The organism is Chitinophaga arvensicola, assembly GCF_900110835.1.
Lineage (GTDB): Bacteria > Bacteroidota > Bacteroidia > Chitinophagales > Chitinophagaceae > Chitinophaga > Chitinophaga arvensicola.
This window is the reverse complement of the sequence record NZ_FOJG01000002.1, coordinates 3,582,396-3,640,066: the sequence shown is the minus strand read 5'-3', so window position 1 is coordinate 3,640,066 and position 57,671 is coordinate 3,582,396. Positions and strand designations below refer to the sequence as shown.

Below are 57,671 nucleotides of genomic sequence, written 5' to 3'. Positions count from 1 at the left end.
GTTTACAGAAACGTTTAAGCTGGTATAACGGTAACGGATATACTATTTTGAAAAGGCCTCCTGAGAAGGAGGCCTTTTTTATTTTATCAATGTTTATATTTTATGTTGATCGTATCTGCATGGATATGCAGGAAGCCTGTTGAAAATTTGAAGGAAGCGGTAATGCGTGTGGGCAACCCGTAGGCATTGTAATTATCAGCCACAAAGGGGTTATTACAGCTGTAATCCAGGTCCATCAACTGCCACACTGGATGCAGGTTATGCGGATTCACCTTATTGTCGTACACAGGAAAATCATCAAACGGACTATCCTCCCCGGAATAGGAGGAAATTTTATACGCATTGCCGGCGGCATTGTAATAGTAAAGGGTGGTGTACAGTGGCGAATAGAAGTCATTCCTGACCGTTTTGGTGACCCTGCTCCTGGCATCAAAAGTATAAGCAGTGGTGCGAATAATATGCAGTGGGCGGTTCACGATGGGGAGTGGGCCATTGTCGCCGATCAGCCCAAAATCATATACACTGTCGGTGCGGAGTACATGATACTGATCGTAGACAAAGTGTTGCCACGTTTCAAAGTAACCGTTCTGGTAAGCACCGATGATATCGGTTATCTGGCCTAGCTTATTATACCGGAACAAAAAGTTTGGAAAACCCGTTCTGGCATTCGGATAAAGGATACTTACCGGATCGCCCTTTTTGTTGTAGGTCACTTTACCGGTGTCAAAATTGAAATAGGACCTTGAAATCAGTTGTTCTATCTGGTAGTATTTCGGATCAGGGATGATCACATGGCCGGCGGGTGTGAGGCAGCCGGTAAAGCTGCTGACAGCAATGATCAGGGATGCGCATAGTAATGCAACAGTGTTTTTTTTCATGGGGGAAGTGTTAAGAAGCCTGGGGCTTTGGGGTTTATAAATAAAAGTACCGGGAGGAGGTGGATATCGGTATCAGGTAGATTGAAATTACGAAGAATAAGTATAACGGGCAAAACAAAGCCCCGGATGAAAATCCGGGGCTAATCATACACCAAAACAATCTTACGGTTTTATCGCAAGAAAAGCAGCTCTCTGTACTTAGGCAGTGCCCATTTCTTGTCGTCCACCAGGAACTCCAGTTTATCGGAGTGGTAGCGGATAACATCGAAGTAAGGCTTGATCTTTTCACAGTAGTCAATCGCTTTCTGACGGCTGTCGGTCAGCTTGTTAGCTACCTTACGCGCCTCGATCATTGCCTGTACATTTTCACTAATTACATTAATATGTTCAGCAATTTTGCCAGCAATCTGTTTTTGAGCTTTAACGGATTCGTCGCCCAGACCGATTCCTTTCAGGCCGTTGATATTGGTTACCAGGTCGTTCAGGTAACTGATAGCAGACGGGAGGATGGTGTTGGTAGCGAGGTCGCCGATAACGCGGGCTTCGATCTGCACTTTCTTCACATAATCTTCCAGCAGTATTTCGTGGCGTGCGTGCAGTTCTTTTTCGTTGTAAACGCCGGTGTCAGCATAGAGTTTGGTTGCTTTTGGAGTAACCATGGCATCCAGTGCTTTCGGAGTGGTTTTAACGTTTGCTAAACCTCTCTTTTCAGCTTCTTTCTCCCATTCGTCGCTATATCCGTCGCCTTCGAAAAGTATTTTTTCCGAATCTACAATATATTTCCGAAGAGTTTGCATAATGGCAATCTCTTTTTTCTCGCCTTTTTCGATCAGGCCATCTACTTCAACCTTAAAGTCAGCCAGTGTTTTAGCAACAATGGTGTTCAGAACGGTCATTGCAGAAGCACAGTTGGCAGAGGAACCTACCGCGCGGAATTCAAACTTGTTGCCGGTGAAAGCAAAAGGAGAAGTACGGTTACGGTCGGTGTTATCCAGCATCAGTTCAGGAATGTGACGGTGCAGATCCAGTTTCAGGATAGCTTCGTCCTGTTCGTCGAACTTGTTGTTTACACGGTTTTTAACTTCCTGCAGTACATCGAACAGGTATTTACCTGAGAATACGGAGATAATAGCAGGAGGTGCTTCGTTAGCGCCCAGACGGAAGTCGTTGCTTGGGGAAGCAATAGCAGCTCTCATCAGGTCAGCGTAGTCATGTACCGCTTTGATTGTGTTCACGAAGAAGGTGAGGAACATCAGGTTGGTCTTCGGTGTTTTACCGGGAGCCAGCAGGTTCACACCAGTATCGGTGGACATGCTCCAGTTGTTATGTTTACCGGAACCGTTGATGCCTGCAAAAGGTTTCTCGTGCAGTAACACTTTCAGTTTGTGACGTTTAGCCACTTTATTCATCACATCCATCAGCAGGGAGTTGTGGTCTACTGCGATGTTCACTTCTTCAAAGATAGGAGCGCACTCGAACTGGGAAGGAGCTACTTCATTGTGACGGGTTCTTAAAGGAATACCCAGTTTATAGGATTCCACTTCGAAATCACGCATGTAAGCGTAAGCACGCTCAGGGATAGCACCGAAGTAGTGATCTTCAAGCTGCTGACCTTTGGAAGGAGCGTGACCTACAACGGTACGACCGGTCATGATCAGATCTGGACGGGCATTCGCCATAGTTTCATCTACCAGGAAGTATTCCTGTTCCCAACCCAGGGTACCGGTTACTTTGGTAACATTTTTATCGAAGTAGTTACATACGTCTACTGCAGCTTTGTCCATAGCAGCCAGTGCTTTCAGCAAAGGAGCTTTGTAATCCAGGGATTCGCCGGTGTAGGCAACAAAGATAGTAGGGATGCAGAGTGTTTTACCATAACCCTGTTCGAGGATGAAAGCAGGAGAGGAAGGATCCCAGGCAGTGTAGCCACGGGCTTCGAAAGTAGCTCTCAAACCACCGTTAGGGAAGCTGGAAGCATCTGGTTCCTGTTGTACCAGTGCATCACCATCAAAGGTTTCCAGTGCAGTACCATCACTTTTCAAAGTGAAAAATGAATCATGTTTTTCAGCGGTAGTGCCGGTTAATGGCTGAAACCAGTGTGTATAGTGAGTCACACCTTTTTTCATAGCCCATGCCTTCATACCTGAAGCAATCTGCTCGGACATCTTACGTTCCAGCTTGGTGCCATTTTTAACAGAGTTCATCAGGCTCTTATAAGCCTCATCGCTCAGATATTCCCGAACAACTTTACCAGTGAAAACATTGCTGCCAAAAACATCGGTAATTTTACCGTCATGTTCGGCGAGAGTGGAGTCTACGCCAGCTAATCCTTCCAGCGCTTTGAAACGTAACGATTGCATGCTGTAAATTATTTTACACAAAAGAACGCATCCGTGGCTATAAATGCAAATAAATTGTTCATTTTAATTGAAAAATTACATTTAGGTCTTTAAAAGGGGGCTTTTTTTATCATTTGGTTAAATATTTAGAGTCGATAGACGGGAAATCTGATGAATTTAAAAATAAATAATATGTTTTCCGGCGGCATAAAAACTGCAGTATCGCCAGTGGGGGATGCTCTTGGCATTTGCAGGAAAAACATGTACTTTTGCGACTTCTTTTAAATTACTCGTTTTTTATACTTAAATACATGCAAACCACCGTAGAAATTGCTGAACAGCTAGGACTTACCGCTGACGAGTTTGAACGAATTAAATCTATTTTAGGCCGTACCCCCAATTTTACAGAGTTAAGTATGTACTCTGTAATGTGGAGTGAGCACTGCTCTTACAAAAATTCAATCGTTTGGCTGAAATCCCTGCCCCGCGAAGGTGACAGACTCCTGGTTAAAGCAGGAGAAGAAAATGCCGGTCTGGTAGATATTGGTGATGGCTACGCGGTGGTATTTAAAATTGAATCGCATAATCACCCTTCCGCTATCGAACCCTTCCAGGGCGCCGCTACCGGTGTTGGTGGTATTCACCGCGATATCTTTACAATGGGAGCCCGTCCCATTGCTGCATTGAACTCCCTGCGCTTCGGTAATATTAATGATGCAAAAACGCAACACCTGGTAAAAGGTATTGTACATGGTATAGGTCACTACGGTAACTGCTTCGGCGTTCCTACCGTTGGTGGTGAAGTTTATTTCGAAGATTGCTATGGTACCAACCCGCTCGTAAATGCGTTCAGCGCAGGTATCGTTAAAGTCGGTCAAACCGTTTCCGCTACCTCCTATGGTGAAGGTAACCCCGTTTTCATCGTGGGTTCCGCTACCGGTAAAGACGGTATCGGTGGCGCTTCCTTTGCTTCCGCCAATATTACGGAAGACAGCGTGGAAGATTTACCAGCCGTTCAGGTAGGTGATCCTTTCCAGGAAAAGAAACTGCTGGAAGCCTGCCTGGAAATCATCAAAACCAATGCTATCATTGGTATGCAGGATATGGGCGCTGCCGGTATCACCTGCTCCACTGCAGAAATGAGCGCCAAAGGCGAACATGGTATGAACATCTGGTTAGATAAAGTGCCTACCCGCCAGAAAGATATGAAAGCATGGGAAATGCTGCTGAGCGAAAGCCAGGAGCGCATGCTGATAGTAGTGAAGAAAGGAGAAGAAAAACCAGTACTGGATATCTTCGAAAAATGGGACCTGCACTGCGTACAGATCGGTGAAGTAACCAAAGATAAAAACCTCAAGTTCTATATGAACGGCGAACTGGAAGCAGATGTTCCTGCTGAAAGTATGGTACTGGGCGGCGGCGCTCCCCAATATCACCGCGCTTATACCGAACCTGCTTACTTCGCTAAAGTAAAAGCATTCGATATTCAGAATATCCCTGATACAGAACATCCGCGTTTTGTAGCAGAAAGAATGGTAGCATTACCTAACATCGCTTCCAAACGCTGGATCTACAACCAGTACGACAGCATGGTAGGTACCGCCAATGCCAGCACCAACGCTCCAAGCGATGCTGCGATTGTACTGGTAAAACCAACAAAGAAAGCGCTGGCCATGACTACCGACTGTAACGGCCGTTACGTATTTGCTGATCCTCATAAAGGCGGACAGATCGCAGTAGCAGAAGCTGCACGTAACATCGTTTGCTCCGGTGGTGAACCAGTAGCGATCACCAACTGCCTGAACTTCGGTAACCCTTACGATCCGGAAGTGTACTACCAGTTTGTACACGCTGTTCAAGGTATGGGTGAAGCCTGCCGCAAATTCAACACACCTGTTACCGGTGGTAACGTTAGCTTCTATAACCAGTCTCCGGATGGCGCCGTATATCCAACACCAACCATCGGTATGGTGGGTATCCTGGATACACTCGATCAGCGTATCACCCTCAACTTCAAAGAAGAAGGTGACCTGGTATATATGTTAGGACGTAACCGCAACGATATCAACAGCTCTGAATACCTGCACAAGATCATCGGTATAGAATTCAGCCCTGCACCGCATTTCAACCTCGACGAAGAACTGCACCTGCAACAGGCCATCACTAAACTGAATAAAGCTAAACTGATTCAGTCTGCACACGATGTAAGCGACGGCGGTTTGTTTGTAACCCTGCTCGAAAGCGCTATGCCATCCGGCCTGGGCTTCGAACTGACAACAAACAATAAATTCCGTAAAGATGCTTTCTTCTTTGGTGAAAGCCAGAGCCGCGTAGTGGTAACCGTTAAGCCGGCAGATAAAGAGAAGTTCGAAGCGCTGTTACACACACTGGTAGATGCTTCTGATGTTTCTGTACGTCATGAGAAACTTGGTGTAGTTTCCGGCGACAGCATTAAGGTTAATGGTGAAGACTGGGGCAATATCAGCACCTGGAAAAAATCATACGATACCGCTATTGAAGAGCACCTGAAGAAATAGTCTTCGCTTTTCAGCTACATAAAAAAGGGTTCGCATCGTAGAGATGCGAACCCTTTTTAGTTATCCGGAGATATCAGAAACTATATTTGAATCCAAGGTTAAATCTCGCACCGCTTCCTTTGATATAGGAATCTGTACGCACCCTGCCTTGAGAAGTCACCGGGTAGTAATCTGCATTCAGCAGGTTATCCACACCCAGGCGGATAGAAGCAGACTGATTGAAACGATAACCGGTATATAAATTCACCAGGTAAAAATCTCCCACGGGGCCGTTACCCAGATCATACTGTTTGGTAGTGGGGTTTACATCAAAGCGTTTGCGCACTCCTGAATAGATGTAGTACACACCGAGATCCCACTGTTTCAGTGGAGAGTAATTCACATTCACCGTCATTTTATCGGGGGAAATACGAGTAGTAGGTAAATAGGTTTTAGTACCATCCACATCTTTCTTTCCTTCTACATGAGAATAAGAGGCGCTGGCAGAAAGGTTCCGCAGGAACTGGTAGCCGGCAGTAAACTCAAAGCCCTGTACACGTTCAGGTGCACGTTCCGGCACCGCTACGCCGTTTACATCTTTCAAGCTGGTGCCCAGGTTGGAAGTGCTGATAAAGTAAGCGCCGGAAGCATTGAACTTACCGATGTTACTGTTAAAACCTGCTTCGTAGTTATTGGTGATGATGGCTTCTGTTTCGATCGTGTTGATGCTGGTAGCGCCGTCGCTCACTGCTTTTGCCAGGCGCAGCGTGCGGCCCAGGTCATACAGGGAGAAGCTCTGTGAATAACTTATAAAAGGATTGAATACCGGGAACTTTGTATAGCGTAAACCTGTATTGAATACCAATGCTTCATAAGGCAGGTTGCCGCCTTTTACAAATACGCCGCCGGCATAGTTACCAAATTTGATGGTCGTATAATCGGGGATATTCAGGGAGATATTTTCATACCGCACACCGGCTTTCACCAGGAAGTCTTTGAACAACACGGTTTTTAACTGTGCATAGGGTGCATAGTTTTTCATGTTCATCTCCGGAACAAACGGACGGCCATCGGTCAATGGCTGCGAGGTTTTATCATTCAGGATGTCTACTCCCCAGGTTACATCGCCAAACAGGTTAGGATGGAAGTTGAACACGGTATTGAAATTCAGCCGGGCGCCCATTTTCTTTGACACAATCGCCGAGTTACCGGGAGGCGCGTAGAAATCGGACCATTCAAATACGGTATAGAAGTCCTGGTAGTAAAGGTTTACATTCAGGGAGGTGTTTTTGAAAATGTTTTTATTGGTATAATTCACATAGGCGTTATGGTTATACGGCGTACCCTGTTTGTCGCCGGGACTGGTACCCACCACACCGATGATAGGGCTTTTGCCGAATTCACCGCCCTGGTTGATATAGGTGGCGTTCTGCATGGTGCGATAGTAGTTGTACATTACTTCTATGCGGTTGTTGCTATTGATATCATAGCCAAGTTTTGCAAAGAGGTTTACGTTTTCGTTCTGGCTGAGCGACTGGAAAGGAGCGATCACTTCACCTTTGGCGTCTCTGTTAACGCCGGTTTGTTCGTAGGTACCGCTTACCACGTAGTCGAATTTATTAAACTTACCGCTGAAGTTCTGGGAAATGCGTCCGCCGAGACCGTTGGCGCCATTGGTAAGGGAGCCTGCGGTGCTGATATCGGTGCTTCCGCTGAAATGCTTGTCGGAATTGGCTTTGATGGTGATGAAGTTAATGATACCACCGTCGGCGCCATTACCGTAAATAGCTGTAGAACCTTTGATTACTTCCACTCTTTCGATAACGGAAATGTCTATACTACGCATGTCTTTATCGCCATTGCGCAGGGGAGTGGATTGGGGAATACCATCGATCATGATGAGCATACCGCGTCCGCGCAGGGTCTGTCCTTTATTGGTAGAACTGTTGGTACCAAGCGTGAGCCCGGGTACATTCATGCTCAGCAACTGGTTGATATCGGTGGTGATGGCACTTTGTTCCCTTAACTGTTTTCCGGAGATGATGGTAATGGAAGATGGAACAGTGCCAAGTGTTTCCTTATTACGGCTTGCTGTCACTACTACTTCACTCAGGCCAACATCTGAAGGCTGGATGGTGAGATCGGCGTTGGTGGTGCCTGTTGTTACAGTGACGGTTTGTTCCAGTGTTTTATAGCCCATGCCTGCCGCCAGTAAGGTGTAGGTGCCGGGTTTTACATCTTTGAGTAAAAAGCTGCCATTAGCGCTGCTAACGGTATGTTTCTGGGTGCCGGCCAGGTAGATGCGCATCAGCGGAATAGCTGTTTGCGTTGTATCTTTTACAGTACCCTGAATCTGCTGTGCTGCTACCTGCAGGGTGGCCATGATAGCGATCAATCCCACTACTAAAATCTTCTTCATTTTCTTTTTCCGTGTGTTTTAATAATAAATTTTCTGCGATACCAGATCAGAAATCCTGATACAGATAACACGCCGGGGGGTAAGGCAAGGAGTGAATAAATGATTTTCAGGAGGATACCACCATAGTTGCCGAAGTGAAGGGGGGAGATGCTAGCATTAAAGCGGTCGCCGATGGAGGCATTGCTGAAATCCACTGCTTTTTTGATATTCCCGTTTTCATGAATGAATACGTAGGAGGAATAGTCTCCGAAGAAGGAGGACTCACGGGCGTGTCCGAGGATACGGATAGGATCGCCTGCTTTCCGGGGCGGGCGCAGTCCTACGGGTTTGAAATCCGGGATGGCCTGGATGGCTTTGGCCAGCAGCGGTTCGTAAGTGCCGGAGAACGGTACGGCAGTAGCTACTGCGGTGGGATTTTTACGGGCGTCCAGCACTTTTTTTTCCATGAAAAAGCCAGTGAAGGAAATGAGCAGGTTAAATAACAGTGCCCATACACCTAAAATCCGGTGGAGATTGCGCCAGCGGCGGGTGCGGTTCCCCCATTCCAGCGGCTGACGGAAGGTGAGTACTTTCCCGATGGCATGCCGGTAAATAAACAGCCCCGTGAGTGCTGATAAAAATAGCGCTATACTGGCAATTAAGATGATAATAGCCCCTGTTCTGCCACTCAGCAGGGTGAAGTGCAGGTAAAGAACATAGCCCGTAAAATGACCTGTATTGGAGTATTGCTGTAATATTTTGCCGGTATAAGGATCGAGGAAGACGTATTCTTTGTGATCTGCTTCATACTCCGCTCTCAGCACGGTACTTTCGTCCGGGGCCTGGGGAAGTCTTACTGCGATCAGGTAGGGATTGCCGGGAAGTGCCTGGTGGGCGATATCCATCAGTTCATGTAGTGGCTTAGGGGCCGCCTGTGGTGTTACATGGTAGGCATGGGCATGTGATGCATGATCAATTTCATCGCTGAATACCAGCATGCTGCCTGTGATACTGAGTATCAGCAGTAATGCGCCGGCTATAAGTCCGGTAATTCTGTGCAAGCGGAAAAATTGCTTGCTCCATTGAATCTTCAAAGCCTGTTCTCTTATCAGTTGACTAAAAAATACCCGGCACCGGGTTAACGAAAGTGCTATAGACCCCGTTTTATGCCTTGCCTGATCACCGCCATATGGTTAAAAGGCTGAGTATGTATTGCTTCCGGCGCAAAGTTATCATCGTTTCGGGTGGGGGCATTTACGCAAAAGGGAAAATTATTGATCCGATTGGGAAAAAATGAGGCTTTTTACATTCCGGTGAGTTATTATCGCAGTAGAGATCGTTAACAAGCTATTAACAAAATACCACGTATGTGTTATTTAAAATGCTGAAAACTGACCTATTTTTGAAAAGCATCAATGAATGAAATAATCGAATTGAAATAAAAGATATTTTATAAATTATTTGGAATCACTTGGTTATTCCAATTTCTATGAAAACCATTTGTTCTCTACCATGTCCTGATGAAATCTAATGAAAAATTACACCTAGTGAAAGAACGATTTGTTGTAAAGGGCTGATGTAAAAATCAGCCCTTTTTGTTTTTACCCGTTTAATTGCCATACCTTTCTTTGCTATAACCCCTCTGGCCTTTTCCCGTTTTAAATAGAAAAGCCTTCCTGGAAAGCAGGAAGGCTTTTAATATATTAGTACGTTCTTGTTATACCATTGGAATTTCAGCCACCTGGTAAACTTTCTCGTCCAGTTTTGCTTTGGTTTCGCTGAATGCCTTCAGGGTGAGTTCAATATCCTCATCGCTGTGTGCCGCAGTCGGAATCAGGCGGTAAATAATCTGTCCTTTAGGAATAACCGGGTATACCACGATAGAGCAGAAAATATTGTAGTTCTCGCGCAGATCCAGGCACATGGCAGTTGCTTCCGGAATATCGCCCTGCAGGTAGATCGGGGTTACCGGAGAATTGGTTCTGCCGATATTGAATCCACGTTCTTTCAGACCGTTCTGCAGTTTATTCACATTATACCACAGCTTTTCTTTCATTTCAGGATGCTGGCGCATCAGCTGTACACGTTTCAGGTGTCCGATAACGATAGGTAAAGGAATAGATTTAGCGAAGATCTGGGAGCGCATATTGTAGCGCAGATAATTGATGATCTGTTTTTCGCCGCTGATGAAAGCACCGATAGAAGCACCGGATTTAGCGAAGGTATTGAACAGCAGGTCAATTTTGTCCTGTACGCCCTGTTCTTCACCGGTGCCTGCACCGGTTTTACCCATTGTTCCAAAGCCGTGGGCATCATCTACCAGCAGGCGGAACTCATATTTATCTTTAAAAGCAGCAATTTCTTTCAGTTTACCTTGGTCACCGGCCATGCCAAACACGCCTTCTGTTACCACGAGAATACCACCACCCTGGGTTTTAGCCAGTTCAGTCGCACGTTTCATCTGCTTGTCAAAATCTTCCATATCGTTATGTTTGAACACATAACGTTTGCCGGGATGCAGGCGTAAACCATCCAGGATACTGGCGTGGCATTCTGCATCGTATACAATCACATCCCTGCGGCCCACTACTGCATCAATAGCACTCATGATACCCTGGTAACCGTAGTTCAGTAAGGTAGTCGCTTCTTTACCCATGTAGTCGGAAAGTTCATTTTCCAGCTGCTCGTGGTAGTTGGTGTTACCGCTCATCATACGCGCTCCCATCGGAGAGGCCATTCCAAAGTCTGCAGCAGCTTTGGCGTCTGTAGCACGCACTTCCGGGTGGTTGGCTAATCCCAGATAGTTGTTCAGGCTCCAGACAATTTTTTCATTGCCCCGGAATTTCATGCGGGGACCTATTTCCCCTTCCAGTTTAGGAAAGGCAAAATAGCCGTGGGCTCTGTCTGAATGTTCCCCGATAGGGCCCAGATGTTTCAGCAGTTTCTCGAAAATATCCATACGATATATTATGTAATGGTTAATTCATTCCATTTAAAATGGACACAAAGGTATTAAAATATTACTTTTTGTAAACTTGGTTTACATTTGGAGCTGGCCTCCTGAAGCATTTATTTATGCGACATAACGATGTATATCGTTGTGTTACAGTGACTTTTAAATTATTACATTCTGATGAAATTTGCACATTTCCTGACCGCTGCACTCCTGTTATCTGCCGTTAACAGCAACGCGCAGAAGGCTACTTCCCCTAAACCTTTTAATCATCTGGCGCCATCCAAAAACACCAAAACAGCCGCAAGGCCCAAACTCATTGTGGGCGTGGTGGTAGACCAGATGCGCTGGGATTACCTGTACCGCTATAATAGCAGATATGGTGCCGGAGGTTTTAAGCGCCTGTTACAGGAAGGATTTTCCTGTGAAAACACCCTGATCAATTACACACCTACCATCACAGCCTGCGGACATACCTGTGTGTACACCGGCTCTGTACCCGCTATCCATGGCATTATCGGTAACACCTGGTACAGTCCTGCACTGGGCCGCACCGTATACTGCGCGGAAGATAGCACCGTTACCACTGTTGGCAGCAACTCTGCCGCCGGTAAAATGAGTCCGCGTAACATGCTGGTGACCACCATCGGCGACGAGTTGAAGTTATCCAATAATTTCCAGAGTAAAGTAATTGGTGTAGCTATCAAAGACCGTGGCGCTATTCTTCCTGCCGGCCACAGTGCCAATGCCGCTTTCTGGTACGATGGCGGCACCGGCAACTGGGTAAGCAGCACCTATTACATGCAGGAATTACCCGCATGGGCGCAGGCATTCAACCAGCAGAAATACCCGCAGCAATATCTCAGTAAGCCGTGGACCACGCTGTATCCGGTATCTACCTATACCCTCAGCACAGCAGATGAGAAACCTTATGAAGGAAAATATAAAAATGCCAGTAACAGTTCTTTCCCGCACGATTTGTCGGAATTAGCCAACACCGCTATTTCTGCTTCGCCTTTTGGAAATACCATGACGCTGGAATTTGCCAAGAAAGCGCTGGAAGCCTATGAGCTGGGAAAAGGTCCGGTAACGGATCTGCTGGCGATCAGTCTTTCCTCTCCGGATTACGTTGGACACCAGTTCGGTCCTAACTCTATTGAAGCAGAAGATACCTACCTGCGGCTGGATCAGGACCTGGCCACCCTGTTCAAATACCTGGACGCCAAAGTGGGCAAAGGACAATATCTTTTCTTTATCACAGCAGATCACGGGGTAGCACATGTACCCGGATTTATGGCTGAAAATAAACTCCCTGGCGGTACCTGGGACGACCGTGCTGCGCTGAAAACCGTGAACGAACAGGTAGCGGCTAAATTCGGTGTAAACAACGCGGTAACAGCCACTGATAACTACCAGTTCTGGCTGAACCACGCCGCCATTGAGCAGGCTGGCAAAAGCGAAGCGGATATCCGTCAGTTTATTATCCGCGAATTGCTGAAATCACCGGCTATTGCAAAGGCCTTCCCCATCGATAATCTGATGGGCACCACTTTGCCCGAGCCAATGCGTACGATGCTGTCGAATGGTTTTAATACCAAACGCAGTGGCGATATACAGGTAATATTAACCCCTGGCTATATCGATGGTGGCAATACCGGTACTACGCATGGTTTATGGTATCCTTATGATGCGCATATCCCGCTGGTGTGGATGGGCTGGGGCATTCATCCCGGGAAAACCAACCGTACCATTGGTATGACAGATATTACGCCTACACTGGCGGCTTTGCTGCACATACAAATGCCAAGCGGTAATGTAGGTCAGGTAATACAGGAGATTACCCATTAAATTTTTTTTGCTTAGATTGCCATAAACAAGGTTCTGTAATTCTTTGTTTATGGCATTTTCTTTTATACAATATTCGGTAGCGGAAAGAGTGGCTACCATAGCCCTGAACCGGCCAGAGAAGCGCAATGCGCTAAACGGACCCATGGTTGCGGAACTCAGGCAGGCTTTCCGTCAGGCGGCAGCAGATGAAGCCGTGAAAGTGGTGGTACTCAAAGGCAATGGAGAAGCGTTTTGTGCGGGCGCTGACCTGGAGTATCTGCAGCAACTGCAGCAAAATACCTATACCGAGAATCTCACTGATTCCCAGGAACTGATGCAGTTATTCCGGGAGATTTACGACCTTGATAAGATAGTAATCGGCCAGATAGAAGGCCATGCAGTGGCCGGTGGCTGCGGATTGGTCACACTATGCGACCTCAGTTATGTAGTACCGGAAGCTATGCTTGGCTATTCAGAAGTGAAAATCGGCTTTATCCCCGCGCTGGTGGCAGTTTTCCTGGTCCGGAAAATAGGAGAGGGACGCTCCCGGGAATTATTACTGACCGGGAAACTGGTAACTGCCGAAAAAGCAGCTGCCGACGGATTAATTACCGCTGTTGTGCCTGCGGCAGAAATTGCTTCAAAGGTGGCCAAAGTGGCTGTCAGTCTGTGTAACGAGGCGTCTGCGAACTCGCTGAAAGTCACGAAAAAATTGATTGGCACAGTGTTGGACCTATCGCTGACAGAAGGGTTGACGCACGCAGCCGTGCTGAATGCCGAAACCCGTGGCCATGATGACTGTAAACGCGGCATTGCTGCCTTTTTAAACAAAGAAAAGCTTAACTGGTAATGGACTACTGATTGCCACTACATTTAATACACCACACTATGTCAAATCGGTTGTTTTTAACTTTTACCTTCCTGTGTTGTACCGGCTCTTTGCTGGCGCAGCGGATCGTTTCCGATGCCAAGATTGTTTACAAAATGGAATTACCGCCTGAGCAGCTCCAGATGGACGCTATGCTGGAAGGCAGCACTTTTACCCAATATATGCGGGGACCGTTGAGCAGGATTGATATGAATTTTAATATTGTTCACTACACTTACCTGATCAACAGTAAAACGGAATCTATGACCACGCTGATAGATCAGCATGGCAACAAATACCTGATCCGGGCGGGGAAGGACCAATACAATAAAGACCTGAAGCAATACGAGAGCATCCAGTTCCAGGATCAGACAGAAACCAAACAGGTAGCGGGTTATGAATGCAGGAAGGCCATTGGTACTATGCCGGATGGAAAAACCTTTGATGTGTATTACGCGATTGACCTGGTCCCTGAAAATAAACAATATAACCGTCGTTTTGTGAATCTGAAAGGTATTCCACTGGAGTTTGAAATACTGACAAAGACAGGAGCTAAAACGAAGGTGGTAGCGGTGAAGGTGGAGTTGTATCCTATTCCTGCTTCTTATTTCGATGTACCAAAAACAGGTTATAAGGAAGTAAGCCAGAAAGAGATCCAGAATATGCAATAAAGAAAAGAGCCGGTTAAAAAGCTGTTGAACTTTTTAACCGGCCCATATTGTAATTGAAGAAACGTTAAGTTTATTATCCTTTCTTAAGCGGCAGAATAATCTGCAGTTTCTGGAAGTTCATGTTTCCAGGAGGCTGTGACTGCACCTGCACATTTACGTTGGATGGTACTACATAAGTAACATTACCTTTCGTATAGGTCATTACTGCTTTCAGGTTAATGACGTTATTGTAGTTATTTGTAGTAGTAAACTTAAAATCTGAGTTGAAGGTACCGGCAAAGCGGTAGCCTGCGTCAAGGCTCAGGTTGGTTTTGGGCATAGTCGTATTCAGCACATAATGTGGGCTGTCGGCTGCCTTTTTCACTTTGTCTTTGTTATTATCGGTAGGCAAAAAGCTATTATTCGCCAGCGCATTGAGAGCAAAAAACGCCAAAGCGCCCGCTAACAAGCAAGACAATGAAAATTTGCGTGATATGTTTGTTGTCGCTTTCATTGTAACACAAATGTACAAACTTTTTGATATATTCTATAACATATTCTTAACGCAAGATACGATTAAATCACAAAGAATTGTTAAAAATATTTTAAAAGGTTGTTTTTCATCCATATTTGGTCATAGATAAAAGTACTATATTTACAGTAATGAGTAAAGACTTTTCATTTTTAAACGAGGATTTTGATGATCTGAGAGACTTGTTGCAGCAGTTTGAAAATCTCAGGGCTGGTAAGTCTCATTCTTTTTTGGACGAAGATTCATTTGAGCAGATCATAGACTATTATGACGAGCATGACGAAATGCCGATCGCATTGCAGGCCGCAGAAATAGCCATCGAACAATTCCCCTATTCCTCCACACTACTCCTCAAGAAGGCCAACTTACTGATAGAAACCAAGAAATACAAGGAAGCATTGGATTTGCTGGAGAAAGCAGAAGTACTGGACCGCACTGATATCAATTTATATATTTTACAGACAGATGTTTACCTGGCGCTGAACCAGCACCAGAAAGCCGCTGCCGTACTGGAAGAACAGATTGAACAGTTTTCGGGAGAAGACAGGACGGAATTATTGCTGGAACTGGCAGACGTATATGATGACTGGGAGGAATTTGAAAAAGTGTTCGACTGCCTGAAAATGGCCCTGGAATATGATCCTACCAGCGAGGAAGCATTGCATAAGATCTGTTTCTGGACAGAATTTACCGGCCGTAACGAAGAAAGCATCCGTTTACATAGTGCTATCATCGACGAGCATCCTTACAACCAGCTGGCCTGGTTTAACCTGGGTACGGCTTTCCAGGGACTTAAACTATACGAAAAGGCGATAGACGCTTATCAGTACGCCGTAGCCATAGACGAGAAATTCGATTATGCCTACCGGAATATGGGCGATGCCTACATCCGCCTGCGTAAGTATGCCGAAGCCATAGAAGTGCTCCAGAAACACCTGGAAATAGCCAAGCCGGAGGATGTAATCTATGAAGCCATCGGTCATTGCTATGAAAGGCAGCGTAAGTTTACACAGGCCCGTTATTACTATCGCAAAGCTTCGCATCTGAGCCCCAGCGACGACAAGCTGTATTATAAGATTGCCGTGGCGTACATGATGGAGGCGAACTGGGAAAACGCCGCCAAATCCTTGCTGAACGCGCTTAAAATAAACAAAACCAACGCAGAATACAATATGAGCCTGGGTGAATGCTACCTGGAGCTCGGAAAGAATAAAGACGCACTGGTTCATTTTATGAACGCGGTGCGCACCCGGCCCAAGAGCGCTGTTACCTGGCAGGAACTCCTGAAAGGGCTGTATGTATCCGGTTTCCTTGATGAAGCCCTGGTACAACTGGCCATAGCAGAGGAAAAGGCAGGCCGCAAGCCCATATTTATCTATTACCGGGCCGCCATCCTGATTGCCATGGGTAAAACCAAGGAAGGGTTGCTCCACCTGGAAACCGCCCTGCAGCAGGCGCCAAAGATTGTTAAAAAGCTGGTAGAACTTGACCCTGCTGTGTTACAGCATGTGAGTGTGGTAGATCTGATTGCCCAATACCGCCGTAAACGTTAACCAATGTTATTTACTTTAATAAAATAAAGTATACTTCTTATTTTTGCGCCGGCTTTTAATTGTCATGGACAAAAGTCAACAGTATTTCCGGTTACTAAAATTGCATCTACGCTATCCCGAAGTGCCTGGCGAAAATTAGTATGTGTTTTACTGACCAATAAGAAGATAAAAATATTTCAAATGAATTTTAATCTGACACAAATCCCGGAAAGGACAAAGAAGCCCCGCACACATGGATTGACCATGGTAATGGATAAGGGGCTGAGTTTGGAAGAAGCACGAAATTTTTTATCCGCAGCAGGTCCTCACATCGACATCCTGAAACTGGGTTTTGGCACTGCATTCGTAACGCCCAACCTGCGCGCAAAAATTGAACTTTACCAGTCGGCAAACATCCCCGTATACTTTGGCGGAACCCTGTTCGAAGCCTTCGTTATCCGCAACCAGTTTGAAGAGTACATCAACGTGGTAAAAGATTACGGCATCAGCTACATGGAGGTTTCCGACGGCTCTATCACTATCCCGCACGCAGAAAAATGCGGTTATATTGAGAAACTGGCCAAGATCGGGCTGGTATTGAGTGAAGTAGGCTCCAAAGATGCGGAACACATTATTCCTCCCTATAAGTGGATTGAACTGATGAGCGCTGAACTCTCCGCAGGCGCCACCTATGTGATCGCAGAAGCACGCGAAAGCGGTAACGTAGGCATTTACCGCGGTAGTGGTGAAGTACGCGAAGGCCTGGTACAGGAAATCCTGACCCAGATCCCTGCCGAAAAAATTATCTGGGAAGCCCCTCAGAAAGCCCAACAGCTCTACTTCCTGGAACTGGTAGGCTGTAATGCTAACCTGGGTAACCTGGCTCCCAATGAGGTTATTTCCCTGGAAGCCATGCGTATCGGCTTAAGAGGAGATACTTTTAACCTGTTCCTCGACAGAGAATAAACACCTTGATTCATATGATTTTTTTGATTTTCCTGATGAGCAAAGACGATCTTTCTTCATCAGGAAAATCATAGGAATCAGCCGGAACACGGTTAAATTTTTGCTTCATGAAGATCTACGGACTTATTGGCTACCCGCTCAGCCACTCTTTTTCAAAAGGATTTTTTAAAGAGAAATTTGAAAAAGAACATATAGAAGGGTGTCTCTACGATAACTTTCCGATTCCAGGCATTTCCGAATTCCCCTCCCTGCTGGAACAACACCCGCAATTACATGGCCTGAACGTCACTATTCCCTATAAAGAAGCAGTGATCCCTTACCTGGATGACCTCAGTAAAGCCGCCGCACAGATCGGTGCTGTAAACTGTATTCATTTCCGTAATGGGAAAAAGACAGGCTATAATACAGATGTGATCGGATTTGCCAAATCATTGCAACCATTACTGCAAGCCCATCATCAGCATGCGCTGGTACTGGGCACTGGTGGCGCCGCCAAAGCAATTATGTATGCGCTGGAACAGCTGGGTATTACCTATACCGTAGTGAGCCGCCAGCCGGTGAATGGTGCGGTATCTTACGAATCACTTGATCAGCAGACGATGGAAGCTCACACTGTGATTGTGAATACCACGCCGCTGGGTATGTATCCGAAAACGGAGACTTTTCCGGAAATCCCTTACCAGTACCTGACTTCCAGGCACCTGTTGTACGACCTGGTGTATAATCCGGCGGAAACAACTTTCCTGCAAAAGGGCGCTGCACAGGGAGCGACTATCAAGAACGGGCATGAAATGCTGATCCTCCAGGCGGAAGCGTCCTGGGAGATCTGGAATAAGTAATTTTTTCTGCGCCTGTCCTGTGGCAGGAGGCGGAGCATTGACCAGGATATATTCTTTTAGTACCAAAAAATATTTCGGGGAGATGAAAGCGGATTTATTCGCTTTCATCTCCCCGAATCTTTTTAAAAATCCCCTGAAATCAAACTGGGATCATCAACAAAATCAGTTTAATCTTAAAGCGCCGAATGCGCTTCCCCGCTGCATCACATCGGCTTGATCATATAGTACACGCAGGTAGTCACGAAGTTCCTGAAGAAAGGAATTGCTGCAATAGGCTTCCATTGCACCCTGGCGCTTACGCCGAATTTATATTTATAGATAGGATTGATCAGGTAAAACCTGCGCTGCGTAATCTTATACTGCTGGCGCTTTACAATACGCTCAAAACGTTCAATGGAAATGCCTGTGGATTTTACATCCATGAGGTCTACCACCACATCGTCTCCTTCTCCAAACATACGCAACACGCCTTTATACAGCGGTTTTGGGAGTAAGTGGATGTAAGGAACCATGCTGAGGAACTTATTGGCGCAGATCTGCTGGTGGCCGCCGTGAGGCATATACCAGGGAGGGAATCCGAAATATACCTGTCCACGGGGAGTGAGCAGTTGTTTCAGATGACCAATGATTTTTTCCTGGTCAGGAATGTGTTCAATGGCATCTTTCAAAATAATGACATCAAAAGAATTCCGGAATTCCCCGAGAAAATCAACATCATAGATATTTTTGGCAATCAGTTTTAATTGTCCGTTGTCAAGGTATTGCTGCAGGAAAGTTTTGGCCAGTTCTATACGGTCAGGTGCAAGATCTACGCCTACGCAATTACACCCTTTCTCCAGCAATGGGGTGAGTACACCGCCTTCTCCACATCCTACCTCCATTACACGCAGGCCTTCCAGTTGCGGAAATTCCTGTTGAATGAATGGCAGTACATAGTCACGCGAATTGTCCACCTGTTGCTGGTGCCGTAGTGTTGCGTTTAAATGATGTTCTAATGCCATGTATTTTAAAATTGCGTGAATTTAGTAAAAAGCAGTTAGCTTTTAGCTTTTAGTGGTCTTAAATAAATCCTATAATTCCCTCCCGGATTGTGACAACAAGCCCCTAATGCCTATCTTTGCGGCATGCAAACGAACGAAAAGACTAACTACCAGGAAGGAGCCGTGATATTGATCAATAAGCCTTTAACGTGGACTTCCTTTGATGTAGTACGTAAGATAAGAAACATCACCAAAGCCAAAATTGGTCACGCCGGCACGCTGGATCCACTGGCCACCGGGTTGCTCATTTGCTGCACCGGTAAAATGACCAAGAAAATCAATGAATACCAGGCACAGGAGAAAGAATATACCGGTACTTTTACTTTAGGCGCTACCACACCTACTTTCGATAAAGAATCTGAACCTGAAAACTTTAAAGATACCAGTCACCTTGATGAAACTGCTATACTGGCTGCCACAGCGCCTTTTATCGGTGAAATCATGCAACTGCCCCCCATACACTCCGCTATCAAACAAAATGGAAAACCTATCTACCTGCTGGCCAGGAAAGGGGTTGATGTAAAAGTGGAACCTCGTAAACTTACCATTTCGGAGTTTGAGATCACTAAAATAGAAATGCCGGTGGTGCACTTCCGGGTAGTATGCAGCACGGGTACGTATATACGTTCTTTAGCCAATGACTATGGCGCACAACTGGGTTGTGGCGCTTACCTGAGCAGTCTGTGCAGAACCCGCATCGGCGCTTTCAGTTTGTCGGATGCTACTGATATGGAAGATTTTATTGCTGCCAATTCGGTTCCTAAAACGGATAACCAATAGCAATATTCCAGATGATGTTTTCGCGGCGCCAGCGGGCATCTTTCAGATCCCATTCCCCTACATACCAGCCATTCTTATTGCCCGTGAAGTAAGGTACTTTCAGCGGAATACCCCAGTCCAGGCGGATGAGGAAGAAGGAGAAATCCAGTCGCAGGCCCGCACCGGTACCCATGGCCAGATCGTGATACAACTGGTTGAAGCGGAATTCGGAGCCGGGCCTGGAGGAATCCTTGCGGATCATCCAGATATTACCCATATCCAGGAAGGTGGCGCCTTTCAGGTTTACACTACCTCCAAACATTCTTAACAGATCGAAACGGTATTCCACATTGCCTTCCAGCTTCATATCGCCGGTTTGATCGGGGAACGCCTGTGCGGTAGCAGAGGAATCCTTGAACGAACCAGGGCCCAGTGTACGTAAGCGCCATGCGCGGATACTGTTGGGGCCTCCGGAAGTAAACTGCCGGATATAAGGCAATACCTGTGAATAACTATAAGGAATACCCACCCCGGCATAGGCCCTGGCGGCTACCCCGCTGTGCAGTCCCAGTTTCCAGTAGTGGCGGTAATCGGCTTCTATCTTTACAAAATTCGAGATATTCACATTGGTCAGCGTTTCCAGGTTGGTTTTATGACCGCTGATGCTGTTCATCAGGCTGTTGATACCGCTCAGCCATAATCCTGATTCTTCCACATTGATGCGCAGGTAGCTGTAGTGGCGCTGATGCAGGGCATCCTGGTTACTGAAAATAAAGGATACATTTTCTCCCCCTATCAATGCCGGCTCAAAGCTGCGTTTCAGATAAGGGTTGGTATTCACCACGCTGTCGCGGAACGTGGGATCCAGGTTTACACCTACATAGTTCAGCGTAAAGGGCCGCACAATCCAACGTTTGTAAGCAGATTCATTCCAGTCGTAGCCATAGGATAAGTTAATGCTGTTCACATCAAACTTCTCTACGCGCGACAGGTAATTGGCGCCCAGGATCAATCTTGTTTTTACATTGGACCGGCTGCTCTGCTTGATATTGAAGGGCAGTGCAAAGCGGGGCCAGGTAAGACTTACCTCTCCGCCAAACTGTTTGGACTGTAGTTCCCATCCGGATTCCTGCCGTACCAGCTCAATACCGGTATTCAGGCTCATACCCAGCTGGGTGGCTGTTTTATTCAGGTTAATGTGCCGGTAGTTCAGGGTAATGCCCGATCCCAGCGTATAGTCGGAACTGTTACTCACCTCAAAACTCAGTCCCAGCTCCTGTTTGCGGCGGGGAGTAAGGAAGAGGTAAGCATCGAGGGTATTGACAGAGTCTTTTGGCTCTTTATACTGCAGGGTAACGAATTGCCATATCCCAATATCGTACAGTTTATTGATCGCATTATTATAATGCTGCATGGAGTAGGTTTCTCCGGGCCTTAGCAGGATGGACCTGGAAAGGATTTTGGGCTTCAGCATTTCCTGGTGCGAACGGATGGTAATGAATTTCCGCACATCCTGTGTGAGGGTGGTATCATTCGGATTGCCGTTCAGGGAAAAATCAGGGTAGGCGTAGATCTTGCCGATATGGTACTGTTGCCAGCTGGAAAGACTGTCTTCCGGATTTTTGATGTGGATGAGTACATCCATGGTCAGTTTATCCCGTCCTTTATTCTCATTAAAGATATTTACAAATCCTTCAAAAGGGTTGAGGGTATTGCGGAAGAGTGCTTTGTTAAGTGTATCTACGGTGAATTCGATAGCGTCGCGGTTAAACTTGTAATAGCCGGCGTCTTTGATGACGCGGGTGAGCCTTTCCCTTTCACTGCCCAGCGTGGCGGATTTAAAGGTAATGCCTTTCTTGATGTAGGAAAGGTTTTCGTTGGCGGTTACAATCTTCAGGATCGCGGAATCCGGTACATCGTAGGCAATTTTATCGATCACAAAATTGCGGCCGGTATTCACCTGGTAGGTAACGCTGGTTTTCCGGCGTTTGGTATTGGACTCATAGCTCACCGTGGCGTAGAAAAAGCCTTGGTTATGAAGATAGCTGGACATGCGTTCTACAGATTCCTTTGATTTGGTGGAATCGTAAACGACGGGTTCTTCCAGGTTTCTTTTGGAGAGCACCAGGTTCCAGAACCAGTTGGATTTTTTCTCGTTATACTTCTGATTATAGAGCCATACCTTGATACGGCTGTTGAGCAGTTTTTTATTGGGCTGCTGTGTCATCAGCGATTTGGAAGAAAGGGAACTGCGAAGGTCCTGTTTTTCGGAATTGAGTATTTCGCCCTGTACTTCTACTTTACTGCTGGTGTAGAGTGTCTGATCTTTCTGAAGATATTTGGTATTGGAGCAGGCGGCCAACGTGAATACCACAGCCAGTAGCAGCAATTGTTTCAGTAGTAAAATGTTCGACTTGGGCAGCTGCTGCATCACGGGTGAAAACGTTAATAAAAATTTTAAAAGCCAATGATGACGAAATGGGATACCATGCCTCTTCTTGGCTGATTAAAAGAAATCTTGTAGGTTTGGCCCCATGTTGTCAAAGGCGCAAATTAAATATATTCAATCATTACAGCACAAAAAAAACAGGCAAAAATCCAGCCAGTATGTGGCCGAGGGTGATAAGATAGTGCAGGAGCTGCTACAGGCGGGCATGCCCGTGAAAGGAGTATTTGCAACAGCCGAATGGCTGGAACAACATACCCATCTGTTGGGCCGTATGCCGGCAGGTACTGTAACAGAAGTGGATGCTGCTGTGCTGAAACAACTCTCCTCACTGACTACGCCCAACAGGGCGATGGCCTTGCTGGATATGCCTGCCTCGGCCGATCCGCTGCCTGCCGCAGGTACCGTAACCCTGGCGCTGGAAGCCATCCAGGACCCCGGCAATATGGGTACGCTTATTCGTATAGCCGACTGGTTTGGTATCCCGCAGATCATCTGCTCACCGGATTGCGTGGACGTATATAATCCGAAAACCATACAAGCCACTATGGGCAGTATGATACGGGTTCGTATAGCCGAGTACGATATCCGGGAGTTATTACAGCAAACTACACTGCCTTCCTATGCCGCCACGCTGCATGGAAAGAATATTGCAGCATATCCTGCTATTAAAGAAGGAATTATATTGATAGGTAATGAAGGAAGGGGATTAACGGAAGAAGTGACCGCCCTGGCTACCCACCGCATCACCATTCCCCGGATCGGAGGTGCCGAATCTTTAAATGCCGCTGTAGCAGCAGGTATTATCTGCGGCCGCCTGCTAATTTAACACACATTATGATCCCCCGGATATTACTGGCCATATTGTTTTGTACCCTCCTTTCCTGTCGCGACGGGATACCAAGGGTAGTGCGGCCCGCCTTTTATTACTGGAAACAAACCTGGACCGGCAATGCCACCGAACGGAAATATGTAGAAGAATTGCCGGCAAGGCGACTTTACATAAAACTGTTTGATGTGGATGTGGATGAAGTCACCAAAGCACCAGTGCCGGTGGCCATGTTCAAACAACAGGCGCCTTTACCCACTGGTGTGGAAATAGTGCCGGTGGTATTTCTCATGAACGAGGTATGGGCTAAACCAGATCCTAAGCTGGCAGAAAATGTGGCCAGGCTGATGGAGCAGCTGTGCGACTCTTTCCCCGCAGGCAGCATTCATGAAATTCAACTGGATTGCGACTGGACACAAACTTCCCGGGCCGCCTATTTCGCTTTTATAGAACAGATAAAGAAAACAAGCTTCTTTCAACACCGCCGGGTATCTGCTACCATCCGGCTGTACCAGGTAAAGTATGCCGTTCGTACGGGTGTACCGCCGGTAGACAGGGGCTTGCTGATGTGCTATAATATGGGCGATCTGCGTAAGCCCGGACCGCATAATTCCATCCTGGATTTATCTACTATGGAGTCCTACCTTGGTGAAAACCGGGTAAAGGATTATCCTTTACCTTTGGATGTGGCATTTCCCTTGTTCAGCTGGAGTGTTTTGTTCCGGAATGGCACGGAATATACCGGTATTTTAAGAAATGTAGGATCGGCTGAATTGCAGGATACCACTACCTTTGCGCGGGGTGCAGCTTCTTTGTATACCGTACGGAAGGATACCCTGATAAAGGGATATGCTTTAACAAAAGGAAGTGTGATCCGGAGGGAAACAACAGACCTGGAAACATTAGCGGCATCGGCAGCGATGGTGGCAAAACAATTGCAAACACGGGAGCCGGTTATTATATTTTATCATCTTGATTCTACAACCCTGGAAAAATATCCATTGGATGAACTACAGAAAATTTATCGTCTTTTCAATTAGCTTTTGTCTGGTTTTCCTGGGCAATGTAATTTATACTTTGTCCTGTGGCCCGATACCAGACCCCTACGATTATTACATTTCCTTTTTTGGCCCGCATACCAAAGGCGCAGGATATGAGCCGTTTTACTATACTGCGCTGAGCCAGTTTTACGGAGATCCCACCCCTTCAGAAGAAACTGCGAATGTGGCCGACTGGCAAAACTATACCGGTAAGAAGGTAACGGAAAAGGATATACGTGAATATATTTACACCTATCCGAAAGAACTGTTTTCGTCTATAGCATCGGGAAGCGCGTCTTTACCGGACAGTGTAAAGAAGAATACTTTTGCCCAGTTCATGGGAAAAGAAAAGAACCGGGAGGCCGCACGTTATCTGTTGTTTGCAAAGTCGTGCGAACCTGCGGTAATCAATGCCGATCCATGGTCTGTGCCTGAAAGGAACAATGCGTTGTTATCCGCATTGTATACAGAAGGAAAAGAACTGTATGATAAAACATCAGATAAAGATATCCGTTCCCGTTATGCTTTTCAATTGATCCGACTGGAACATTACCAGAAAGATTACCATGATGCAGTCACCTCTTTTGATCAGCTGTTTGGTACAAAGGAAAATTCCTCTTTGGTGTACTACAAGGCTTTGGCGTTGAAAGCGGGCGCCTTGCTGCGTTTGAAGGATTCTGTGCAGAGTGCTTACTTGTTTTCGCGGGTGTTTGAAAACGCCCCTTCTCTGCGTACTTCCTGTTTTACCAGTTTGCTGTGGACCAACACCACCGGTAAGCAGGTGTATCCATTGTGTAAGAATGACCATGAAAAAGCAATGGTGGCGGCGATCTTCGGATTTACCAACTCTACACAGGATGTTACTGCTTTGCGGCAGGTATATGCTTTTGATCCTGCTTCTCCGGCACTGAATATATTACTGGCAAGGGAAATTAATAAGCTGGAGGATAATTACTTCAATACCCGCTTTACGAATGAAATGACGTACGGTTCTTTGGGTATTCATGACTACAATGCTACTGATCAGGCGGGGTTGGTAACCGGGCTGAATTCACTGCAAACCCTGGTGGATAGCCTGGTTCAACTGGGTAAATTAAAAGATATGGACCTGTGGCGGGTGTCATCTGCCTACCTTTCCTATATCCGGAAAGATTACCCGAAGGCTGCACAGCGACTGGCGGAAGTGAAAACAAAAGATCCTGATGTAAAAGACCAGTGGGAAATTGTGAACCTCCTGGTGAATATTAACCAGCAACAGAAAATCGACAGTGCTTTTGAATCCCGTCTGCTGGCTTCTTTCAAGTGGCTGGATGCGAAAACCAAAGATGCGGGAAAGAGTTGGTATCCGGGATATGAATCCAACAAAAGTTATTTCTTTGGTAAAACATACCGCAACCTGTTATTTGCTATCCTGGCTCCCCGTTATCACCAGCAGGGAGAAGCATGGAAGGAGGCGCTGATCAGGGGCCGCTGCGATTCCCTGCAGATGAATGACTATTTTATTTCCGGTATTTCGGCGGTAGAGCAGATAACAGATGATATGAAATCGCAGGAACTGATCCGTTTAAAAGAGTTTCTGCAACAGCCCGTGAAAACACCGTATGAATCTTACCTGGCGGGCTTCTTCCCGAAGGGTGTAAATATGGACCATACAATTGGGGTGAGCTATATGCGGGTGCATGATTTCAACAGCGCACGCACCTGGTTTAAAAAAGCGGGGCCTGGTGCCCTGGATGTTTCTTACCAGGTGTTCCGGGATCAGTTACAGGATTTCGGGGAAGATACTGCGGTAGCAGGCTACAACAAAGAGATCAACCAGTTACAGTTTTGCGAACGTATGGTACAATTGCAGGAGAAAATGAAGATAGCGCCGGTACCTCCAAAAGTGTATTACGATTATGCGTCTGCGTTATTTAGTATCTCTTACTATGGTCGTACCTGGTATTTTGTAAAGGGCAACCGGCCGTCTACAGATTGGTACACCGCTTCCTGCGATAAAGATGCATTTGAAAAGCAGTATTTCGGTTGTTATGCAGCAGAAAGCTATTATGGCAAAGCGGCACAGGCCAGTACAGACAAGGAGTTCAGGGCCCGCTGTGCTTTTATGGCAGCCCGTTGTTCACAGAAACATACTGCCAATACTGACGATGATAACAAGTATATCACCGCGTTGGTGCACAACCGCTATTTCCCGATGCTGGCCAATAACTTTGCACAAACAAAGTTCTACGCGCAGGCATATGAACAGTGCAGTTATCTGCGTGACTATGTGAAAAGTACCCGGAAAAAATAACTATTTAAACTGGATGGCCTTTACAGGTGTGATCCGCCGGATGATCCTGGCAGGGATCAGCAGTATGGAGGTACAGATCAGGAAGGTGCCTATGTTGATCAGTACAATGTCCATCCAGTGGAGCGATACGGCAGCCACTGACATGTAATAGGATTCTTCCGGAAGCTTGAAGATGCCGGTGGCTTGCTGGAAGAAAGCAATGCCCAGTCCGAATACGTCGCCGATCAGGATGCCCAGTATGATAATATAAGCCGCCTGGTAAACGAATATTTTCTGGATATCCCAGTTACGCATACCAAGTGCTTTGGCGATACCGATCATATTGGTACGTTCCAGAATCAGGATGAGGATCGCCGTAATCATGTTGATAATGGCTACGATGGTCATGATGATGATGATGATCAGTTCGTTCTGGTTCTGCAGTTGCAGCCAGTCGAAGATATTCGGATAAATATCCCGGATGGTACGGGTGAAGAGCTGATCGGGGAGGAGGTTGTAATCGATATACCTCGCAGTGGAGTCCATATTCCGGTAGTTGTACAGCGAAATTTCATACCCGCCCACCTGCGTAGGGTCCCAGTCGTTCAGTTTGCGGATGAGGTTCAGATCACCGATCACATAGGTTTTATCGTATTCCTCAATCCCTGTTTTAAATATGCCCGTCACCGTTAGCTTGCGCGCCCGGGGCGGTAAGCCTCCGCCCTGGATAAAATAGATAATCACTTTATCGTTCACTTTCAGCTGAAGCTCACCGGCCATGTACTGGGAAATCATAATTTCCGGCGCGTAGGCGCTATCATTGTATTGCAGGAGCTGGCCGGATTGCAGGAAGCGCTTTAGCTGTGGCCAGTCGTATCCTTTGTCGATGCCTTTGAAGATGATCCCGTCTATTTCCTTTTCAGACTTGATGATGGCTGATTTGGTAGCGTAGTTGCTGATCGTTTTGATGCCGGGTGTCAGTTTGATGCTGTCTATCAGGCTTTGACGGCTGTAAAAGGGGATTTCTTCGGTGAGCGGACCGGCATTGGGCTGGTACTGATTAATATGGATATGTCCCCAGAAACTGAAGATTTTCTCCTGTATGACCTGTTGAAAACCGTTTACCAGTGCTGTTGCCAGGATCATTACCGCTACGCTCACCGCAGTGGCGGCTATTGCTATATTGATAATGAATTTTGAAAAAGAAGATCCCTTATTGAAAGCAATCCGTCTGGCAATAAAAAATGATAAACGCATGGAACAAATATAGGGAAAAGCTGAAAGTGCAAAGCATAATGCAAAAAGGGGGAAGGGGTGATTGGAGCGGATAAATATTCTATCTTCGCCGGAATCGAGCTACCAGGCATTTGGCTTTCCGCTTTTAATCGTAACTTGAATACACTCAATTACCTCGTATGCGTACAGCAGCATTATTTTTTACAATAGCCCTTGTTTCCTGTTTTTTCAGCAATAGCATCTCTGCCCAATTGAATGCTATTACTCCGGACCATGTGTATTATAACAACATCAAATCGGTGAAGTTTAACCAGGCGGGCGATCCCCTGAGTTTACCGATGTATACCATTGGTACTACTGAGAAGCTGGAATTGTCTTTCGATGACATGGACAACGATGTAAAGAACTACTACTATTCTTTTGTGCTTTGCAACGCCGACTGGACACCCGCCCAGGTGAATCAGTTTGACTATATGCGTGGTTTCTCTGAAACAAGGATCCTCAATTACAAGTTATCCAGTGTATCGCTGGCGCGCTATACCCATTACAGTATCCAGTTGCCGGGCACTAACAGTTACCCGGTGAAATCCGGGAATTACCTGCTGAAAGTATACCTGGATAGTGATACATCTCAACTGGCCTTTACCCGCAGGATGTTTGTGGTAGAAAACAAGGCAGGCATAGCCGGCTTTATCCAGCAGCCTATTGCACCGAAGTTGTTTAAAACGCATCAGAAGATCAATTTTGAGATAAATACCGGTTCCCTGAATATCCAGAATCCGTTTGATCAGATCAAGGTAGTGGTATTACAGAATTATCGCTGGGATAATGCCTTAACAGGTTTGAAACCACAATTTATCAATGGCAATATCTTAAAATACAATGCCGAACAGGACTGTATTATGCCTGCGGGTAAGGAATACCGCTGGATTGATCTGCGAAGCTTCCGGTTGCAAACGGAGCGGGTGCAGCGTTCGGAATATCACAGTAAAAGTACCGATGTATTTGCCGTTCCGGACCTGGAAAGGGCAGATAAGCTATACCAGTTTATTAAAGATATTAACGGGAAATATTACCTGGCTACCCTCGATGATTATGATCCTAATTTCGAAGGTGATTATGCTTCCGTACATTTTTCTTTTGTAGCGCCGGAGCCTTATGCGGGATATGATATGTATATCTTTGGGGAGTTTACCAATTATGAGTGCAACAACATGAACAAGTTATCTTATAATGGCGCCAGCCGTGCTTATGAAGGCACCTTGTTCCTGAAGCAGGGATACTACAATTATATCTACGGATTGGTGGATAAAACCACGCCTAGTGCAAAGTTCAGTACAGATATGACGGAAGGGGATTACTGGGAAACGGAAAATAATTATACGATCCTGTTGTATTACCGGGCATTAGGGGGAAGATCGGATGAACTGGTATCTTCGATTACATTGAATTCGATTTTGAATAGGAAGTAACTTTGTTAAATGATAAAAAAAAGGAGGTGTCTTATAAAGACACCTCCTTTTTTTATGCCCCTATACTTTGTCTTAATTTTACAATATTTGCGGCACCTCTTTTTATAATAATCCGGGTACCTCTTTCGTACGTAAAGTACCGGTAAAACCAATTGATAAATACCACCAGTTTGTTCCTGAATCCCAGCAGGCTCATAAGGTGTACCACCATCCAGGCTACCCAGGCGAGGTAACCGCTCATGCGTATACCGGCAAATTCTGCTACTGCCCTGTTGCGACCAATGGTGGCCATGCTGCCGAGGTCTTTGTAATTAAAACCTTTCATGGGTTTATTCTCCATAGAAAGTTTCAGGTTATGTGCTACATTTTTCCCCTGCTGAATCGCTACCTGTGCCACCATGGGGTAGCCTTTAGGGAAGCGTGGATCGTTGGTCATCTGTGCGATGTCGCCGATGGCGTATACGTTCGTGAATCCCTGTATCTGGTTCAGTTCATTAACGATGATGCGGCCATTGGGCAGGATAATGTCGGCAGGAATACCTTTTACGGGGATACCTTTTACACCGGCAGACCAGAGTAGTGACTGGGTTTGAATCAGTTCGCCGGTGCTGAGTGTAACGGTTTTGCCATCGTATTCTTTTACGCCGGTGCTGGTGAGTACGCGAACGCCTATATCCTGGAGGGCCTGTAATGTTTTCCGGGAGGTTTCTTCACTGAAGGAGGCCAGTAGTTTGGGGCCTGCTTCAATAAGGTATACATTCATCAATGATTGTGGCAGGGTGGGATAATCTTTCGGCATGATGTATTTGCGCAGTTCTGCGAAGGCGCCGGCAAGTTCTACGCCGGTAGGTCCACCGCCTACCATAACGAAGTTGAGTTTGGATTTTATTTCTTCCTGGTCCTGCAGCAGCAGGCTTTCTTCAAACTGTTTTACCACATAGTTCCTGATCTGTACGGCTTCTATGAGGGATTTCATTCCAATGGCATTTTCTTCGATATTCTTATTGCCGAAGAAGTTGGTATTACTGCCGGTGGCGAAAATGAGGTAATCGTAGCGTATTTCGCCGATACCTGTTTCCAGTATATTATCTGCATTCCTTATGCCGGTTACTTCCGCCATACGGAATACGAGGTTATGTTGTTTTCTGAAGATGCCGCGTAACGGGAAGGCAATGCTGTCTGGTTCCAGTCCGGCAGTTGATACCTGGTAAAGCAGCGGCTGGAACAGGTGATAGTTGTTCCTGTCCAGTAACACTACCTGAACGGGTGCATGCTTAAGTTGTTTGGCCAGATTTACGCCGCCGAATCCACCACCTACTATTACTACGCGTGGTTGTTTTGTTTCCGGAATGTTGGGCTGAATCATAATTCGTCATTTTAGAAATTGTGATATGGTACCTCTATCAGTTAACTACTACCCTGCTAAATTGTTGGCAAACGGTATACCATCGTTAATGATTCTCAAAGTTACAAAACTTTCAGAAAAAAATGAAAGTAATGAAGAAGAAGTGGGAGAATTGATTTTAGATTTTCCGGAGAGTAGGGGCAAGCATCGACGATGATGTTCAATTTTGGGTGTTTTTTGGAAGATTTGCACTTTTTACCCAGTTGGTGTTGGAGGAAGTGCAGGCACTGTGCATGGGAGAGGTAACCGTATATGTAGGGAGGAAAGTACGATACAAAGACGACAGCCAGGTATGGGAACGGTATAAAGGAGGACGCCCGAATTGTTCGTATTTTCCGTAAAATAAGTAAAAGCTGATACGGAGGAGGTGATCAGCTCCGTATCAGTTTATGTTGTTAACTCAGGAAATACTGATAGAGAAATGCCCCTGCTGCAGCTCCGGCGAGTGGTCCGAAAACAGGTACCCAGGCATAAGCCCAGTCGCTGTCTCTTTTACCGGAAATGGGGAGCAGGAAGTGCATGAGTCGCGGTCCCAGATCCCTGGCAGGGTTGATCGCGTAACCGGTGGGGCCGCCGAGGGAGAGGCCAATGGCCAATACCACGAATGCTACAGGCAGGGCATCCAGCGAGCCTATGCCGGCGGTGGGGCCGGTGATATAGGAGATGGCCAGGATGAATACCATGGTGGCGATGAATTCCGTGAGGAAGTTGTATTTGAGATCCCGGATAGCCGGAATAGTACAGAATACGCCTAGTTTGGTGTCTGCATCGGTAGTTGCATCGAAATGTTTTTTATAGCAAAGCCATACCAGCAGTGCGCCGAGCATAGCGCCGCCTACCTGTGCCGCCATATAGGCGGGCACCTGTTCCCAGGGAAATTTGCCTTGCAGGGCCTGGGCAAAGGTAACGGCAGGATTGAGATGGGCGCCGCTGTATTTCGCGGTGGCATACACACCGATAAATACGGCCATGCCCCATCCAAGGGTGATCACGATCCATCCGCCCTGGTTGCCTTTGGATTTGGCGAGGATAACGCTGGCTACCACACCATCACCCAATACAATAAGGAACGCGGTTCCAATGATTTCGGCTAAATAAGGAGACATAAGTTGTAAGGAATATAAATGAACGTGGATAAATTTATTCTTCTGTCCATGCCTGGGCTGCTTTGATGGCGCGTTTCCATTCACCGCACAGCCGTTTGCTTTCGGCTGCTTCCATAGAGGCGTCGAAGGAAGCGTCTATTTTCCATTGCTGCGCAATGGTTTCGATGCTGTCCCAGAAACCGATGGCGAGTCCGGCGAGATAGGCGGCGCCTAAAGCCGTTGTTTCAGTGATGGTAGGGCGAACCACTCTTACATTCAGCAGATCCGCCTGGAATTGCATGAGCAGGTTGTTTTTGGTAGCGCCTCCATCCACCCTTAATTCGGTGATGGGCATACCGGCGTCTGCTTCCATAGCTTTGAGTACATCCATGGTCTGGAAGGCGATGCTATCGAGTGCGGCGCGGGCAATATGCGCAGCGGTGGAACCCCGGGTGAGCCCAACCATGGTGCCTCTTGCGTGCTGGTTCCAGTAGGGAGCGCCCAGTCCTGCAAAGGCGGGAACGAGGTATACGCCATCGCTGTGGGGCACGGTGGCGGCGAGTTTTTCCACATCGGCCGAATGGCGGATGATACCCAGACCGTCGCGCAGCCACTGCACTACGGCACCACCAATGAAGATGCTGCCTTCGAGCGCGTAAGTGGTTTTGCCGTTGATCTTCCAGGCAACCGTTGTGAGCAGGTTATTTTTGGAAGGAATCGGTTTATCGCCGGTGTTGAGTACCATGAAACAGCCGGTACCATAGGTATTTTTAAGCATCCCTGGTTGTGTACAGAGTTGTCCGAAGAGAGCGGCCTGCTGATCGCCGGCAATACCGGCAATGGGAATGCGGTAAGGTGTAAGGTTGGCTTCCGAGTAGCCGTATACTTCACTGGATTGTTTTACTTCCGGTAACATGGAAGCGGGAATATCGAAGAGGGCGAGCAGTTCTTTATCCCAATGCATATCGTGGATATTAAACAACAATGTGCGGGAGGCATTGCTCACATCTGTGATATGAAGTTTGCCGTTGGAGAAATTCCATACCAGCCAGCTGTCGACCGTACCGAAGGCGAGTTCGCCGTTTTCTGCTTTTCGGCGCGCGTCGGGTACGTTATCGAGGATCCATTTTATTTTGGTGCCGGAGAAGTAAGCATCGAGGCGAAGGCCTGTTTTATCTTTGATGAGTTGTTCTTTGCCTGCTTTGATGAGGGTATCGCAGTAGTCGGCGGTTCGTCTGTCCTGCCATACGATGGCATTGTGAATAGGTTTGCCGGTTCTTCTGTCCCAAACGATGGTGGTTTCGCGTTGGTTGGTGATACCGATGGCGGCGATGCTTTCGCCGGAAACCCTTAGTTTGAGGATGGCTTCTGCGGCTACGCTGGCCTGTGAGGTCCAGATTTCCATAGCATCATGTTCCACCCATCCCGGTTGGGGGAAAATCTGTTTAAATTCTTTCTGGGCAACTGCTTTGATGCTGCCGTCGTGATCAAAGATAATAGCGCGGGAGCTGGTAGTGCCCTGGTCCAGCGAAAGAATATATTTTGCCATCAGCTTTTCATTTATGTTCTCAAGGATATTATTACTGAATTTAAATAAATTATCCAACAAAACGTGCTCATCTCCCGGAGGGAAAGGTATATGGGACAGGTAAAAAAAATCCCCGGCGCAATTACTGCACCGGGGATACACCATCTAAAAAATATGTTGAGACTACATTTTCTTTGCGTCTTCCAGGAATTTTGCCAGACCGATATCTGTCAGCGGATGTTTCAGCAATCCGAGGATAGAATCTAACGGGCAGGTACATACGTCGGCGCCAACTTCTGCACATTTTACAATGTGGAGTGCGCTACGGATGGAAGCAGCGAGGATTTCAGTTTTGAAACCCTGTAAGCTGTAGATCTGAGCGATCTGAGCGATCAGCTCTACACCGTCCCAGTTGGTATCATCGATACGACCGATGAAAGGAGATACATAAGCAGCTCCTGCTTTTGCTGCCAGGATCGCCTGACCAGCAGAAAATACCAGGGTACAGTTAGTTCTGATACCGTTGTCGGTGAACCATTTGATGGCTTTTACGCCGTCTTTTATCATGGGCACTTTCACCACGATGTTCGGGTGAATAGCCGCCAGTTTTTTACCTTCTTCGATGATAGACTTAAAATCGGTAGATAATACTTCTGCACTTACATCGCCATCCACTATTTCGCAGATATCTTCGTAATGTTTGATAATTGCAGCTTCGCCTTTGATACCTTCTTTGGCCATCAGGGAAGGATTGGTGGTTACACCATCGAGAACGCCAAGGTCATGAGCTTCCTTTATTTGCGCCAGATTAGCTGTATCGATAAAGAATTTCATACTATGATAAATTAGTTGTCAGGAAATGAACCGTTTGCGGAATGTGCCGTCATTAGTGAAAGAGGTGGAGAAAATAGCAACCAGATACTATTGACAAGCAACTAATGACAATAAAAAAAGAAAAAAAAGGCAAGTTACTTATATCGCACCGCTACAACCACCTACCCTTGCTACATTCCTGTCCTGGGGGAGTTCAGTAGGAGCTGGTCGTATAAGACTTGCCGGTTGCAAAGGTAATATAATGTGTTGAATCTCCAAATATTAGCAGGAAAAAAGTTTAAGTTTTTTTCAAAACGCCTGCGCCCGGATCGCAGCCCTGTGTATAAGATATGAAATATATCTCCCGAAAAAAAGCTATTTTCATCAAACACACCGGTTCGGTAAAGTGTTCTAAATAAACATCTTAAAACAAACTAAACAACTCCTTATGCAAACAACCTCTTATGAAACCAGTAGCGCTTTTGGCGCTATGTTCGGCACCGGATTTATCATCTTCTTCCTGGTCCTCATTGTTTTCTTCGCTATCTGCGGCTGGAAAGTTTTTGAGAAAGCAGGCCAGGAAGGATGGAAAGCCCTCATTCCGATTTACAATGCCTATATTTTTACTATTATCATTGGCAAACCCTGGTATTGGCTGCTCCTGATGTGTATTCCTTATGTAGGTATTATCTGGACTATCTGGGGTACGAACCTCCTCAGCAAGAGTTTCGGAAAAACAGAAGGTTTTACGGTTGGATTGATATTGCTCGGTATCGTGTTTTATCCGATCCTGGCGTTCGACAGAACCATTGTATACCGTGGTCCTGCCGGTGATCCCAGCCGTTTCAATAATATTACTGATGACCTGAATTCCATCGGTAAAACCGCGTAAAATGTTTGCTTATTAAAAAGGCGGCCCGATGAGTGGCCGCCTTTTTTTGTTTAATTATCTTTGGTTGTGTAGTAGTTGTAATCGTTCAACACCGTTTCCAGGAAAGAAGTGTCTGATAACTGCGTTTCAATATGCAGTACTTCTTTTACCCGCAAAGCCACCCTGGTGGCCAGGTCATCGTCTTTCGCCTTTAAAGCCCGGTCCAGCAGGTCTTTTACCTTATTCATGTCTCTGTCAGATAATTTCATAATCTGTGGAAACTGTGGTTTATAATCGCTGGCAGACAGATCCCGGAAGATGGTTTCCTCAATACTGCCTTTTCTTTTGGTACTGATCACGATAGTTCCGGCAATGAGATCTCCCAACCGCTGGTTATATGGCGTGCGCGCAATTGCGACCGCCGGAATAATCACAGGTACCAGTGTGAAAAAATAAAGCGGCGTTTCTATTATCCGAAAAATCCATCTTATCAGGTGTTGACTGATACTGGGTTGATTGCCCGTCATACTCACCACCTGTAAGTGCATTATTTTTTTACCGGGCGTTTTTCCTTTCATGGAAATTTCCATAATGGGGAAATAAAACAGGATGGGTAGGAAAACAATAAGGAAAAATAGTACAATATGTCCGTCGAGGTAAATGTGCAGGGAACTCAATGTCATGGCCACCACCAGGTAATAAAAGCCACGCACGGCAAAATCGATAAGCCATGCCAGGGATCTTTTCATGATATCTGCTGATTCAAATTCCAGGTCTATATTGAAAGAAGTAGGTATTTTTATATCTGCCATACTCAAATTTACATATTTGTTTATATATTGTTAAACGATTTAGTATGTTTGCCGGTATTTCCCCATAAGTAACCCATTACTGTAGGTAATATCTGTATTTTAAAAGGGAAGGAACTCACTATGAGAGAATCGCTGTTTATCAAAAAGAATTTGTCCCGCTGGAAGAAATACCAGGAGGAGCCAACAGATGACCCTGATGAAATGGCGGAAAGATTTGTATCTGTATTGGATGATCTGTCTTACGCCAAAACTTTTTACAGCTTCAGTAAAGTAACCCGTTATATCAACGGTATTGCGGCCAGTATTTATCATCGTATTTACCAGAACCGGAAAGAAGATGTAGGCCGTTTCCAGTTGTTTTTCAAATACGAATTGCCGTTACTGTTCCGTAAATATCACCGGTTGCTGTTGTTTACACTTGCTTTCTTTTTGTTGTTCTGCATTATCGGCGCCTTTTCGTCTGCACATGATGAAACCTTTGTACGCGGCGTACTGGGCGATGAATATGTGAATATGACGGAACGCAATATCGCTAATAAAGATCCCTTTGGCGTATACAAAGATGGTAACCCGATCCTGATGTTTTTCCAGATCGCGTACAACAACATCATGGTGTCGTTCTATTGCTATATCGGCGGCATTTTCCTGGGAATGGGATCGCTGTACCTGCTGATGCGCAATGGCGTTATGCTGGGCGTGTTTCAGTACATCTTTTTCTCACATGGCCTGGGATGGAAATCTATCCTTGTGATCTGGATCCACGGAACACTGGAAATATCCAGTATCGTGATTGCCGGTTGCGCCGGTATTATCATGGGCAAGAGCATTCTTTTTCCCGGCACCCGCAAAAGACTGGATTCCCTGCGCAAAGGCGCAAAGGATGGTATCAAAATCATGGTTACCCTGATTCCCGTATTTATTGTGGCCGCCATCCTGGAAAGCTTTGTGACCAGGTACACGGAAATGCCGCTGGCACTGAGCCTGTTTATCCTGCTCAGTTCACTGGCTTTTATACTGGGCTATTTTATTTTTTATCCCATTTACCTGCATAAAAAAGGATATCGTTTGAGTGCGGAAGGGAAAGTATTAACACCATTTATCCTTTCAAAGCAGTAGACATGAAGCATTTTTTCCGGATAAAATATGGGTTGTTGCTGTTGTTGCTGGGATGGTTTTTGCATAGCAGCGCCCAGCGTAGCATCAACGGCGAGGAGCTGCAGCGCAGAATAGAAGAAGATAGTATCAGGACGGTGGAGGAGCTGGCGAATACACCTATGGAGGAAGAAGAATACCAGGAAGAAGCACCTGTATTTTCATTAAGAACGGCGCCTGATTCATTGGTAAAAGAACTGAAAGAAAATAAAAAACTACAATACCAGGACATTGTACAGCCACCACCAAAGCGCTATCCATGGCTGGAGCAACTGATGCGGTTTTTGTTTTCCTCTATCAGCGCTATCCGCATCATTATTATGCTGTTATTGCTGGGCGTTTTTGTATTCCTGGTATACCTTTTTATGAAGAGCAATGGCATGAGTTTCTTCCGTAAACCTCAGCTGGTAGAAGGACTTACGGAAATTGCAGAAGAAGACCTGCACAGTGCGGAAGAATATGAGGAGAAGATAAGGGCGGCAGTGGCTGCCGGAGAAACAAGGCAGGCCATACGCTGGTGGTACCTGTACACGCTGTTTCAACTGGCCGGTCGTGAATTGATTGTGCCCGGAAAAGAAAAAACCAATAACGATTACCTGCGTAGTATGCGGAATTCACCGCTCTATAAGAGATTTGCTACACTGACACTGGACTATGAGTATATCTGGTATGGCGGATTTGAGATAAGCCCCGATAATTTCAGCACCATTCACCAGGAATTCAGGGATTTTAATAACGCAATCGGAAAAGCTTCGTGAAGAATAAACTAGTCTATATCGTTGTGATCGTTGCAGTGTTACTGATAACACTGGCGGTGGTGAGCGGCAACCTGAATGGAAACAAGGAAGAGCAGACTACCGACATGACCAAGTCCTCTTTTTCCAGTAAAGATAAAAAAGCCGGAGGCGCTTATGCCGCTTTTAAACTCCTGCCACACCTTTTTAACAGGAACTCCGTGCAGGTAGTGACCAAGCCCTTTGCCAAAACGTTTGAAAAAGACAGTGAGCTGAAGTTCAGGAATAACGCGTACATCCTGGTAACCAATAAAATGTTTACCACAGAGAACGATATTTCTGCCATGCTGGATTATGTATCGAGAGGGAATGAGTTGTTTATTGCTACTAATACCATTGATCCCTTGCTGGAAAAGGCGCTGGGTTTTGTAACAGTAGAAAGCAATTCCTATCAGCATCAACCCAAGAGTGTTACGCAGCGCTATGTGGATGCAGCGGTTCCACTGGATACCAGTTTCCGTTACAACGGCATGTTCAGCGGCAGCTACTTTAAAGTGAAAGATACCTCGCACATTGAAGTGCTGGGTTATAACTATAAGAACAAGCCCAACTTTATCAGGATTACTTATCATCAGAAAGGGCATCTGTATATTTTACTGAATCCATATACCTTCTCCAACTACTTTGTATTGCATCAGCATAATGTGGCTGCACTGGAAACACAGTTGTCTTATTTAGACAACGATGCGGGCAACATCTACTGGGATGATTTTTACAATAGTCAGAATAGCGCGCAGTCCGGTGATTTCAGCGAATGGCAGGTGCTGATGCGGTATCCGTCTATGCGTTGGGCATTGTGGCTGGCACTCATACTGGCACTGCTATATGTGCTGGTGGAAAGCAAACGCCGTCAACGTATTATTCCTGATAAACCGGCCTTCAACAATACTTCCCTGGAATTTGTGGATGCTATCGGTCAGTTGTATTATCAGCAGCATAACAATTATAACCTGGCGCATAAAATGATCATTCACCTGTTGGAGTTTGTACGTTCACGTTACTACCTCAACACCAATGTGCTGAATGATGAATTTATAGTGGCTTTAAGCCGTAAGTCGATGATCGCAGAAACAGAGATCAGAACCTTGTTACAGATGATTCACCAGATCCAGCTGGACGCTGAATTGAGCGATGCCGGCCTACAGGAATTTTATAACCGCATTCAACAATTTTATTTAAATACGAAATAAATAATGGATACCAATACATTTCAACCCAGGACTGATTTTTCTGCATTGCATGAAGGTGTGGAAGCCATCCGGGAACAGATAGGTAAAGTAATTGTAGGACAGCATCAGATGATAGATCTGCTGATTGCAGGTTTGCTGACACAGGGCCATGTACTGATAGAAGGTGTGCCCGGTGTAGCTAAAACGCTGACTGCAAAACTGCTGGCGCAGTGCGTAGACGCCAACTTCAGCCGTATCCAGTTTACCCCCGACCTCATGCCGGCGGATGTATTGGGTACCTCTGTATTTAATCCGCAGACACGTGAATTTGAATATAAGAAAGGACCTGTATTCAGTAACCTCGTACTGATCGATGAAATAAACCGTGCCCCGGCGAAGACCCAGTCCGCGCTGTTTGAGGTGATGGAAGAAAGACAGATCACCAACGATGGTACTACCTGGTCGCTGGATCGCCCGTTTATGGTCATTGCCACCCAGAACCCGATTGAGCAGGAAGGTACCTATCGCCTGCCGGAAGCGCAACTGGACAGGTTCCTGTTTAAAATTGAAGTAAAGTATCCCAACCTGGAAGAAGAAGTAGCAGTACTCCGCAGTATTCATCATTTCAATGGCGAAACTGATCTGACAAAAATGATCAGTAAAGTAATTACTACCACGCAGATCATTGAGTTTCAGAACCTGGTAAGACAGGTAGTAGTAGACGAAAAGCTGTTCCACTATATCGCTGCCATTATCAATGAAACACGCATGAACTCGTCCTTGTACCTGGGTGCTTCGCCGCGTGCATCCATTGCCGTGATGAACTGTGCAAAAGCACTGGCCGCCATGAAGAACAGGGATTTTGTTATTCCGGACGACGTGGTGGAAATGGTGCCGCATGTATTACGTCATCGTATTATGCTGACGCCTGAAAAAGAAATGGAAGGGATCAAAACAGATGACGTAATTGCGCAGATCATCAAGATGATTGAAGTTCCGAGATAGCTATCGCCTGAAAGAAATAAGTATGTCCGCCACTGTAAAGAATAATTTTTTCCAGATACTCTTTTTTACCAACAGGTTTTATTTCCTGCTGGGAGGGAACGTATTGTTGTTTATCATTTCCTTCTTCCTGCCGCATATCTACAATATTGCTATCATCGCTTTTATTGTACTGGTGGGGTTGATGGTATTGGATATGGTGTTGCTGTTACTGCGTCCATCTACCATAGTGTCGATGGAACGTAAGACCAGTAGCCGTTTCAGTAATGGAGACGACAATGAAGTGTTACTGGATTTTCATAGCCGGTATCCTTTTCCGGTGTTTGTATCTGTGATTGATGAAGTACCTTTTCAGTTCCAGGAGCGCAACTTTTTACTGACCGAAAAAGTGCCTGCCGGCGGTGCGCATCAGTTCAGGTATGTACTACGTCCGGTGGAAAGAGGTGTGTACAACTTTGGGTACAGCAATGTATTTATAAAGAGTGCATTGGGAATCATCAGCCGCCGGTTTGTATTTGACAATGAGCAGGCGGTGAGTGTATACCCGAGTTATTTACAGTTGCGGCATTATGAATTGTATTCCTACATGAACCGGCTAAATGAGCTGGGAGTGCATAAACGCCGTGTGATTGGTCATAGTATGGAGTTTGACCACATCAAGCCCTATACGAAAGGGGATGATGTGCGGTTGCTGAACTGGAAAGCTACTGCCCGCAGCGGTAACCTGATGGTGAATAATTTCGTGGAGGAGCGTTCGCAGCAGGTGTATTCGGTCATCGATAAAGGGCGTACCATGAAAATGCCTTTTAACGGTTTGTCGTTGCTGGATTATGCGATCAATGCGTCGCTGGTGTTCAGCAATGTGGCGGTGAATAAAGGCGATAAGGCGGGGCTGGTCACCTTTACAGAAAATAAAGTGGATGTATTACCCGCCAGTAATAAAAAGATACAGGTAAATAAGATACTGGAATCTTTATATGCACAGGAAACGCTCTGGCAGGAAAGTGATTATGAAGCATTGAGTGTACAATTACGCAGCAACTTATCTACCCGTTCCCTGTTGATGTTGTATACGAATTTTGAATCGATGTCGAGTTTGCAGCGGCAATTGCCTTTCCTGCGGAGGCTGGCCCGTTATCACCTGGTGCTGGTGGTGTTTTTTGAGAATACGGAGCTAAAGAAAGTAACGGAGCAAACGGTGTTTGATGTAGAAGGAATTTACAAGCAAACCATCGCGCAGAAGTTTGCCTATGATAAGAAACTGATTGTAAAGGAACTGGCGAAGTATGGTATTATGTCGTTGCTGAGTCCTCCTGAGCAGTTAACCCTGAATGTGGTGAATAAATACCTGGAGTTAAAATCCCGTATGCTGATTTAATTATTGTCTTTTTTTCTTCTTTTTAAAGAGATCATCTGTATTTTTTAAGAGCAGAGAATCTGCGTCTGGTGCTTGTTTCACCGGAAGTACAGAACGAAGGTAAAGCCGTTCGTTGGTTTTGTACCAGGCTTCTACGGTTACATATTTTATCGTATCGTTTTTAGGCAGGAGCAGATCCTGTCCTATTATTTTTCCATCGGAGGCCGCGAATCTTATAGTGGTAGTGTCGAGCGGAAATACTTTTCCGCTGCTGAATTTTCCTTCAATATTTAAGTAGAAACGAATGTCGCGTTTAACGCTGTCGGCGTAATGATTAAAACGTATGCCTACAATATTGGGCAGCTGCAGTGTGGCTGGGAGTGTGGTGTTATCGGGCGTAGTTACGTTGAGTATGATGCGATAATCGTCTTTCACCAGCTGTTGGCGGTTGAAAGTGAGTATCCCATTTTGTACGGAGCCGTTGTTACTGCTGACTTTCAGCTTGTTCCAGCGCAGGTTACCTTCCATCAGGCCGGCGGTTTTCTGGATGGAGCTGTCGCTGTATACGAGTTGCAGACCGAGTGGGGCAGTGTTGTATAGTTCTGTGACCGCATCTGCGTCATAGAAGGCTGTTACGCGTACTACGCGGGCCTGCTGGGCATTTGCCAGCAGGGACATCGTTAATGCAGCGCAGAGCAGGAAGGATTTCAGCATGCGGCTTCGTGTATTTTAGCAAAGGTGCTATTAATTTCTAACGGCCATCTGCCTGGCTACGTATTTACCGAGTACATCAAATTCCAGGTTCACGAGGTGGCCGGGTTTTATTTTTGATACGTTGGTAAACTCGTAGGTGTATGGAATGATGGCTACGGAGAATTCGTCGTTGGTAACATCGAAAACGGTAAGACTGATACCATTCATACAGATGCTGCCTTTTTCCACGATGAGGGCGGCAAATTCGGCCGGGTAGCGGAAGCGGTATAACCAGCTGCCGTTCTGTTCCTGGCTGGAGATGCATTCGCCTACGCTGTCTACGTGTCCCTGCACCAGGTGGCCATCAATGCGACCATTGAACACCATGGCGCGTTCGAGGTTCACGAACTGCGTGGGAGTGAGTTGGCCCAGGTTGGTTTTCTGGAGGGTTTCAGCTACTGCTACGATTTCGTAGGTATTGCCCTCTATATTGGTAACGGTTAAGCAAACGCCGTTATGTGCCACGCTCTGGTCTATTTTCAATTCGGCTGCCAGGGGTGTTTGCATGGTAATCACCAGGTTTCCGCCGTCTTTCCTGGTGGCTACTACTTCTGCTAGTGTTTCTATGATTCCTGTAAACATGGAACGAATTTAAGTAATTTTCTAGACCCGTGGTTTCCAGGGGATTTCATCCACGCCCAGCTTATGTCCTACCCAACGGGCCAGTACAAAGAGGTAATCGCTGAGACGGTTGATATATTTCAGTACCAGTGGTTCAATAAACATTTCCTGTTCCTGCATGCCTACGCATAGCCGTTCAGTGCGGCGGCAAACGCAGCGGGCGATGTGGCAGGTAGATACAGCTACATGTCCACCGGGAAGGATAAACGATTTCATGACCGGAAGTTCTTCGTTCATCTGGTCGATGGCCTTTTCCAGCAGGGTAATATCTGCTTCATGCAGGTCGGGTATTTTCAGTTTGGTTTCCTTGTCGGGGTCGCAGGCGAGGGCGGCACCAACGGTGAAAAGGCGGTCCTGTATTTCGCGGAGCAGGTTTTTGGTGTCGGTATCGGCTATATAGTCATTGACCAGGCCGATATAGGAATTGAGTTCATCTACGGTGCCGTAGGCTTCAATGCGGACATTGCTCTTGGGGACTTTAGTGCCGCCGATGAGCGATGTTTTGCCTTTATCTCCCGTTTTAGTATATATTTTGAAGGACATGGGTATTGGTGTTGTTGAGTTGCAAATTACGAATAACGGCGTTACAGCGGATAAAGGTTATCCAGCTATAACGCCGTTATTTGTAATTAAAATATTTTTTTACAGTGCGGGAGCTTTCTGGTTGATGCGGTCGGATTCGATGACACCGTCGCGGAGACGGATTACCCGTTTCGCATGTTCGGCAATATCTTCTTCATGCGTTACGAGTACTACGGTGTTGCCGGAAGCGTGGATGGCGCCGAAGATATCCATGATTTCCACGGAAGTTTTCGAGTCGAGGTTACCGGTTGGTTCATCTGCGAGGATGAGCGACGGATTGTTGACCAGCGCACGGGCAATGGCCACGCGTTGGCATTGACCACCCGACAGCTCATTGGGCTTATGTTTATAACGTTCGCCCAGGCCTACTTTTTCCAGCATCATGATGGCCCTTTCTGTTCTTTCCTTTTTGTTGATACCGGCATAGATCAGTGGGATGGCCACATTTTCCAGTGCGGTAAGACGTGGCATCAGGTTAAACTGCTGGAATACGAAGCCAATTTCCTTGCCTCTTACGGTGGCGAGGTCATTGTCTTCCATTTTGCTTACATCGTGTCCGCTGAGCACATATTTGCCGGCAGTGGGTGTGTCCAGGCATCCGAGGATATTCATCAGGGTAGACTTTCCGGAGCCGGAGGGGCCCATCAGTGCTACGTATTCGTTTTTGAAAATGTCCAGCGATACGCCTTTGAGTACCGGTAGTTCATTTTTACCGAGAAAATAACTTTTCCTGATTCCTTCCAGGTGAATGACGGACTTTTCCATGTGGGTTATTTCTTTATTATTTTCGGTACTTTAAAGTATTCCTCAGTGGCGGAAGGTGCGTTCTGCAGGGCTTCTTCACGGGTAATAGCCGGTATCACCCTATCTTCCCGAAAAACATTATAATCATCTGTCAGATGAAGTAGTGGTTTTACGTGAGAGGTATCCAGCTCATTCAGTTTTTCCACAAAGGTGATCATCCTTTGCAGGTCTCCGCGTATTTCGATCTTCTCCTGGTCGTTGAATTCAAGCCTGGCCAGATCAGCCAGTTGTTGCACCAGTACGTCGTTCACTTCCATAATCAAATTAAATCAAAAGATAATGAAATATAAATGGTAAATATGATAGTACCTCAAAATTAGGGATAAACGGCCAGAAATTTCTCTTTTCCCCTCCGGGGATCGGGGTTTAGGGTTTTTGTAAGAAACTTTTTACAAAAGAGGGGGGATGGGAACACGCAAACATAAATCCGATTCTTTAAATTGCGCCCTGTTATGGCTACTGAAAAAGAAATTGTGGTAAGCGGCATACGCCCCACCGGTTATTTGCATTTAGGCAATTATTTTGGCGCCATCCGTAATTATATCCGGATGCAGGAAGAGTTTAACTGCTACTTTTTTGTGGCAGACTGGCACTCGCTGACAACCCATCCTGATCCGAAGGATCTTCCGGGGAATGTGATGCGGGTACTGGCAGAAAATATTGCTTCAGGACTTGACCCTGAAAAAGTATCATTGTATGTGCAGAGTGACGTTCCTGAAATTTCAGAACTGTACCTGCTGATGAATATGCTGGCCTATGTGGGTGAGTTGGAGAAAGTTCCTACGTTCAAGGATAAGGTGCGTTTACAACCACAGAACGTGAATGCCGGACTGTTGACTTACCCGGTGCTCATGAGTGTGGATATATTAATCCAGCGCGCGGTAAAAGTGCCGGTAGGTAAGGATCAGGGACAACACCTGGAAATGGCGCGCAATTTTGCACAGCGTTTCAATCACCGTTATGGTGATCTGTTCCCCGAGCCGGAAGCGTTTAACTATGGCGACAGCCTGGTACGCATCCCCAGCCTGGATGGTGCAGGTAAAATGAGTAAGAGTGAGAATGAGCTGGCTACCTTATACCTGGCGGATGAAGACGATAAGATCCTGAACAAGATTAAGAAAGCTAAAACTGATACAGGTTCCGGTGAGCCGGGTTCCCCTGTTCCGGATTCGGTGCAGAACCTGCTGGATCTGATGAAACTGGTATCTGCTGCGGATGTGGTATCTTTCTATGAAGAATCATGGAAAAACACAGGCAGTATCCGTTTTGGCGATATGAAAAAACAACTTGGTGAAGATATGGTGAAATTCATTTCACCGATCCGCGAAAGGTCGAAAGAACTGCAGCGCGATACTGATTATCTGAAGAAAATAATGAAAGCCGGTGCAGAAAAGGCAAGAGCGAATGCGGCACAAACTTTGCAACAGGCGAAAAAACTTATTGGTATAAATTATTATTGAAAAAGTCGCCAACTGTAGCTATTTTCAGTATTAACCACCTCACATCGCATGGCAAAACAGAATAAGATCAAACATATAGCCATCGCCGGAAATATCGGCGCGGGTAAAACAACACTCACAGAAATGTTGTGCCGCCATTATAAGTGGCATGCACAGTATGAAGATGTGGAACACAATCCGTATCTGAACGATTTTTATGAAGATATGCCCCGCTGGTCTTTCAACCTGCAGGTATATTTTCTGAACGGCAGATTGAAACAACTGCTGGAAGTACAGAATGGAAAAGAAACGGTGATTCAGGATCGTACCATTTATGAGGATGCGCATATTTTTGCGCCCAACCTTTATGAAATGGGACTGATGACCAAGCGCGATTTTGATAATTATTTCAACTTCTTCGAAACGCTGAAAAGCATGGTGAAGCCACCGGATCTGCTGATTTATCTTCAGGCTTCCGTACCTACGCTGGTAGCGCAGATCCAGAAAAGAGGAAGGGAATATGAGGAGAATATCCGGTTGGACTACCTGAAACGGCTGAACGAATATTATAACAACTGGATCGAGAAATATAAAGAAGGTCCGTTGCTGATTATCGATATTGATAAAAACAAATTTCCGGAAAGTGATGAAGATCTGGGCGAAATTATTTCCCGTATTGATTCACAGTTGTACGGACTATTTTAATTAAAATTTTTCCGGGAGAAGTAAACCTGTTTATTTCTTCCGTTAATACGGTCACTACATCGCGTGATCCATTGAAAGAGGTGATTTCCTTCCGGGAGATGACCTCTTTTTATTTTCACCTGTTTGTAATTCATTAACACTTGTGTTTTTATCGCGGCATATTTTTGTGATCGCTGGCAGTTGTTAACCCGTTTGTCAGTTGTGTTGTAAACTATTTATAATGGCTTGTAAACAGTGAGCAAGCCGTTTATTTGTTAAACCTTAATCCCGGATGAAACAGTTTTTGTTGACCCTTGTCTCCATGTGGAGCATTGCGTTGTTATCTGCGCAACCATTATTAATACCTGTAGGGAAAAATACGGCTACAGGCAGTTACAGTCGTCATTTTCAGCAGGTCATCTCTGCCTGGGCTAATCCTGCGGGTTTATCCTGTTTGTCTTCTTTTGCAGCCGGTGTTTACACGGAGAACCGTTTTCTGCTAAAGGGTACTTCGCTGTATGCGGCGATGGTAGCTGTTCCTGTTGGGTCGGGCGCCTTCGGTGGCAGCGTAACCCGGCTGGGAAATACAGCCTGGCATCAGCAAAAAGTGAGTGGCGCCTACGGGCGGCAACTGGGGCGGAAAGTAGGAATTGGGATACAGTTTAGCAGCGAAACCACTGCAACGCCGGGGTTTGGAAGCAATAATACAGTGAGTGCGGATGGGGGCTTATTATGGCATATCAGCCGGCAATTACACACCGGGTTACATCTTTACAAATCGGCCGGTATGCCGGTGATATACAGTGGCGGCGCCGGTTTTGAAGCTTCACGTGATTTTCTGCTGACTGGTGAAATAAGGAAAGCAGGAGATATAACTACTGTAAAAGCGGCTGCGTATTATCGTATAGTTCGTGCAATGGCGTTGGAAATGGGTATTGCTTCGGCGCCTTTTTACAACAATGCCGCCGTAATATTCTTCCTGCATGCACTACGCATAGATCTCGCGGTAGGCTTTCATCCGCAGCTGGGAATTACGCCGGCTACTTCACTGATATGGCAGCTTTCCAACAGGCAGGAAGTGGAGTGAGGTGTGGAGTAGCATGACAATGGAACATTAACTGGTTTAATTGCATAGCGTTAGTTTATTGTGATTACATAATGCTGAGTTATTGTGAACAGCAGCAAGTATCCACGCCTGCTGTTGTCCCAAATCATATTTTTTTGGAAATCATCTTTTCAACTTTATCGGATATGGCAACTTTCCGCGTAGCGGTTAGCGGTATACTGTGTTGTTTATGCTGGCTTTGCTGCTGTCAGAAAGCATTGGCCCGTCAGCAGGAAGAATCGCTTCCCGCTGCAATGGAGAACCAACTGGAAAATGAAGCCGCCGGTACAGAAACAGTATCGGAAGATGATGCGCAATGGCAGCATTTATACGCATTGCAGCGGCATAAAATTCAATTGAATACAGCTGATGAAGCAGCATTGCAATCTATCGGTTTACTGACGCCTTTACAGATCAGCCATTTCCTGCGTTATAAAGCCCTACTGGGTGATTTGCTGAGTATTTACGAATTGCAGGCAGTACCGGGTTTTGAACCCGAAGTGATCCGGCGTATCCTGCCTTATGTAACAGTAGGTAACGATCTGGCGCCACATTATACGCTGCGCGATTATGCGCAAAAAGGGGATCATGTATTTCTGCTGCGTTATGGTCGCGTAGGGGAGCAGGTGAAAGGATACCGGCATACCGATACCACCTTGCCGGCGTACCAGGGTAGTCCTGATAAGGTGTTTATGCGTTACCGTTATAGTTTCCCACGCTATATGAGTTGGGGAATAGTGATGGAGAAAGATGCAGGAGAAGCTTTTTTTAAAGGAGCGCAAAAACAGGGTTTTGATTTCTACAGCGCGCATCTTTTTGTAAGAAATTTCCGGAAAATAAAAGCACTGGCTTTTGGCGATTATACCGTGAATCTGGGACAAGGCCTGCTCAACTGGCAAGGGCAGGCGTATGGAAAAGGCGCTGCGGTGATGCAGGTAAAGCGGGAAGGAGAAGTACTGCGGCCCTATACCTCTGCGGGAGAATTTTATTTTTTCAGAGGTGTGGGTATTACATGGCAGCAGCAACGTTGGGAAGTAACCGCATTTGCATCGCAGCGTCGTCAGGACGCCAGCACAGATACACTGATGGATGAAGTAACAGCGGCCAGTATAATTAGCAGCGGTTATCACCGCACAGCATCGGAGGCCGCAAAGCGCGGTGCTATACAGCAAACCAGCACCGGCGGTAATATCCGGTATACTACCTCCCACTGGCAATGGGGAATAAATATCATTCAACACCGTTTTACACCGGTACTGCAAAAAGAAATCAAGCCCTATAATCAGTTTGATTTTAACGGCGCACAGCTCACTGCAACCAGTGTGGACTATGCCGGCAGCTGGAAGAATGTGCATCTGTTTGGAGAGGTAGCTGCCAGTGATAACGGCAAACCGGCTATAGTGCAGGGATTACTCACCAGCGTTGCTCCATCAGTGGATATGGCGGTAGTATACCGGTATTACGACCGGGCGTACCAGTCGCTGTATGCAAAAGGTTTTGGAGATGGATACCGCACCGCCAATGAGCAGGGATTGTATACGGGAATAACGCTGAAACTAAATGCCCGCTGGAAGATGGACGCCTATGCAGATGTTTTTCACTTCCCCTGGCTGAAATATCGCAGCAATGCCCCTTCCGGCGGGAAAGACTTTTTTGTGCAGGCGAGCTATACCCCTAATAAAAAAATGTTGTTCCTGTGGCGATACAACTACCGGCAGGGACAGGAGAATTTAGTTATACCGGAGAATCCGCTTAAAGTACTCACGACAATAACTTCGGCACATCTGCGTTTTCAATGGAATATAAAACTGAACCGGCAGCTGGAAGCCAGAACGAGACTGGAATATAGCCGCTACCAGGCAGCGGGCACAACGCAATCCGGATGGATGATTTACCAGGATGGTCATTATAGTTTTCCAAAGTGGCCGTTAGGAATAAGTGGCAGATTGACATTTTTTCGGACCAGCAGTTATGATAGCCGTATCTATGCTACCGAAAGCAGTGTGTTGTATGAGAATGCAGTATCACAATTGTATGGTCGTGGCTGGCAGTATTATGTACAACTGAAGTGGAAAGTGACTCGTCGTTTTACCTGTCAAACACGTTGGCATCAAACAAGATACCCGGGTGTAATGCAATTTGGTAGCGGGAATGAGCAGATAGCCGGCAATAAAAAAACATTGTATCAATGTCAGTTACTGTATATGCTCACCAGAAAATAATTTTTTATATTCAATTGTTGACTATCAATTTGTTGCGTGGATGAAAATGATAGCCTGTTAAAATAATGTTAAGGAGATGTAACAAGGTTTGCTTTTTTTCTCTAACTTGTGGTTGTCAACCGAAATCTAAATCTAATTTGCTTTATGAGAGAAACCTTTCTGCAAGAAGAAAAGCTTGTGAAGTTGGCCATGAACCCACAACCGCGAAACTGTCACGATTCAAACCAATAAGAGCCTGGATATTTTAGTACGGCATTTTTCGACCTGTAATTTTTTGAAGAACTGAATTGTTAGTCTAATCCGTGTATTTGATTTGTAGCCAACTGTCAGATACAGACAGCTATATTACCGCCTGGAAATGAAAGCTGATTTTTTTCGACATTATTAGTAAGAGATTATACAACCAAAATCTGAATTATGTATGAAAAAAGGTAAATCTCCTTTTACATAGTCGCATAGCCAATATATCCGGCAGTGTGCTGTTATGCTGTTTTTTCCGTAGACGCGGGAACAGGTATGTTTTTGCTTTTTGAGATCGTACTGAATCAGTGCGATAAGGGTGTGCTATGCAAACCGCTAAAGAACATCATCACTTGTGCAAATAAGCCACAGACGCCATCAATAGCGCGGATATCGAACGACCCAATGTATTTCTTCTTCAACCAAAATCTGAAACTTTTATGAAAAAGGGGCTCCTCCTTTTTGCCATGCTAATGGCAATCGCCAGCCTGGCCTGGTCGCAGCAGCGACAGGTGACAGGCACCATCAAGGGAAGCGACGGTAACATCGTTCCGTTCGCCACCGTCCAGATAAAAGGTACATCTTCGGGTACCACTGCCAATAACGATGGGGTATTTACACTCACAGTACCCGGCGCCACTACGGTACTGATTATACGAAGTGTCGGATACAAAACGCAGGAAATTCCCGTGGGTACAAATGCAACGCTGCAGGTGTTACTGACAGCCGATAATAAAAATCTGCAGGAAGTAGTGGTGACCGGTTTGGGACTTACACGTGAAAAGAAAACAGTGGGATATGCTACTACCAATTTTGCAACAGAACAAATTAACCGGGTGGCGCCCGTGAGCATGATGGATGGCTTATCCGGTAAAATTGCCGGTGCAGAAATATCCACTACCAGCGGGGCGCCCGGAGGTTCCAATAAAGTAATTCTTCGTGGCTATTCCTCTTTGCAAGGCAGCAACCAGCCATTGTATATTGTTGATGGAGTGCCTTTAAATAATGATCGTCCCGGCTCTTCCGATATCAAAGGAACCAACCTCACCGGTGGTTACGATTTTGGTAATAATGCGAACGATATTAACCCCAATGATATTGAAGCCATCAGCATTCTGAAAGGTGCTGCTGCTACTGCTATTTATGGCTCCAGGGCAGCGAGCGGCGTAGTATTGATCACCACCAAAAAAGGGAAAAGCGGCCGGTTAAAAGTAGATGTAGCCTCCGCTGCTACTTTTTCAAATGTAGGGATGTTGCCCACTATGCAGGAGAAATTCGGACAGGGATGGGGAGGTACGTTTATCCTCTCTGAGAACGGCAGCTGGGGCCCCCGTTTAACAGGTGAAAACCGCGAATGGGGTGCACCTGTGGACGGTGTGTCTTTAACAAAACCATTTTCGTTTGTAAAAGATAATGTGAAAAATTATTTTACCACCGGCCAGGAATACAACAATAATATTGCCGTGAGCGGTGGCAATGAAACCTCTACTTTCTTCCTCTCTTACGGTAACGTATACAGTGATGGCATCCTGCCTACAGATGCAGATTCATACAAGAGAAATACATTTTCCGCCAGGGCGTCTACCAAATATGGCAGGTTCTCTGCAGCCGCGTCTTTTAACTTTGTGAATAAAAATGCAAAAGCAGTGTCTACCCGTAGTGAATCCGGACTCGGTTCTTCCTTATTTGAAGATGTGATCCAGATTCCGGTAGACATCGATATTTCGCAGTTTAAGGATTATAAGAACAAATATTACAACGTAGACAATTACTTCACACCCTATGCAGAGAACCCATACTATTCCCTGTATGAAAATGGTAACAACCTGAAAAGTAACAGGATCTTCGGTAACATAGATCTGAAGTACGGCTTCACCGATTGGCTGAACCTGGAATGGCGCATCGGTGCAGACGTTACGAACAGTCAGTCGAAAACTTACAAGGCTAAAAACAGACCATCACTGGGCAGCTGGAATGACGGTAACAATGTGGAAGGCTCACAACGTGCAGAGGACGTGGGTTATGTGAGAGAATACAGCGATTACAGAGGTGAGTTTAACTCTGATCTGTTACTCACGGCAAATAAAAAACTCAGTTCAGATTTCAGCATCGATGGATTGGTAGGTTTTAACGTCAATCAACGTGAAGGAAAATTATTCAGTTCTGCCGTGAAAGGGCTTGCTATTCCAGGGTTCTACGTGATCTCCAATTCACCTAATACCCCGGTATCACAAACACAGGAATTCAGGCGCCGGATCTATGGATTATATGCACAGGCTACACTGGGTTTCCGGGAATATTTGTTCCTGACAGTGAATGCGCGTAATGACTGGTCTTCTACCTTGCCGGAAAAAAACAACAGCTATTTCTATCCTGCCGTCAATGCTGCGTTTATCTTATCTGAGGCGCTGAAGCTGGATGAACGCGGCGTATCTTATGCGAAACTGCGCGCCAGCTGGGGAAAAACAGGTAACGATGCGGGTCCCTATCTCACGAAAACAACCTTATCCACTGGCCAGATTATAGATCTTCCTTTTGGTACACTGGATTTTCCTTTTAATGGTATTCCGGGTTATACCGTAGGCGACAATATCGGTAATCCTGAACTCGGACCGGAGCTAAGTAATGAATATGAATTTGGTGGTGAAGTAAAATTCCTGCGCAACCGCCTGGGGTTTGATGTGGCTTTTTATAATAAGCTGACCAAAGGACAAATTCTTGCAGTTCCTACTACGCCCAGTTCCGGCTATTCCAGTATCACGCAGAACTTTGGTAAGGTGAGAAATAAAGGAATAGAATTATCTGTAAATATTGTGCCGGTAGAAACCAAAGATTTTAACTGGACCCTCAACTACACCTTCGCACGGAACCGCAATACGGTAGAGGAATTGCCTTCAGGCCTGGATCAGATCGTACTTAATTTCGCCTATGAGGCAAAATTCGTTGCCCGTAAAGGAGATCCGCTGGGTGTATTCTATGCGCCTATACCCGCTACCACCGCTGATGGAAAAACAATTGTAGATGCCACCGGCCTGCCAAAGGCTGCCGATGCAGATGGCTATTACGGTACCTCTCAGCGCGATTTTATCATGGGATTGGTAAACAGTTTCCGGTATAAAGACTTCACACTGGGCTTCTCTATCGATTGGAGGAAAGGTGGCGTATTCTATTCCGGTACCTCAGACCTGGTTTACTTTGTAGGTAACGCTTTGCAATCTACCTATAACGACAGAAGGGCTTTTGTGGTACCTAATTCTGTGATGCAGATCGGCACCGATAACCAGGCTAAACCCATCTACGGAGAAAATACGATTCCGCTGACCGACTACAACTACGATGCTTACTGGTATCCCACCACGAATAAAGGAAGCGCCTATCAGCAGCGTATCATCGATAAAACTTTCCTGAAACTGCGTGATATCACGCTTTCTTATAGCCTGCCGGTATCTGCAGCAAGGAAAATTGCGGCAAGCAATCTGTTGCTGACGGTTTTTGCACGCAACCTGTTTGTGTGGACACCGGAGGGAAATACTTTTATTGATCCCGAAGTATCCAACTATGGTAATGATCTGAACAGTGAGCTAGGCGAATTCAGAACGATGCCTACCACAAAATCTTATGGTGTGTCACTGAAAGTGTCCTTCTAATCTATTAAATGCTGATCTCATGAAAAAGTTCAATTATCAATATATCCTGCTCCTGGTGTTGGTGGCGCTGCTGGGAACATCCTGCAAAAAGAACCTGGATATTAACAACGATCCCAATAATCCACCACTGGACAAAGCCACACCTTATGTATTGTTTCCACCGGCCGTGTTATCTACGGTATCGAGCATAGGTACAGACGGCGCCATCATTGGTGGCATCTGGGCACAGTACTGGACACAGAGTAATGCCTCTAACCAGTACAAAACCATTGATGCCTATAACATTCAACGTGCGGATTACAATGCTTTGTATACCCAGTTATTTTCAGGCGCCTTACAGGATTACAGCCTGATGCTTCAACTATGCGATAGCCTGCACGATAATAATTTCGGTTTGATGGGTACCGTGATGAAAGCTTATTCTTACCAGGTATTGGTAGATCTGTACGACCAGGTGCCTTATAAGGAAGCATTTGGAGGCTTGAATCAATTGCAGCCAAAGTTCGACAGGGGCGATAGTATTTATTCCTGGCTGTTGCGGGATCTGGATATTGCCCTCTCAAAAGATCTGACTGTGACGATCCTGGATGAAGATAAAGCACAGGACATCGTTTACAAGGGAGATATGGATAAATGGGTAAAGTTTGCGAACTCATTGAAATTAAAGATGTACCTGCGGATGATTAACGTAAATCCTGCATTGGCAAAGGAAAAGATCATGGAGATGATGAACAGCGGCGCTCCGTTCCTCACCGATGAAAAGGCAGCATTGAGTGATTTTAAAGATGCACCGGGTCAGGATAATCCGTTGTATGAATCTAATATCCGGAGTCTGAATACAACCACGAATATCCGGGCGAGCTATACGATGCTGTCCTGGCTGACGCAGCATAATGATCCCCGGCTGAAAAAGATTTTCCGTGCTCCGGGTGCGGCCGGTGGTGTTTATTATGGAATTAACCAGGGAGATTATACCAGTTTGTCAGCTACTTACAATGTATCGGCTATTTACCGGCAAACAGCCATAGATACAGCTTATCTGTTGTCGAGGGCGGAAGCCAATTTTATGCTGGCAGAAGCAGAGGAGCGCTATTATGGTGGAGCAAATGCCAAAGCATACTATGATGCCGGCGTTACCGCGGCGTTTCAGCAGTATGGGCTGGATGCTACGCCTTATCTCCAGGCCGACAGCGTATATGCCTATCCTGCAGGTGGCACTTTTGCACAGAAGCTGGAAGCTATTATTATGCAGAAATGGGCTTCTTTTCCCGGTACACACGCCCTGGAAGGCTTCCTGGAGCAGAACCGCACCGGTTATCCTAAATACAGCCCGGTGTATTCTACGGAAGATTCCTATATCCCCGGCCAGTTGGTGTATTCCCGCAACGGGGTAACCGGCGCCGGTAAATTCCCTAAACGACTGGTATTCCCGGATGTGGAAAGGAGCAGAAATTCCAATACTCCTGCAGAAGTACCCATTTATCAAAAAGTTTGGTGGGCCTTATAATGTTAACGGACTAAAATAATTATCATGAGAACAATAATAAATAAGCAATATATGACGGGATGGCTGCTGGTGGCGGCCCTGCTGTTTTCTTCCTGTAAAAAGGAATTACCGGAGGTAAAGAATACGCAGGTGATGAAAATGTCTGGTACCTGGTGGGTGACGATGACCTTGAACGGAGCGCCACAGCTGGATGGCGACCATGTACAGATCAACACCTTCAACACTGCGGCGGATGATGGTAAGCAGTTGTGGCTGCAGGATGCCGGACTGGGATTTGATTTTCAGTCGAAGGTAGAAGTGAATCTGTCCGATTTCACGTTTAATGCAACGAATGCCAAAGACCAGAATAGCGACGCTACCGTGACGATCACCGGCGGCAAAATCTTCCCGGATGGGGGAAAGTCGAAAGGAGGGCATGTAACAGACAGTATTTACATGGAGCTGCAAATATCTTCTGATCCCGGTAAGAAGTACGTAGTGGCGGGTATCCTGCGTACCAAGTTCGACGAAGACGACTATTAATCCTGGTTAATCCGCTGTTTATAAAAAAAAGAGGGCTCAATTGAGCCCTCTTTTTCTATTTTTGTACGGCTAAATCATACAACATGGAAAATCAGCAGGAAGAACAGCATCAGCTTAATATAGAGTTGAATGAAGAAATCGCCGAGGGACAGTACGCTAATCTCGCTATCATTACTCATTCCAACGCCGAGTTTGTGGTGGACTTTGTGAATGTGATGCCCGGTCTGCCAAAGGCGAAGGTAAAATCCCGCATTATACTGACACCGCAGCATGCAAAGCGTTTTATGAAGGCCATGCTGGATAATATTAAGAAATACGAATCTGTACACGGCCCGATCCAGGATCAGGAGCAGGTATCTGTACCATTGAATTTTGGTGGACCCACCGCTCAGGCCTAACTTGTTGACAGATGGAACATATTTTTTCTTATCATCATTTGAGAGAATTTACCAGGGAAGTATTTATCCACATGGGTTGTAGCCTGGAACATGCAGCCCTGGCCAGTGAAGTACTGGTGTCGGCAGATTTGAGGGGTATCGACTCCCATGGAATAGCCCGCTTATCGGGCTATGTTCGTTTATGGGAGGCAAAGCGCATCAATACTAAACCCAACATCAGGATTGTGCATGAAACACCCAGCACCGCCGTTATTGACGGAGATGCCGGTCTGGGCCTGGTAGTAGCGCCATTTGCCATGGAAATAGCCATGCAGAAAGCAGCAGCAGTAGGTACCGGCTGGGTGAGCGTGAAAAACTCCAACCATTTTGGTATTGCCGGCTATCACGCCATGAAAGCCCTGAACCAGGATATGATCGGAATGGCCATGACGAATGCCAGTCCGCTGGTAGCGCCTACTTTTTCCACGGAACGCATGCTGGGTACCAATCCTATTGCAGTAGCGATTCCCGCAAAAGAACAGCCCGCCTTTGTAGCCGATTTTGCTACTACCACAGCGGCAAACGGCAAACTGGAAATCCTGCAACGCAAAAATGAGGAAGCCCCTTACGGGTGGATTCAGGATAAAACAGGGCACCCGAGTAACAATCCCCATGAACTCAAGGATGGCGGAGCTTTACTGCCGCTGGGAGGCGACCGCGAACACGGAAGCCACAAAGGGTATTGTTTGGGAGCAATTGTTGATATATTTTCGGCCGTTCTTTCAGGTGCCAATTACGGCCCGTGGGCACCTCCGTTTGTGAGCTTTCTGCCCCTGGCGCCGGATCCGGTAGGAGAAGGATTAGGACACTTTTTGGGCGCCATGCGTGTAGACGCATTCCGGCCGGCAGAGGAGTTCAAATCAAATATGGATACCTGGATCAATCGCTTCCGCGCAGCCGAGCCGGTAGCAGGAAAAAAAGTATTGATTCCCGGAGATCCGGAAAGAGAAATGCAACAGGAGCGGCTGGAAAAGGGAATTCCTGTAATTGCCCCGGTGGTAAAGGATATGAAAGAAGTAGCCGCTAAATTTAATTTGAATTTTTAAATCACCATCATTCATAAAAAAACGCCGGAAATAAGGCCTATGCCAGGTTTCAGGTAGCTAAGCAAAAATAAACATTCAGATGAAAGTGTTAAAATTTGGTGGAACCTCCGTGGGAAAACCAGAGCGTATGCAGTCGGTATCGCAACTGATCACAGCAGATAATGATCAGAAAATTGTGGTGTTGTCTGCACTGTCAGGCACCACAAATTCCCTCGTGGAAATCAGTCAGTCTCTGTCAGAAGGTAAGAAGGAACAGGCTAAACAGCAGATAGATAAGCTGGAAAGCCACTACCGGACCTTTTGCGATGAACTGGTGAAGAAGGAAGCCGGCCGCGCAAATGCCAAGGCGATTGTTGATGAACACTTCGAATTTCTGAATATCATCCTGAAGATATCTTTCAACGAAGCACTGAATAAAGATATACTGGCACAGGGCGAATTATTGTCTACCCGCCTTTTCTGCGTTTATCTCGAAGAAGCTGGTATCCCCGCAGTGCTCCTGCCTGCACTGGATTTCATGAGCATCGATGAATACGAAGAACCGGAAATTCCAAAGATCAAGATTAAACTGGCCAACCTTATCAGCCAGCATAAAGATCAGTATATCTTTATCACCCAGGGATATATCTGCCGTAATGCAAGGGGAGAAGTGGATAACCTGAAACGTGGTGGCAGCGACTAT

Annotated in this window: 48 protein-coding genes and 1 other RNA gene (2 of these 49 cut by a window edge); 29 read left to right on the top strand and 20 right to left on the bottom strand. The window is 46.1% G+C overall.

Translation table 11 applies throughout. The annotated features are described in order from the left end of the window. Positions 1–28, top strand: partial view of an acetyl-CoA carboxylase biotin carboxylase subunit gene (accC, locus tag BMW79_RS31705; RefSeq protein ID WP_089903135.1) — the final stretch only. Its footprint begins 1,310 nt before the window's first position; only the last 28 of its 1,338 coding nucleotides appear in the window; its start codon lies off the left edge, out of view; it ends in the stop codon at positions 26–28. Between the two features lie 58 nt (positions 29–86). Here accC and BMW79_RS31700 read toward each other — a convergent pair whose 3' ends face one another. Beyond that, complete coding sequence (locus tag BMW79_RS31700; RefSeq protein WP_089903132.1) at positions 87–878, bottom strand: hypothetical protein; 792 nt, start codon at positions 876–878, stop codon at positions 87–89. 170 nt (positions 879–1,048) lie between these two features. Next, positions 1,049–3,238, bottom strand: a complete 2,190-nt coding sequence (locus tag BMW79_RS31695; RefSeq protein WP_089903129.1) for a glutamine synthetase III family protein — start codon at positions 3,236–3,238, stop codon at positions 1,049–1,051. Between the two features lie 290 nt (positions 3,239–3,528). On the opposite strand from BMW79_RS31695, the gene purL reads away from it, so the two are divergent. Further along, positions 3,529–5,754, top strand: a complete 2,226-nt coding sequence (purL, locus tag BMW79_RS31690) for a phosphoribosylformylglycinamidine synthase subunit PurL (RefSeq protein ID WP_089903126.1) — start codon at positions 3,529–3,531, stop codon at positions 5,752–5,754. 73 nt (positions 5,755–5,827) lie between these two features. Here the strand turns inward: purL and BMW79_RS31685 are convergent, their stop codons facing one another. The 3 genes from BMW79_RS31685 to BMW79_RS31675 all read right to left on the bottom strand — a co-directional run bounded on the left by BMW79_RS31685 (position 5,828) and on the right by BMW79_RS31675 (position 11,090). Beyond that, entirely contained in the window at positions 5,828–8,152 is a 2,325-nt protein-coding gene (locus BMW79_RS31685; RefSeq protein ID WP_089903123.1) for a TonB-dependent receptor, read from the bottom strand. After that, positions 8,149–9,192: a PepSY-associated TM helix domain-containing protein gene (locus tag BMW79_RS31680; RefSeq protein WP_177192415.1), complete on the bottom strand. Its 1,044-nt coding sequence runs from the start codon at positions 9,190–9,192 to the stop codon at positions 8,149–8,151. Before BMW79_RS31680 ends, BMW79_RS31685 begins: the two co-directional genes overlap by 4 nt. A gap of 656 nt (positions 9,193–9,848) precedes the next feature. Further along, the gene (locus BMW79_RS31675) at positions 9,849–11,090 is read right to left on the bottom strand and encodes an aminotransferase class I/II-fold pyridoxal phosphate-dependent enzyme (RefSeq protein ID WP_089903116.1); all 1,242 of its coding nucleotides are present in this window, start codon (positions 11,088–11,090) and stop codon (positions 9,849–9,851) included. Positions 11,091–11,264: 174 nt separating this feature from the next. Here BMW79_RS31675 and pafA point away from each other — a divergent pair, with 174 nt between their 5' ends. Genes pafA through BMW79_RS31660 form a run of 3 tightly spaced genes read left to right on the top strand, consistent with a single transcriptional unit; the run spans position 11,265 to position 14,450 of the window. Continuing rightward, positions 11,265–12,932, top strand: a complete 1,668-nt coding sequence (pafA, locus tag BMW79_RS31670) for an alkaline phosphatase PafA (protein ID WP_089903112.1) — start codon at positions 11,265–11,267, stop codon at positions 12,930–12,932. A gap of 49 nt (positions 12,933–12,981) precedes the next feature. After that, positions 12,982–13,761, top strand: a complete 780-nt coding sequence (locus BMW79_RS31665) for an enoyl-CoA hydratase/isomerase family protein (protein ID WP_089903110.1) — start codon at positions 12,982–12,984, stop codon at positions 13,759–13,761. Between the two features lie 38 nt (positions 13,762–13,799). After that, on the top strand, positions 13,800–14,450 hold the full coding sequence (locus BMW79_RS31660) for a hypothetical protein (RefSeq protein ID WP_089903108.1): 651 nt from the start codon (positions 13,800–13,802) through the stop codon (positions 14,448–14,450). Positions 14,451–14,523: 73 nt separating this feature from the next. Here BMW79_RS31660 and BMW79_RS31655 read toward each other — a convergent pair whose 3' ends face one another. Next, positions 14,524–14,883 (bottom strand): hypothetical protein, encoded by a 360-nt coding sequence (locus BMW79_RS31655; RefSeq protein WP_143059310.1) that lies wholly within the window; start codon positions 14,881–14,883, stop codon positions 14,524–14,526. A 209-nt stretch (positions 14,884–15,092) separates the two neighbouring features. On the opposite strand from BMW79_RS31655, the gene BMW79_RS31650 reads away from it, so the two are divergent. The 3 genes from BMW79_RS31650 (at position 15,093) to BMW79_RS31640 (ending at position 18,298) form a co-directional block, all read left to right on the top strand. Further along, positions 15,093–16,514 (top strand): tetratricopeptide repeat protein, encoded by a 1,422-nt coding sequence (locus BMW79_RS31650; protein ID WP_089903101.1) that lies wholly within the window; start codon positions 15,093–15,095, stop codon positions 16,512–16,514. A gap of 180 nt (positions 16,515–16,694) precedes the next feature. Beyond that, complete coding sequence (locus BMW79_RS31645) at positions 16,695–17,459, top strand: phosphosulfolactate synthase (RefSeq protein WP_089903099.1); 765 nt, start codon at positions 16,695–16,697, stop codon at positions 17,457–17,459. A gap of 107 nt (positions 17,460–17,566) precedes the next feature. After that, a complete protein-coding gene (locus BMW79_RS31640; RefSeq protein WP_089903096.1) occupies positions 17,567–18,298 on the top strand; it encodes a shikimate dehydrogenase family protein in 732 nt (243 codons plus the stop codon). A 203-nt stretch (positions 18,299–18,501) separates the two neighbouring features. Here BMW79_RS31640 and BMW79_RS31635 read toward each other — a convergent pair whose 3' ends face one another. After that, positions 18,502–19,299, bottom strand: a complete 798-nt coding sequence (locus tag BMW79_RS31635) for a class I SAM-dependent methyltransferase (RefSeq protein ID WP_089903092.1) — start codon at positions 19,297–19,299, stop codon at positions 18,502–18,504. A 123-nt stretch (positions 19,300–19,422) separates the two neighbouring features. On the opposite strand from BMW79_RS31635, the gene truB reads away from it, so the two are divergent. Beyond that, on the top strand, positions 19,423–20,118 hold the full coding sequence (gene truB, locus BMW79_RS31630) for a tRNA pseudouridine(55) synthase TruB (RefSeq protein ID WP_089903088.1): 696 nt from the start codon (positions 19,423–19,425) through the stop codon (positions 20,116–20,118). Here truB and tamL read toward each other — a convergent pair. Then, complete coding sequence (gene tamL / locus BMW79_RS31625) at positions 20,099–22,528, bottom strand: translocation and assembly module lipoprotein TamL (protein ID WP_089903084.1); 2,430 nt, start codon at positions 22,526–22,528, stop codon at positions 20,099–20,101. The genes truB and tamL overlap by 20 nt on opposite strands. Positions 22,529–22,631: 103 nt before the next feature. Between tamL and BMW79_RS31620 the strand changes: the two genes are divergently transcribed. From BMW79_RS31620 to BMW79_RS31610, 3 genes are read left to right on the top strand one after another with little or no spacing between them, the layout of a single operon-like run. After that, a complete protein-coding gene (locus tag BMW79_RS31620) occupies positions 22,632–23,372 on the top strand; it encodes a TrmH family RNA methyltransferase (RefSeq protein ID WP_089903081.1) in 741 nt (246 codons plus the stop codon). A gap of 8 nt (positions 23,373–23,380) precedes the next feature. After that, the gene (locus BMW79_RS31615; RefSeq protein WP_089903078.1) at positions 23,381–24,412 is read left to right on the top strand and encodes a hypothetical protein; all 1,032 of its coding nucleotides are present in this window, start codon (positions 23,381–23,383) and stop codon (positions 24,410–24,412) included. Next, entirely contained in the window at positions 24,378–26,705 is a 2,328-nt protein-coding gene (locus tag BMW79_RS31610) for a hypothetical protein (protein ID WP_089903075.1), read from the top strand. The genes BMW79_RS31615 and BMW79_RS31610 overlap by 35 nt, the downstream gene beginning before the upstream one ends. On the opposite strand, the gene BMW79_RS31605 is transcribed toward BMW79_RS31610, so the two are convergent. Beyond that, positions 26,706–27,941 (bottom strand): FtsX-like permease family protein, encoded by a 1,236-nt coding sequence (locus BMW79_RS31605; protein ID WP_089903072.1) that lies wholly within the window; start codon positions 27,939–27,941, stop codon positions 26,706–26,708. It lies immediately after the preceding gene. Positions 27,942–28,099: 158 nt separating this feature from the next. Between BMW79_RS31605 and BMW79_RS31600 the strand changes: the two genes are divergently transcribed. After that, a complete protein-coding gene (locus BMW79_RS31600) occupies positions 28,100–29,392 on the top strand; it encodes a type IX secretion system plug protein (protein ID WP_089903069.1) in 1,293 nt (430 codons plus the stop codon). 52 nt (positions 29,393–29,444) lie between these two features. Here BMW79_RS31600 and BMW79_RS31595 read toward each other — a convergent pair whose 3' ends face one another. The 5 genes from BMW79_RS31595 to ffs form a co-directional block, all read right to left on the bottom strand. Next, entirely contained in the window at positions 29,445–30,758 is a 1,314-nt protein-coding gene (locus tag BMW79_RS31595) for an NAD(P)/FAD-dependent oxidoreductase (RefSeq protein ID WP_089903066.1), read from the bottom strand. A 434-nt stretch (positions 30,759–31,192) separates the two neighbouring features. Next, complete coding sequence (locus BMW79_RS31590) at positions 31,193–31,903, bottom strand: MIP/aquaporin family protein (RefSeq protein ID WP_089903063.1); 711 nt, start codon at positions 31,901–31,903, stop codon at positions 31,193–31,195. Positions 31,904–31,937: 34 nt separating this feature from the next. Beyond that, positions 31,938–33,431: a glycerol kinase GlpK gene (glpK, locus tag BMW79_RS31585; RefSeq protein WP_218150488.1), complete on the bottom strand. Its 1,494-nt coding sequence runs from the start codon at positions 33,429–33,431 to the stop codon at positions 31,938–31,940. Between the two features lie 162 nt (positions 33,432–33,593). Continuing rightward, positions 33,594–34,244, bottom strand: coding sequence for a fructose-6-phosphate aldolase (fsa, locus tag BMW79_RS31580; RefSeq protein ID WP_089903060.1), 651 nt, complete (start codon positions 34,242–34,244; stop codon positions 33,594–33,596). Between the two features lie 124 nt (positions 34,245–34,368). Next, positions 34,369–34,468, bottom strand: an RNA gene (ffs, locus tag BMW79_RS31575) — signal recognition particle sRNA small type. Between the two features lie 203 nt (positions 34,469–34,671). On the opposite strand from ffs, the gene BMW79_RS31570 reads away from it, so the two are divergent. After that, positions 34,672–35,115, top strand: a complete 444-nt coding sequence (locus BMW79_RS31570; protein ID WP_245752760.1) for a DUF5684 domain-containing protein — start codon at positions 34,672–34,674, stop codon at positions 35,113–35,115. A gap of 50 nt (positions 35,116–35,165) precedes the next feature. Here the strand turns inward: BMW79_RS31570 and BMW79_RS31565 are convergent, their stop codons facing one another. After that, positions 35,166–35,906, bottom strand: a complete 741-nt coding sequence (locus tag BMW79_RS31565) for an RDD family protein (protein ID WP_089903057.1) — start codon at positions 35,904–35,906, stop codon at positions 35,166–35,168. Between the two features lie 120 nt (positions 35,907–36,026). On the opposite strand from BMW79_RS31565, the gene BMW79_RS31560 reads away from it, so the two are divergent. Genes BMW79_RS31560 through BMW79_RS31540 form a run of 5 tightly spaced genes read left to right on the top strand, consistent with a single transcriptional unit; the run spans position 36,027 to position 41,401 of the window. Continuing rightward, on the top strand, positions 36,027–37,022 hold the full coding sequence (locus tag BMW79_RS31560) for a stage II sporulation protein M (protein ID WP_089903053.1): 996 nt from the start codon (positions 36,027–36,029) through the stop codon (positions 37,020–37,022). Positions 37,023–37,024: 2 nt separating this feature from the next. Beyond that, on the top strand, positions 37,025–37,816 hold the full coding sequence (locus tag BMW79_RS31555; protein ID WP_089903050.1) for a DUF4129 domain-containing protein: 792 nt from the start codon (positions 37,025–37,027) through the stop codon (positions 37,814–37,816). Next, positions 37,813–39,042 (top strand): DUF4350 domain-containing protein, encoded by a 1,230-nt coding sequence (locus BMW79_RS31550; protein WP_143059309.1) that lies wholly within the window; start codon positions 37,813–37,815, stop codon positions 39,040–39,042. Before BMW79_RS31555 ends, BMW79_RS31550 begins: the two co-directional genes overlap by 4 nt. A gap of 3 nt (positions 39,043–39,045) precedes the next feature. Beyond that, entirely contained in the window at positions 39,046–40,026 is a 981-nt protein-coding gene (locus BMW79_RS31545) for an AAA family ATPase (protein ID WP_089903044.1), read from the top strand. A 22-nt stretch (positions 40,027–40,048) separates the two neighbouring features. Beyond that, positions 40,049–41,401, top strand: a complete 1,353-nt coding sequence (locus BMW79_RS31540; RefSeq protein WP_089903041.1) for a DUF58 domain-containing protein — start codon at positions 40,049–40,051, stop codon at positions 41,399–41,401. On the opposite strand, the gene BMW79_RS31535 is transcribed toward BMW79_RS31540, so the two are convergent. From BMW79_RS31535 to gatC, 5 genes are all read right to left on the bottom strand, one after another. Continuing rightward, positions 41,402–42,094, bottom strand: a complete 693-nt coding sequence (locus BMW79_RS31535; protein WP_089903038.1) for a hypothetical protein — start codon at positions 42,092–42,094, stop codon at positions 41,402–41,404. A 30-nt stretch (positions 42,095–42,124) separates the two neighbouring features. Continuing rightward, a complete protein-coding gene (locus BMW79_RS31530; protein ID WP_089903035.1) occupies positions 42,125–42,715 on the bottom strand; it encodes a riboflavin synthase in 591 nt (196 codons plus the stop codon). 21 nt (positions 42,716–42,736) lie between these two features. Next, entirely contained in the window at positions 42,737–43,297 is a 561-nt protein-coding gene (locus BMW79_RS31525; protein ID WP_089903032.1) for a cob(I)yrinic acid a,c-diamide adenosyltransferase, read from the bottom strand. A gap of 99 nt (positions 43,298–43,396) precedes the next feature. Then, positions 43,397–44,101: an ABC transporter ATP-binding protein gene (locus tag BMW79_RS31520; RefSeq protein WP_089903029.1), complete on the bottom strand. Its 705-nt coding sequence runs from the start codon at positions 44,099–44,101 to the stop codon at positions 43,397–43,399. A 5-nt stretch (positions 44,102–44,106) separates the two neighbouring features. Then, a complete protein-coding gene (gatC, locus tag BMW79_RS31515; RefSeq protein ID WP_089903026.1) occupies positions 44,107–44,397 on the bottom strand; it encodes an Asp-tRNA(Asn)/Glu-tRNA(Gln) amidotransferase subunit GatC in 291 nt (96 codons plus the stop codon). 195 nt (positions 44,398–44,592) lie between these two features. On the opposite strand from gatC, the gene trpS reads away from it, so the two are divergent. The 10 genes from trpS to BMW79_RS31465 form a co-directional block, all read left to right on the top strand. Beyond that, complete coding sequence (trpS, locus tag BMW79_RS31510) at positions 44,593–45,600, top strand: tryptophan--tRNA ligase (protein WP_089903023.1); 1,008 nt, start codon at positions 44,593–44,595, stop codon at positions 45,598–45,600. A 48-nt stretch (positions 45,601–45,648) separates the two neighbouring features. Further along, a complete protein-coding gene (locus BMW79_RS31505; protein ID WP_089903020.1) occupies positions 45,649–46,284 on the top strand; it encodes a deoxynucleoside kinase in 636 nt (211 codons plus the stop codon). Between the two features lie 271 nt (positions 46,285–46,555). Continuing rightward, positions 46,556–47,350, top strand: coding sequence for a hypothetical protein (locus BMW79_RS31500; RefSeq protein WP_089903018.1), 795 nt, complete (start codon positions 46,556–46,558; stop codon positions 47,348–47,350). A gap of 164 nt (positions 47,351–47,514) precedes the next feature. After that, the gene (locus BMW79_RS31495; protein ID WP_177192412.1) at positions 47,515–49,590 is read left to right on the top strand and encodes a ComEA family DNA-binding protein; all 2,076 of its coding nucleotides are present in this window, start codon (positions 47,515–47,517) and stop codon (positions 49,588–49,590) included. Positions 49,591–50,270: 680 nt separating this feature from the next. Beyond that, on the top strand, positions 50,271–53,477 hold the full coding sequence (locus BMW79_RS31490; protein ID WP_089903011.1) for a SusC/RagA family TonB-linked outer membrane protein: 3,207 nt from the start codon (positions 50,271–50,273) through the stop codon (positions 53,475–53,477). A gap of 19 nt (positions 53,478–53,496) precedes the next feature. Then, positions 53,497–54,984 (top strand): SusD/RagB family nutrient-binding outer membrane lipoprotein, encoded by a 1,488-nt coding sequence (locus BMW79_RS31485; protein WP_089903007.1) that lies wholly within the window; start codon positions 53,497–53,499, stop codon positions 54,982–54,984. A gap of 24 nt (positions 54,985–55,008) precedes the next feature. Then, a complete protein-coding gene (locus BMW79_RS31480; protein ID WP_089903003.1) occupies positions 55,009–55,506 on the top strand; it encodes a lipid-binding protein in 498 nt (165 codons plus the stop codon). Between the two features lie 83 nt (positions 55,507–55,589). Further along, a complete protein-coding gene (locus tag BMW79_RS31475) occupies positions 55,590–55,904 on the top strand; it encodes a DUF3467 domain-containing protein (protein ID WP_089903000.1) in 315 nt (104 codons plus the stop codon). 11 nt (positions 55,905–55,915) lie between these two features. Further along, on the top strand, positions 55,916–56,989 hold the full coding sequence (locus tag BMW79_RS31470) for an Ldh family oxidoreductase (protein WP_089902997.1): 1,074 nt from the start codon (positions 55,916–55,918) through the stop codon (positions 56,987–56,989). A 79-nt stretch (positions 56,990–57,068) separates the two neighbouring features. Next, positions 57,069–57,671 carry the beginning of an aspartate kinase gene (locus BMW79_RS31465; RefSeq protein WP_089902994.1) on the top strand. It continues 720 nt past the right edge of the window, so only the first 603 of its 1,323 coding nucleotides appear in the window; the start codon lies at positions 57,069–57,071; the stop codon falls past the right edge of the window.

Bases quoted from the DNA above. Each gene is read 5' to 3' on its own strand.
- BMW79_RS31700 (WP_089903132.1), bottom strand. From the start codon at position 878: ATGAAAAAAAACACTGTTGCATTACTATGCGCATCCCTGATCATTGCT.
- BMW79_RS31695 (WP_089903129.1), bottom strand. From the start codon at position 3,238: ATGCAATCGTTACGTTTCAAAGCGCTGGAAGGATTAGCTGGCGTAGAC.
- purL (WP_089903126.1), top strand. From the start codon at position 3,529: ATGCAAACCACCGTAGAAATTGCTGAACAGCTAGGACTTACCGCTGAC.
- BMW79_RS31685 (WP_089903123.1), bottom strand. From the start codon at position 8,152: ATGAAGAAGATTTTAGTAGTGGGATTGATCGCTATCATGGCCACCCTG.
- BMW79_RS31675 (WP_089903116.1), bottom strand. From the start codon at position 11,090: ATGGATATTTTCGAGAAACTGCTGAAACATCTGGGCCCTATCGGGGAA.
- pafA (WP_089903112.1), top strand. From the start codon at position 11,265: ATGAAATTTGCACATTTCCTGACCGCTGCACTCCTGTTATCTGCCGTT.
- BMW79_RS31665 (WP_089903110.1), top strand. From the start codon at position 12,982: ATGGCATTTTCTTTTATACAATATTCGGTAGCGGAAAGAGTGGCTACC.
- BMW79_RS31660 (WP_089903108.1), top strand. From the start codon at position 13,800: ATGTCAAATCGGTTGTTTTTAACTTTTACCTTCCTGTGTTGTACCGGC.
- BMW79_RS31650 (WP_089903101.1), top strand. From the start codon at position 15,093: ATGAGTAAAGACTTTTCATTTTTAAACGAGGATTTTGATGATCTGAGA.
- BMW79_RS31645 (WP_089903099.1), top strand. From the start codon at position 16,695: ATGAATTTTAATCTGACACAAATCCCGGAAAGGACAAAGAAGCCCCGC.
- BMW79_RS31640 (WP_089903096.1), top strand. From the start codon at position 17,567: ATGAAGATCTACGGACTTATTGGCTACCCGCTCAGCCACTCTTTTTCA.
- BMW79_RS31635 (WP_089903092.1), bottom strand. From the start codon at position 19,299: ATGGCATTAGAACATCATTTAAACGCAACACTACGGCACCAGCAACAG.
- truB (WP_089903088.1), top strand. From the start codon at position 19,423: ATGCAAACGAACGAAAAGACTAACTACCAGGAAGGAGCCGTGATATTG.
- tamL (WP_089903084.1), bottom strand. From the start codon at position 22,528: ATGCAGCAGCTGCCCAAGTCGAACATTTTACTACTGAAACAATTGCTG.
- BMW79_RS31620 (WP_089903081.1), top strand. From the start codon at position 22,632: ATGTTGTCAAAGGCGCAAATTAAATATATTCAATCATTACAGCACAAA.
- BMW79_RS31615 (WP_089903078.1), top strand. From the start codon at position 23,381: ATGATCCCCCGGATATTACTGGCCATATTGTTTTGTACCCTCCTTTCC.
- BMW79_RS31610 (WP_089903075.1), top strand. From the start codon at position 24,378: ATGAACTACAGAAAATTTATCGTCTTTTCAATTAGCTTTTGTCTGGTT.
- BMW79_RS31605 (WP_089903072.1), bottom strand. From the start codon at position 27,941: ATGCGTTTATCATTTTTTATTGCCAGACGGATTGCTTTCAATAAGGGA.
- BMW79_RS31600 (WP_089903069.1), top strand. From the start codon at position 28,100: ATGCGTACAGCAGCATTATTTTTTACAATAGCCCTTGTTTCCTGTTTT.
- BMW79_RS31595 (WP_089903066.1), bottom strand. From the start codon at position 30,758: ATGATTCAGCCCAACATTCCGGAAACAAAACAACCACGCGTAGTAATA.
- BMW79_RS31590 (WP_089903063.1), bottom strand. From the start codon at position 31,903: ATGTCTCCTTATTTAGCCGAAATCATTGGAACCGCGTTCCTTATTGTA.
- glpK (WP_218150488.1), bottom strand. From the start codon at position 33,431: ATGGCAAAATATATTCTTTCGCTGGACCAGGGCACTACCAGCTCCCGC.
- fsa (WP_089903060.1), bottom strand. From the start codon at position 34,244: ATGAAATTCTTTATCGATACAGCTAATCTGGCGCAAATAAAGGAAGCT.
- BMW79_RS31570 (WP_245752760.1), top strand. From the start codon at position 34,672: ATGCAAACAACCTCTTATGAAACCAGTAGCGCTTTTGGCGCTATGTTC.
- BMW79_RS31565 (WP_089903057.1), bottom strand. From the start codon at position 35,906: ATGGCAGATATAAAAATACCTACTTCTTTCAATATAGACCTGGAATTT.
- BMW79_RS31560 (WP_089903053.1), top strand. From the start codon at position 36,027: ATGAGAGAATCGCTGTTTATCAAAAAGAATTTGTCCCGCTGGAAGAAA.
- BMW79_RS31555 (WP_089903050.1), top strand. From the start codon at position 37,025: ATGAAGCATTTTTTCCGGATAAAATATGGGTTGTTGCTGTTGTTGCTG.
- BMW79_RS31545 (WP_089903044.1), top strand. From the start codon at position 39,046: ATGGATACCAATACATTTCAACCCAGGACTGATTTTTCTGCATTGCAT.
- BMW79_RS31540 (WP_089903041.1), top strand. From the start codon at position 40,049: ATGTCCGCCACTGTAAAGAATAATTTTTTCCAGATACTCTTTTTTACC.
- BMW79_RS31535 (WP_089903038.1), bottom strand. From the start codon at position 42,094: ATGCTGAAATCCTTCCTGCTCTGCGCTGCATTAACGATGTCCCTGCTG.
- BMW79_RS31530 (WP_089903035.1), bottom strand. From the start codon at position 42,715: ATGTTTACAGGAATCATAGAAACACTAGCAGAAGTAGTAGCCACCAGG.
- BMW79_RS31525 (WP_089903032.1), bottom strand. From the start codon at position 43,297: ATGTCCTTCAAAATATATACTAAAACGGGAGATAAAGGCAAAACATCG.
- BMW79_RS31520 (WP_089903029.1), bottom strand. From the start codon at position 44,101: ATGGAAAAGTCCGTCATTCACCTGGAAGGAATCAGGAAAAGTTATTTT.
- gatC (WP_089903026.1), bottom strand. From the start codon at position 44,397: ATGGAAGTGAACGACGTACTGGTGCAACAACTGGCTGATCTGGCCAGG.
- trpS (WP_089903023.1), top strand. From the start codon at position 44,593: ATGGCTACTGAAAAAGAAATTGTGGTAAGCGGCATACGCCCCACCGGT.
- BMW79_RS31505 (WP_089903020.1), top strand. From the start codon at position 45,649: ATGGCAAAACAGAATAAGATCAAACATATAGCCATCGCCGGAAATATC.
- BMW79_RS31500 (WP_089903018.1), top strand. From the start codon at position 46,556: ATGAAACAGTTTTTGTTGACCCTTGTCTCCATGTGGAGCATTGCGTTG.
- BMW79_RS31495 (WP_177192412.1), top strand. From the start codon at position 47,515: ATGGCAACTTTCCGCGTAGCGGTTAGCGGTATACTGTGTTGTTTATGC.
- BMW79_RS31490 (WP_089903011.1), top strand. From the start codon at position 50,271: ATGAAAAAGGGGCTCCTCCTTTTTGCCATGCTAATGGCAATCGCCAGC.
- BMW79_RS31485 (WP_089903007.1), top strand. From the start codon at position 53,497: ATGAAAAAGTTCAATTATCAATATATCCTGCTCCTGGTGTTGGTGGCG.
- BMW79_RS31480 (WP_089903003.1), top strand. From the start codon at position 55,009: ATGAGAACAATAATAAATAAGCAATATATGACGGGATGGCTGCTGGTG.
- BMW79_RS31475 (WP_089903000.1), top strand. From the start codon at position 55,590: ATGGAAAATCAGCAGGAAGAACAGCATCAGCTTAATATAGAGTTGAAT.
- BMW79_RS31470 (WP_089902997.1), top strand. From the start codon at position 55,916: ATGGAACATATTTTTTCTTATCATCATTTGAGAGAATTTACCAGGGAA.